Origin of the sequence: Novosphingobium guangzhouense (assembly GCF_002896965.1) — a bacterium.
GTDB classification, from domain to species: domain Bacteria; phylum Pseudomonadota; class Alphaproteobacteria; order Sphingomonadales; family Sphingomonadaceae; genus Novosphingobium; species Novosphingobium guangzhouense.
In genome coordinates, this window is record NZ_LYMM01000051.1 from 1 (window position 1) to 57,671 (window position 57,671).

The following is a 57,671-nucleotide window of genomic DNA, read 5'->3' on the forward strand; positions in this document are numbered from 1 at the left end:
GCAGCCCGAGACCATGGCCGCGCCCAGCGTCGCCCCAAGGGCCGCCCCAAGCGCCACCGGCCCGCCCGCCAGCACGCCGCGCCGGGTGGCTTCACCCCTCATAGCGCCCCCACTCCCGCGCGAAGCTGCGGACGAGCGCCTGATTGTCGAGCCGGTTCACGGGCGTCGGACGGCGGGCCATGTCCGGCGGAAAGTCGAACATCGCGCGCTCCGCCGAAGGGCTGAGGAAGCGCAAGTCCGGCGGCAGGCGCACCTCTTCCGCAATCGGGCCATGCGCGGCCAGCGTGAAGCCCCATTCCCCGAAACTGGGCACATAGGCGTGATAGCCGCGCACGCCAAACCCTGCGGCCTCCAGCGTGCTGGCGACCGTCCAGTACGATTGCGGTGCGATCAGCGGAGAAGTGCTCTGCACCGTCATCACGCCTTTGGGCGCCAGCAAGCGGGCCACTTCGCGATAGAACGTCTCGGTATAGAGTTTGCCCAACGAGAACTCGGTCGGATCGGGAAAGTCCACGATGACCGCATCATACGCCTCCCTCGCCTCGCGCACCCAGCGGAAGGCATCGGCATTGCGCACAGTCAGCCGGGGAGAGGACAGCGAACCGCCGTTGAGCGCGGCCAGCTGGGGCGTGTCGCGAAACAGGCTGGTCATCTCGGGATCGAGGTCCACCAGCGTGACCTGCTGCACGCGCGCGTCGCGCAGTACCTCGCGCGCGGCCAGCCCGTCACCGCCACCAAGGATCAGCACCCGGCGCGGATCGGCCACGCGGCCCAGCACCGGCCACACCAGCGCCTCGTGATAGCGGTACTCGTCGCGGGTGGAGAACTGGAGGTTGCCGTTGAGGTAGAGCCGTAAATCGTCGCCGCGCCGCGTGATAACCATGCGCTGGTAAGGTGTAGAACGCGCGTAGATCACCGGCTCAGCATAGAAGGCAACTTCGGACCAGCGTTGCAGCCGGTCCGCCGCAAGGAGCCCGGCAACGAGGCTAGCGGCCACCAAGAGCGCCGCGATCACGTCCACCGCGATCCGCCGCTGCCCCCTCAGCGCGACCAGCAGCGCCAGCGCGACCGCCACGTTGGCAAGGCCGAAGACGAAGCCGGTGCGGATCATTCCCAGCCAGGGCACCAGCACCAGCGGGAACAGCAGCGAGGCGATCAGCGCGCCGACATAGTCGTATGTAAGGACATTGGAGACGAGTTCGCGGAACGCAAAGCGATGTCGCAGGATGCGGATCAGCAGCGGGATTTCCAGCCCTACCAGCACGCCGATCGCCAGTACCAACGCATAGAGCACGACGCGGAAATCGCCTACCATCGGGAACAGAAGGAACAGCCCCGCCGCCGACCATCCGCCCAGTGCCGCGATCAGGATCTCCACGCGCACGAACACGCCCATCTCGTCGCTGCGGACATGGCGCGAAAGCCAGCTGCCCACGCCCATGGCGAAAAGGTAGGTGCCGATGACGGTCGAGAACTGGGTGACGCTGTCGCCCAGCAGGTAGCTCGCCAGCGTGCCCGCGAGCAGTTCGTAGATCAGCCCGCACGTCGCGACGACCAGAACCGAGACGAGCAGGATCACCGCCAGCGAGGCGGGTGCCCTACCTTCGTCCGCGTCGCCTCCGCCTCGGGTACTCGCGCCGGTTTCAGCCATGAATGGCGGCGGCGATGATGTTCGATATGCCCAGCGCTACCGCACCGGCCAGCAGCGCGACCGCAAGGTTGCGCCGCTCGATGATCTCGCGCCACAATTCGCCGGGGGTCAGTTTGTCGACCAGCACGAAGCTGAAGACGAAGATCACGATGCCAAGCGCCGCATAAAGCAGGGTGGCGAGAAAGACCGAGAGTGTCAGCATGGGCCGTCTCCTTTGGGGTTCATTTGTGTGTGGGGCCGCGCACAAAGGCCCCGCCGCTACGCCCGCCCGAAGCGGAGCGCTCCTCGTCGGAATAGGGCGACCAGGCGTAATACGAGGCGCTGATCGCCCCCGCGAGGATCATGGTGGCCCAGAAGAGAAAGATCGCAAGGCGCACCGTCACCACTCTCGCTCCTTGCGCATCTGCCGCCAGAGGGCGAGCGAAGGGAACAGGAACAGCAGGAATGCTGCCGTCCACCAGTTGCCCCACGGGATCGCGCCCGTCTCCGCACGCACGGCCACCGTGATCGTGGTCGGCAGCGAATACCAGCCCAGTTCGGCGGCGGTCGGGTCCGAAGGCCAACCGTGGGCGGCGGCGTCCACGTAGAGGTCGTAAGTGCCGCGCGGAACTTGTCCGAACACCGTCGTGTCGCTGCGGCTGCCCTCCGTCCAGGAACCGTCGCTGTCGGTCCCGGAATACTGCTCGACGATGCCGTAACCGTCGATTGACTGGCCGGTCGCCCTGTCGACGAGCGAATAGTCGAGATCTACCCAGGTGTTCGTCAGCTGCTCGGCGCTGGCCTTCACCTTCACGAACTGGTGCGGGCGGCGGACCGAGATCGTGCCGATCTTCATGCCTTCGCGGGTCACGGCATAAGGCGCGTTGACGCTGCCGGATGCGCTGTCCACGGGGCCTGCTATCAGCACCATGGCCAACAACAGCACAAACAGCGCGCCGAGCGCGATGGCGAACATCATGGGGATGTCGTTTTCGCGGCGTTCCGTGGCCGCAAAGGGCGCGAAAGGCTGCGCTGCCGCGCGGCGACGCGGCTTGGGCGCGCTTAGGCCGAAAGCCTGCTCCACCGTATCGACATCGATCTCGACCAGCTCGGTCCAGTTGACTTCGCCGCCGCCACCCTCGCGCGAGAGGACGATGCCGCCGCGTTCGAACACGGCGGAGGCGACCTCGTCGCCTTTGCGAATGCGCCAGTAGAATTCGCCGAGCACCGCGGTGATGCGCACCGTGCCCGGCTCCTCGTGCCGAGCGTAGCGCTTGCCCCGCCATGTGACGGTGTCGTCATCGCCCTGCGGCAAGTCCAGCAGCATCGTGCCGAACTGCCACTCCCCTTCGCTCAGGATCAGCCAGCGATAGCCCGCGTAAGGGTTGAACAGCAGGAATTCGGCCCAGCGATAGCTCCCCTCGCTGCGCCGCAGGGCGCCCACCACCTCCCATTCGACATCGAACAGCGCGCCCCGCATACCAGGCTTGAGGCGAAAGCGCGCAGCCGCCGTATCATGCGCCTCGATCAGCGCGACTTCGGGGCGCGAGACGTCGAGCAGCGAACCGCAGTGCAGGCATGCAAGATTGACGCTGAAGCCCGCCGCGCGCACTTCCAGCGCACCGCCGCATTGCGGGCAGGTGATCGCGCGAACCGCCGTCATCGCTCCAGTCCCGCCGGGATCGTCCACCCTTCCATCTTGCGCAAGTTGCCGGGAGCCAGTGCCGCAAGCTCGCTGTAATGGCCCAGCCACGCGCTTGGGCCGCGCTCGTCGCGCTGGATGCTCACCGCCTCGCTGTCAGGGCCCCGAAAATCGATGCTGGCCATCACGCGGCCCGGCAGCGTGGCGAACGGCAGGTCGCCTTCGCTGCCAAGGCACTGCGCGTCCTTGCAGTCGACGGCGGTCAGGGTGACGTCCTCCACCTCTATCCGGGTGCCGACGGGAATGTCCCCGTTTCCTGCCGCAAAGGGCGCGATTGCCGGATGTTCGAGCAGGTCCGGGCGCGCGCGTGTCAGCATGAAGGCGCCCATCGCCTCACCCAGCCAGTGCTCGCTGCCATCGCCGCCGGACAGCAGCCACTCGTTCCACGATCCGTCGGCCCAGCCCCAGCGCACCCGGCCGATGACGGTGAGCAAGGCGTCCCCAATCCGGAAGCTGGTGCCCAGCTGGATCGGCGAGACATCGGGCGGCAGCACCGCAACCTTGCCGACTTCCTCAAGCGACAAGCCGTTGCGCAAGATCAGCGTATGGCAATAGGCGCAAGTGACATAGGGCAGCACGCTGCGCTCAGGCAGCGGCGCACCGCAGGATGGGCAATTGCTCACGCTGTCCCCCCGAAATGCCCGTCAGCGAATGCGCGAGAGTAGCTCGGCCTTCTTGGCGTCGAACTCTTCCTGGCTGAGCGCGCCGAGCGTCACCAACTTGTGAAGCTTCTCGATCGTGGCGATGGGGTCTTCGGCAGGCTGCGCGGGCGCGGCAGCTGCCGTGGTGCCCAGCCCCTGCGCCATCGCGCCGCCAAGCGCGGTCGCCGCTGCAACGCCCGCGCCGATCCCCGCGACAGAGCCGCCTCCCTGCCCGGCGGCAGCCTCGATCGCCTCCGCCGCCTGGAAACGGGTGTAATTGGCAAGATCGCCCAGCACCCGCATCGACGATCCCTTATCGAGATGGGCCTGCACTTCCTCAGGCAACGAGATGCTCTCGACATAGAAGCTCATGCATTCGAGCCCCCACTGCGCGAAGGCCTTGTCGACTTCCACCCGGATACGGTCGGAGAACGCCTGCTGGTTCGCCGCAAGGTCGAGGAAGGGCACGCCGCCCCCTCCCAGCGCCGTAGCAATCGCGGTCTGGATGGCAGCGCGAAGCTGCGGTTCGAGCGAAGCGACCGTCACGCCTTCAAGCGTTCCGACCACCCGTTCCACGAAAGTATCGACCCCGGCAATGCGGAAGGAATAGGATCCGAAAGCCCGCAGCCGCAGCGCGCCGAATTCCGCATCGCGCACGGTAACGGGCTGGCCCGTGCCCCACTTCAGCCCCTGATGTTCCTTGAAGGACAGGAACACGACGTCGGACTTGAACGGAGAGGTAAAGCCCTTGTCCCAGTGCATCAGGCTGGTCAGGATCGGCAGGTTCGCCGTGTCGAGCCGGTGCAGGCCGGACTCGAATGTATCGGCAAGGCTACCCTCGTTCACGAAGAGCGCCACCTGTCCTTCGCGCACCGTAAGCTGCGCGCCGTTCTGGATTTCCCGCCCCTCGAAAGGGACGCGCCAGGCAAGATCGCCGGGCTTTTCGATCCAGTCGATCACATCGACGAATTGCTTTTTCAGGAAACCGAACATCAGGCCCGCCAAGATTGAGATGATCCGACGTTACACGCAAATCATACTCACGAAAGCGAGAAACTCAGCCCGCCCACATCTTTGCCAAACCGTATCCGCATTTCTTTTGTCCGCGTCGATATAGGCTGGGGTGGTTAGGGCCATGTCTAAACTAGATCTGCAACGATCCCTTTGAAAAAGGCAAGGAAACCCGCAGGACTGAAAAGGGAGCGCGTAGCTGGCAAACCGATGCAAGCAAGGAGGGGAACTAAGGCTCGCGTTCTCCAGGCCAAGATTGCTGATAGTCCAAAGGCGACCGATTGTAACGGTCGGGCATGTTACTCCGGGTGCGCTGTCTGGTCAGGTCGGCTTCAAATTCCGCAAACGTGGCACGGATGTTGACGAACATCTTGCCTATGGGATCAGCGGGGCTATGCACGCGCGCGCCAAGCTGGACCTTCTCCCCTCGCGCGCCTGGGTCCGATGGGGCAAATCCGTCGAGCTTGGGGACAACAAATGTGTCGCCATCACGAACCGTTGCAAGGGCTTGATCCAGCCCAGCCCGCATCCGGTTCGTTTCAGTGACGCTCTTGTCGGTGTAGATGCAGTCCGCAGCCACACCTGTCTACCACGCCCACGTCACGCCGGTCGGATGCGTTCATTGAGCGATCCGCTCTGCCCCGCATCCACCTCTCGCGCGGTCTCTATCAAACTTGCCTCTCGAATCGAGAGTGCCTATCGGGATTTGCGAACGAATCGCAAGAGTGCCGAATTAAGATCCTTTCCGGATTCCGTGCGCACGAAAGGCTGCCCATTGAACGACCGGAAAACGCCAGCCACTAACGATGACGAGACCTTGGCGATGCGCACCTTCATGGCGCAGCGCCAGACGCTGACTGCCTATGCCGCCAAGGTGATCGGAAGCCGGGAACAGGCCGAGGACATCGTACAAGATGCCTGGTTGGCGCTTGCGGCACAGCAGGCTGGCTCCGAAGTGCGCGATCCGGCGGGATACCTTCGCACCATCGTGCGCAACCTCGCGATCGACAGGCTGCGCCAACGGATGCGCGAAAGCCGGCTGTTAGGCGGCGACATCGAAGGGGCGGCGCGGTCAGTGGCCGATGACAGCAGGACGCCCGAACAGGCGACCAGCGCGAAACGGGATCTCGCCTGCGTGCTCAGAGTGCTGCGCAGCCTGCCGGACCGTCAGCGCGTCGCCATCGAGATGCACCGCTTCGGCGAATACAAGCTGCGCGAGATCGCCGAGCATCTGGGGATATCACGCTCGCTTGCCCACCTCCTCATTTCCGACGGCATCACCGCCTGTACGCTTCGCTGCGGCATCGAAAGGCAGGCGCGATGACGATGAAATATTTATTGGAAAAGCGTCCGGCCCGAACGTCTCCCTTGCATGACACCTGCCATCATGTCCTTTCTGCCACCCGACTGTTGGCGATTATCACGTGCCGCACGGCCGGGAAGGTCAGGACGTGAGCGGTAAGGCGCGCACTACGCAGGAACAGGCGTCGGACTGGCTGGTGCTTCTGCACGATGCGCCGGAGGACAAGCAAGTTCAGGAAGGTTTCGAAGCCTGGCTGGACGCTGAACCGCAGAACGCCCTCGCCTGGGTGGATGCTATTGACGCTTTCGATGCCATCGGTGCGGTAGGATCGGAGATGGAGGCGCACTGGGGCAATGCAAATGCGGCGCCGGTACGTCAATCGAAAGGCATCCCTCCAAGCCGGCGAGGAAGAGGGTGGGTCAGGCGATCCCTGCCTTCCCGGCGCGCGCAGATTCTTGGTGGCCCGATCGCGGCCGCGCTCGCCCTGTGGTTCGCGCCGGCCGCAATGCTGCACGTCCGTTCTGACTATACCACCGCAGCAGGTGAACTGCGCACGTTGCAACTCGCCGACGGCAGTGTCGTCCGCATGGGGCCCGGAAGCGCAATCGCCGTCGATTATGGCAAGGATGCGCGAAGGGTCAGGCTTCTCGCAGGAGAGGCATGGTTCGACGTCACACACGATCCCTCGGCCCCATTCACGGTCGATGCGGGCGAGATCAGCACGGTGGTCCTTGGCACCAGCTTCGACGTAAGACGAAGCGGCGGCGCAACCGCTGTTTCACTAAAGCGCGGCCGTGTCCGCGTCGTCAATCATGGCACTGCATCGCCAAGCTCGCGCGAGCTCATGCCCGGACAATGGGCCAGAGTCGGGGCGGATCACGCGTTCGAAGTCGGACAGGGCAATCCGGAGCTGTTTGGTGCATGGCAGGCTGGCACGCTAGTTGCGCGCGATCGACCGATTGCCGAGGTAATCGAGGAACTTCGTCCTTGGTATGATGGCCGGATCTTGCTGCTCAATTCCGGGTTGGGCGATCGGCGCGTTGACGGCGTCTATAATGCCAGGAAACCGCGTAATGCACTCGACGCGCTGGTTTCGGATGCTGGCGGCCGCGTGCGGCAGATAACGCCATGGCTGATTATCATCTCGTGAAAACCAACCGTTTTTCAGCGTTCTGAGCCGGGATCGCGAAACTTCCAAAATTTTCTTTGGAAAACCGGCTTCGGCAATCGTCTCACTCCCAATGGTCGCCAAATGCACATGATGCGCAATAGCATCACGTCAGGCTTGAAGGAGTTTCGATCAATGCGCGGGGTAATGAACCACAGGAGCGGAAGGCCGACGATGATGGCGGCGGCTCTCCTGGCAACCACGGGAATGGCCGTGACCGCAACGGCCATTCCTGCATCCGCGCAGAGCACGCAGACGGGCACCTTCGACATACCCGCGCAACCATTGCTCGACGCGATCGTCGTATTCAATCGACAGTCAGGTATTCAGATCACGGCTCGGGGCGGAATCGGTGCCGGCCGTTATTCGAAGGCGGCCAAAGGCAAACTGACACCAGGCCAGGCGCTGGATAACATGCTGGAAGGCACCAACCTGCGCTGGCGCTGGATCGACAGCCGGACAGTGGCTTTGGAAGCCGTGCCCGATGAACAGGCAGATTCAAGGCCGCTTCTCACCTATGCGGCACACCCTGCGCGGGAAGTCGCGGACACTTCGGCGCAGGTTCTGCCTGAAGTGGTCGCTGACGGTGAACAAGCGGAAACCTACAGTATGGGCGCCGGCGCCGACTTCGGCGAAAGCACCATCAGCGAAGCGGATATCCAGGCGCGTTCGGCGGGATCGGGCGACGCGAACCAGTTGCTCAAGATCCTGCCGAGCGTCCAGTTCATGAACGATGAAGGCCTGGCCACGCGCGAGGACATCATGGACCTGCGGCCGGCGGATATTTCCATCTCGGGCGGGCGCTATTACGATAACCTCGTCACGCTGGACGGGATCGACGTCAATTCACGGATGGACACTACCCAGTCCGTAACCACCAGCACTTACGAACTGATGAGCGCCAGCCCGCAGTCGATCTGAGTCGATACCAACCTGATCGGCGAGATGACGGTGCGGGATTCCAACGTCTCGGCACAATACGGCCGCTTCACGGGTGGCGTGCTCGATGTGAAGACCCGTGCGCCGAAGCGGGCATGGGGGCTGACGAGTTCGGTATCCTACACCTCTGACGCGCTGACGCATTTCCGCATCTCCGACAAGTCGCGCGCAGCGCTGGAAGACGAGGACATGCCGGAAAAGCCCGCGTTCGAGAAATGGCGCTACGGCGTCACCCTCGACGTTCCGGTGTCCGGGGACGTGGGGCTTCTGCTTGCCTACAACCGTTCACGCGCCGATGTGACCTATCAGCGCTCGGCAGCCTATGGCAGCACCAAGTTCGGCCAGACCAGCAAGAGCGACAACTTCCTGGCCAAGTTCGATGCCGATCTGGCGGACGACCTCAAGCTGACCGGCCAATTCGCCTATTCCCCCTACAGCAGCGAATATGCCGACGCGGGCGCGGTGGAGAACACCATCACATCCAAGGGCGGAGGGATCACCAGCAAGCTGGAACTGGCCCACTCCGGTGAAAACGAGTGGACGATAACCGGCATCTTCTCGCACAGCGATACCGGCCGGGAAGCCGAATCGAACCGCTACACACTGCCGTCGTGGACAAGCAATGGCAGCGTCTGCTCGTCCACCAATTGCCTTATCGGCGGCTTCGGTGATCTGGACCAGACGCAGGATACTTTCGGGCTTTCGGGCAAGTGGTCACGCGATCTGGGGCCGGGCAGGATTTCAGCGGGCATCGACTACCAGCACATCGACGCCATGCGTCGGCGGCCGGAGGACAACTGGTTCTACAACGGCAGCACTGCGCAGACCCTGTCCAGCACCATCGTATGCGCCGATGGCGACAGCATGACCTGTGTGACCGGCGACTATGCGCTGACACAGGGGCAGCTCTATGCCGCCTATACCGCGCGCGTCCGCCTGGACAGCGTGGCGGGGTGGGGCGAATATTCGGTGAGTATCGGCCGCGTCTCGGTCCGTGCCGGCATGCGCTACGATTACGAAAGCTACCTTGGCAACCACACGTTCGCGCCGCGCCTTTCCGCGACCTATGACCTGCCGTGGAGCGACTGGAGCATCTCGCTGGGGGCGAACCGCTATTACGGCCGATCGATGCTGGCCTATGCCCTGCGTGACCAGTACCCGGACAACTACAGCTACAAACGCGCCGCCACCGTCAGCGGGGGCAGCAACGTCTATTCGGACGACGGCTGGTACATGTCCGCGACCAGCCATTCGCTGAGCTATTCAAGCGGCGGCGGGTCGAAAACGCCCTATTCGGACGAGCTTTCCGCCGCCCTGTCCGGCAGGGTGTTGGGCGGTATGCTGCGCGTGAAGGGCATCTACCGCGAAGGCAACAACGAATTCACCCGTTCCGTATCCGAGAAGGTGACCAAGACCCTCGATAACGGCGGGACCTCCACATACACAAATTATGTCATGACCAATGACGGATACAGCAAGTACAAGGGCGGCTCCATCGAGTGGACGCGGACCTTCGGCAAGCACGCGATCGCGCTGAACGCCAACTATTCGAAAACATCTTCCACCAACTGGGATTATTTCGACGGCGTCGACGACATCACCGAAGGCACTATGGTGGCGTTCAACGGCCAGATCATGTCCGTTGCCGACGTCGAGCAGATGAACCAGCGCGCCAACATGGCATCGCCGCTGATCATCAACGCCAGCTGGACCGGGCGCTGGCTGGATGACCGCCTGACCACCAACGTCAATCTACGCTACCGCAACGGCTACAAGCGCATTGAGGACACCGAACAGAGCACCACGATCGAGGGCACCACTTACGATCTCTACGATTACGTGACGTACGCGGATTCGATCGACGTCAACCTCAACGCCCGGTTCGAAGTGCTGCGCACCGCGCTGGGTGGCCTGACGCTTGAAACGCGGGTGGCCAATCTGCTGGACCGCATCCCTTCGCCCAACAGCACCGCGACCTCGCAGCCCTGGCAGTTCGGTCGCTCGTTCTGGGTCGGGGCTACGTACCGCTATTGATGCTCATGCCTGTCGGAAAAGTCCTGTGCCGCCTTCTGGCAGGCGCAGCACTGTGCATCGTCGCGGTGAAAGCGTCGGGCAAGGGCGAGCCTGCCGCCGTCGAGAACATGCCCTCGACGGCGCAGTTGCGCCATCTCTATGCTGGGCTGCCCGAAACGTGGCCGCGCCCGCAATTGAAGGAGGGCGCGCATTTCACCGAGTTCGCACCGCTGTCGCCCCTGCCTGCCCCCACGGCGCAGGAGAAGGCTCTGGCCGCGATCGGAAAGCGCCTGTTCGACGACCCGGCGCTTTCCGGCAGCGGCCAGATCGCCTGCTCGTCCTGCCACGCCGCCGAACTGGGGCTGGGCGATGGCCTGCGCACCGCGTTCGGAGACGGCCGCCAGCGCGGACGCCGCAATGCCATGTCGCTCTACACCGCCGCATGGATGACCCCTTTGTTCTGGGACGGCCGCGCTGCCAGCCTTGAAGAGCAGGCGCTTGGCCCCATCACCGATCACAAGGAGATGGCCGGTGACCCGAAGGCCGTGGCCGCCCGCATCCGCCGCGATGCCGGATATCGCGCCGCCTTCGCGGCCATCGACGGGCCGGGCGCGGTCACGATGGTCGATCTCACTCGCGCGCTTGCCGCATACGAGCGGACGCTGGCTCCGCCGCGCTCGCGCTGGACCAGGGTGTTCTCCGCAGGAGGTCAGATCCTGAACGACGAGGAACTGGCCGGGCTGCACCTGTTCCGCACCAAAGCGGGCTGCGTATCCTGCCACAATGGCCCGCTGCTGTCCGACCAGCGCTTCCACAACCTTGGCATCAGCTACTACGGCCGCCCTTTCGAGGATCTGGGCCGGTACGATGTGACCGGCGACAGCGCCGACGTCGGGCGGTTCCGGACCCCCTCGCTGCTCGGGATCGGACGCACCGCGCCTTACATGCACAATGGCCTGTTCCCGGCGCTGGAGGATGTGCTCGCGCTCTACAACGCTGGTGGCGGCAAGGATCGCAACCGGCCCAGCGGCAAGGCGCCCCCGCCGACGCATGACCCGCTGCTGGCACCGCTTGGCCTGACGCCGCAAGAGCGCACCGCGCTCGTCGCTTTCCTGAAGGTGTTGTGACCATGCCGGCACAGTTGAAATCCGCCGTTCTTGCTGCGGGCGTCCATGGTGTCGCGCTCTTGCTGGCGTGGGCAGGCTGGCGCAGCGCGCCACCCCTCCCACCGGCTACCGAGCGAGGACTGCAGGTGACGACGATGGCGCTCAGCGCCGCGAAGGCGGAAGAGCAACGGTCCCGGCCCCGGACCAGGCCTGTGGAACCGGCGAAGTCACCCGCCACCGAGGCCACCCCACAGGCTCGGCCGATGCCCGCCAGTCCATCGCCACAGCCCTTGCGGATCGCCCTTTCGGAGCGGGAACAGGCAAGTGCCGTGAAGATCGCCGCCGCCCCGCCGCCGCCTCCCGGCAAGGCGGGCAGCGCCGAAGGTGCGGCGGGCGATCCCTCCGCGAGCACGGCCCCTGCAGAAACCCAGACAGCAACATCCACCCCCTCTCCCGCCGGGCAGGCCGCGCCCGCACGGTCGGTGAAGGGTGCGGACACTTACGCCCTTCGCGTATTCCGGCATATCCGCGCGGCCAAGCAGTTCCCCGCCCATCTTGCCCGCACGGGCGTGCAGGGCCGGGTGCTGGTTCGCTTCGACATCACGTCCGCCGGCGATGCCACCGGCGTCGGCATCGCGCGCAGCAGCGGCGTGGCGGTGCTTGATGCGCTGGCGCTGGAGCAGATCCGCGCCGCCGTGCCTTACCCCCGGCCACCCCGCCAGCTTGAGGCCGTCCACCTCCATTTCATCGTGCCCATGACCTATCGCCCCGCTTCCTGAGCGACGGTGAAAGCACATTGCAACGAAGGGCACCCACCACCGCCCTTCGCCTCCCATAAAAAGAGCCGGAGCCCCGCGCTATACCATGAAGACCTGCCTGACTGCCCTCGCCCTGATCCTTGCCGCAACGCCGCTGGCCGCGCAGGACAATCCGCGCCCCGACAACCTGTCCTGGGCCTTCGAAACCAGCGACGTGCCGGTGGACCGTGGTTTCCGCTTCGGCCGCCTGTCCAACGGCATGCGCTACGTGATCCGCCATAATGCAACGCCCGCCGGCACGGCCATCGTGCGCATGGACGTGAAGGCAGGCTCGCTGGACGAAGGCCCTGCCGAGCGCGGCTTCGCGCATTTCCTGGAACATATGGCCTTCAATGGATCGCGCAATGTTCCCGAGGGCGAGATGGTCCCTTTGCTCGAACGCGAGGGGCTGGCGTTTGGAGCGGACACCAATGCCTCCACGACTTTCGGCCGGACGCTCTACAAGCTGGACCTGCCGCGCGCAGATGCGAAGCTGCTGGGCACTGCCCTGATGTTGATGCGCGAGACTGCCGGCAACCTCACCCTCACGCCTGAAGCCGTGGCGCGCGAACGCGGCGTGGTCATGGCCGAGATGCGCGACCGCAATTCCTACGGCCTTCGCAACACGACTGACAGCATGGATTTCTTCTATCCGGGCTCTCTCTATACGCAGCGCCTGCCGATCGGCACCACCGAGACGCTGAACGCCGCCACCGCTGCATCCTTGCGCGCCTTTTACGAGCGCGAATACGTGCCCGCCCATGTGACGCTAGTGGTGGTCGGCGATATCGACGTCGATGCGGTGGAGGCCGACATTCGGCGCCGCTTCGGAGATTGGCAAGCGCACGCTTTCGAGGCCCAGCCCGACGCCGGACCGATCAATCTGGCCGACCGGGACCGTATCCGCATCTACACCGACCCTGCCCTGTCGGAACGCGTCACCCTGCGACGCCACGGCGCCTACATCGATGCGCCCGATACGCTGGCGAACCGCGAACAGGCTACGCTGCGCGCGGTTGGCTATGCCATCGTCAACCGCCGTCTCGGCCGCCTTGCCCGCAGTGCCACCCCGCCTTTTCGCAGCGCCGGATTTGGTACCGGCGACCTGTTCGAGACGGCCCGCTCGACCGCGCTTTCGGTGAGCACCGTCGATGGCGGGTGGCGCGTCGGCCTGCTTGCCGCCAGGGCGGAGTACCGACGCGCCCTGCTGCACGGCTTCACGGTTGACGAAGTGGCGGAGCAGGTAGCGCGGCTGCGCACGACGGCCCGGAACGCGGCCGCGTCAGCCGATACCCGCAGCAACGGCGCGCTGGCGCAGCAGGCGCTGGCGCTTGTCGAAGGCCGGGTCGTTCCCACCGCGCCGCAATCCGCGCTGGAGCGCTTCGAGGCTTTCGCACCCGGCATCACACCTGCCGCCGTCCTCGACGCCATGCGGGAAGAAGCCGTGCCGCTGGGGCAGCCGCTTATCCGCTTCGAAGGGCGCAAGGCGCCCGAAGGCGGCGAGCAGGCGCTGCGCGCGGCATGGGCGCAGGTAGAGGACAGCAAGGTTGCCAGCCGCACCGAGGCCAGGGCGAAGCCGTTCGCCTACACCGCGTTCGGCACCCCCGGACGGGTGGTGAGCGATGCGAAAGGGCCGCTGGATATCCGCCAGATCCGTTTCGAAAACGGCGTCATGCTCAACCTGCGCCGCACCGATCTGGAAAAGGAGCGCGTCCGTGTCAGCCTTGCCATCGACGGCGGCGACCGACTGAACACTTTGAAAAACCCCCGCGCCACACGACTGGTAGCCAACCTTGCCGATGGTGGACTTGGCCGCCATAGCGTGGATGAACTCCAGACCATCCTTGCCGGGCGCAGCGTCGGCGCAGGGTTGGCAAGCGGACCGGTCGCCTTCAACGCCGGAGCCGCGACCACGCCGCGCGATCTTCAGTTGCAGCTGGAACTGCTTGCCGCGCTGATCACCGATCCGGGTTATCGCCCCGAAGGCGAAGTGCGCTATCGCCAGGCCATCGACGCCACTTTCGCGAAACTTGACGCAACGCCCAAGTCCGCGCTGCAGGCCCGCTTCGGCGGGTTCACCAGTGGCGATGACCCGCGTTTCACCCTTGGCACCGCCGATGACTATCGTGCCTTGTCCTATGCCCGCCTGAAGGGCGATATCGAAGAGCGCCTGGCCCATGGCGCAATCGAGATCGGGCTGGTCGGCGATTTCGAAGAAGAAGCCGCGATCGCCCTCGTCGCCCGCACGTTCGGTGCCCTGCCCCGGCGCGATGCGGTGTTCGGCGTGCAGGATCAGCAATCCCCGCGCGTCTTCCCCAGCGGGCCGGCCGGGCAGGTGACCCGCCACGTCGTCCACCACCAGGGGCCCACCGATCAAGCGATCGTGCGCATGTTGTGGCCCACTCGCGACGACGAAGACCCGCTGGAAGTCGCGCGACTGGAACTGCTTCACGAAGTCATGGATATCGCGCTGATCGAACAACTGCGCGAGGCGCTGGGCAAGGCCTATTCGCCCGGTTCCAGCAGTTCGATGTCTCATATCTGGAAAGGTTACGGTTATTTCCAGGTCAATGCTTCGGTTGAGCCTGCCGAGATCGATGAAACCCGTGACACCATCCGCAACGTCATCGCCAGCCTGCAAGCAGCGCCTGTCAGCGAAGACACCCTGCTGCGTGCCCGCGCACCGATGCTTGAACGCCTGCGTAATGCGTTGAAGAGCAATGGTGGGTGGATGGGACTTGCAGCGCGCGCTCAGTCCGAACCCGATCGCATCGTTCGCTTCCAGAATGCGGAGGCCGTGTTACGCTCCATCACCGCCAACGACATACAGGAGATGGCGCGCCATTACCTCGACGTGAATGGGGGCATGGAAATCCTTGTGCTTCCTGCGAGTCAGGCGAGTACGCACGGAGCTTGAGTGCGCCTGACAGTTTTCTGCATGAAAATGGCAGTTTGGAAGTAGGCGAGCGCGGCGGGTCTTTTGCTCAAAGACCCGCCGCGCTCGCCTAACAGCGATGTTCCGGCCGCCCGCATTCTGCCGATGAGCAACCGGGAATGGCAGCTATCGGGCCGCTTCCTGCCGTGTTGAGTTTCGCGATAGAAGCTGGGTGCCCTCAGAGGATATACTTCGAAAGGTCCGCATTCCCCGCAAGACCTTCCAGCTTTTCACGCACATAGGACTGGTCGATCGTCACCGTTTCGCCCTTGCGATCCTCCGCTTCAAAGCTCAGCTCTTCCAGCAGCTTTTCCATCACCGTCTGCAGACGGCGAGCGCCGATGTTCTCGACGCTTTCGTTCACCTGAGCGGCGATCTTCGCGATCTCGCCGATGGCGTCTACCGTCACTTCGACCGTCACCTCTTCCGTGCCGAGCAGCGCCTTGTACTGCGCGATGAGGTTGGCCCGCGTCTCCGACAGGATACGCACGAAGTCCTCCTCGGTCAGCGCCTTCAGTTCGACGCGGATCGGCAGGCGGCCCTGCAACTCGGGCAACATGTCGCTGGGCTTGGCGACGTGGAAGGCGCCGCTGGCAATGAACAGGACGTGGTCGGTCTTCATCGGGCCGTACTTGGTGGCGACCGTCGTGCCCTCGATCAACGGGAGCAGATCGCGCTGCACTCCTTCGCGGGAAACCGAGCCCCCGCGCACGTCCGACACTGCGATCTTGTCGATCTCGTCGAGGAAGACGATGCCGTTGTGCTCCGCATTGGCAAGCGCAACGCGAGCGACGTCATCCTGATCGAGCCGCTTTTCCGACTCTTCATCGACCAGCTTGTCCCAGGCGTCAGGCACCTTCATCTTGCGGCGCTTCATGCGGCCACCGCCCAGCTTGCCCATGATGTCGCCAAGGTTGATCATGCCTACGGAACCGCCCATGCCGGGAATCTCCATCGGCCCGGCAGGGCTGTCCTCGACCTCGATTTCCACCTCGGTTTCGTTCATCGCGTTTTCGGTGATGCGCTGGTGGAACGCCGCGCGGGTCGCTTCCGAAGCACCTTCGCCGACAAGTGCGTTGAGCAACCTGTCCATCGCCGCCTTGCTGGCCGCCTCGCGCACGGATTCGCGGCGGCGCTCCTTCTCGATGCGGATCGCTTCCTCGACGAGATCGCGGGCGATCTGCTCCACGTCCCGGCCGACATAGCCGACCTCGGTGAACTTGGTCGCCTCCACCTTCACGAAGGGCGCATCCGCGAGCTTCGCCAGCCGGCGACTGATCTCGGTCTTGCCGCAGCCCGTCGGCCCGATCATCAGGATGTTCTTGGGCGTCACCTCATCGCGCAGATCGGCGCCGAGACGCTGGCGGCGCCAGCGATTGCGCAGGGCCACTGCAACGGCCTTCTTGGCCTCGGTCTGGCCGACGATGTGCGCGTCAAGCGCGGCGACGATCGCCTTGGGCGTAAGATTGTCGTTCATGTGTTTTCCCGGTTCAGACGGTCTCGACCGTCACGCGGTCATTGGTGAAGACGCAGATATCGGCAGCAACCTGCATGGCCTTGCGCGCGATGGTTTCGGCATCACCTTCATAGGCGTCGATGGCACGGGCAGCCGCCAGCGCATAATTACCGCCCGAGCCGATCGCGGTGATCTGGCTATCGCCGCCTGCAGCGCCCTCGGGCTCCAGAACGTCGCCATTGCCGGTAAGGACCAGCAGCGTTTCGGCATCGGCAACGATCATCAGCGCTTCGAGATTGCGCAGGTACTTGTCGGTACGCCAGTCCTTGGCGAGCTCGACAGCCGCGCGCATCAGCTGGCCGCGATATTGCTCCAGCTTGCGCTCAAGACGCTCGAAAAGGGTGAAGGCATCAGCCGTGGCACCAGCGAAACCGGCAATCACCTTGCCGCCTTCCCCGATGCGCCTGACCTTGCGGGCGTTCGGCTTCATCACCGTGTTGCCCATGGAAACCTGGCCATCACCGGCGATGACGGTCTTGCCGCCCTTCCTTACGCCGATGATGGTCGTTCCGTGCCACTGAATGAGGCCGTGGCTCGCCCCGTCGTTGTTCATGAGCGCGGATATATGCCGCGCTCCGGCCGGTTCAAGTCAGGAGATCAGCTGCCGTTCGGGCCGGGGCCCTGCGGGGCCTGGCCCATGCCACCGGCACCAACCGCACCAATGTTGCCGAACAGGTCTTCAAGCAGGCTGCGATGACGGCCCAGCGTCGGCGTGACGTGACCGTCCGGATCGATCCGGGCGACCTGTTCCGCACCGCGCTTGTCCACGGCAACGACGTTGTTCGCCGCATCGAAACGGACACGCAGCACCGTCTGGCTATCGGTGCGCGGCTTGCGGAAGGGCGGAGTCTTCACCTGCTGCGAGACATAATACCAGTCCTTGGTGCCAAACTGGCTTTCGAACGTCGGGCGACCGAGGGTCTTTTCCACCGACATGCGGTTATCGATGCCCGGCTGCACCGAATCGAGCAGCGCCTGATCGATCAGATAACCGCGATGGTCGCGGATCGACGAGCAGCCGCCGACCAGAGTGGCGACCGCCAGCGCAATGCCTGCCGCTGCCACCTTGAGACCAACCTTGCGCATTTCAACACTCCAAACCGCAGGAACAGAAGCGGCAGGCATTGCCAGCCGCGCCCATACCCATATATCGCCAGACGGCCTTAAGCCCCCATAAGCGCCCGCGCAATGGGCGTTGGGGCAGACCGGTTGAATTGCTCCTTAACGGACACCCTCGAAGAAAGGCCCGTCGTTATCGTGTCCCTGCTCTCTCGCCTTCTCCGTAAAGGCCCCGATTCCCGTGAAGCGGTGCGTCCGCTCTGGCATCGCGTGGTCGAAATCGCGCGCGAAAAGGCATGGTACGCCGAATGCGGCGTGGCCGATACCGTGCCCGGTCGTTTCGATGCGGTAACGCTGGTGCTGGCCCTGGTCATGCTGCGTGCCGAACGGGACAAGGACATCGACGACACGCTGATCAATCCTTCCGTGCGACTGACCGAGCTTTTCGTCGACGATATGGACGGCCAACTGCGTCAATCGGGCGTGGGCGATCTTGTGGTCGGCAAGCGCATGGGCAAACTGATGAGCGTTCTGGGCGGCAGGATCGGAGCAATGCGCGATGCGCTGTCGCAGGACGACGCAGCGCTGGCGGCGGCGTTGGAGCGCAACGTCACGCTGGTGGAAGGTGCCGACACCGCCCGCCTTGCCGCTCGGGTCCGCGCGCTACATGCCGCGATCGACGCCCTTTCCAATGAAGACCTGCTTGCTGCTAGGATCGCACGATGACCCCTGAATTTTCCCGCCAGCTCGACGTGCGCCAGATTGAAGGAAAGCACGTCCACCTATCCCCCAATGAGGCTGAACGCGCTGCGCTGGCAGAACGTTTCTCACTCGTGCGGATTGACGAACTCGTCGCCGAATTAGACCTGTCGACCAGCGAACGCGAAGGCGGGTTCCAGGTGGAGGCGCGCGGCACTCTGAAGGCCAGGATCATCCAGCCCTGCGCCGTCTCTGCCGAAGACATCCCGGTTTCGATCGACGAGCCGCTGTTCTTTCGTTTCGTGCCGATGACGACCGGCTATGAGCCGGACGAGGAATTCGAATTGACCGCGGACGAACTGGACGAAGTCGAATACGATGGCACCCATGTCGATATCGGCGAAGCGGTGGCGCAGAGCCTGGCTCTTGCCATCGATCCTTTCCTGACCGGCCCGCAGGCCGATGCGGCACGCAAGGCGGCCGGGATCGGTGCTCCTGAAGACAGTGGGCCGTTCGCCGCGCTCAAGGGGCTGAAACTGGGCGGCAACGACTAAAGCCGGGCGCCATTTCGCCAGCTTCAGGGTGCGGCTGATGAACCGCACCGTCACGCCTCCTTCACCGAAACGCAACGGCAGTTTCACACGGCGCTCATAATGGCGCCGTCAGGACCACATTGCGAATAGTTCGGGGGGAACGCGTCGCATGAAGAGCCTGACGAAGATGTCGCTTGCGACGGCCGCCGCGGTCGTCGTGCTGAACTTGTCCAAGCCGTCTCCGGCGGCCGCACCCGAACGCCCTTTCGCAGCTTCGGTGCGGGATGACGGGACGCTTTCGGTCATGACCTATAACGTCAAGGGCCTGCCCTTCCCGCTCGCCTATGGCCGCGCCGAGGCTCTGGGCCAGATCGGCGAACGCCTGCGCAAACTGCGCCGCGCGGGGCGGCAGCCTGACGTCATATTGTTGCAGGAAGCCTTCATTCCCGAAGCCAAGGCAATTGCCCGGCAGGCAGGCTATGCCCACGTGCTGCTCGGCCCCGACGTCAAGGATGCCGCAGGCAGCGGCCCGGCGGCTGACGTGTCGGCGAACAAGGCGTCTTGGAGCCGGGGCGAAACGGTCGGCCCGCAGGTCGACAGCGGCCTCGTCATCCTGTCGGATCACCCGATCGTGAAGGCCAGCCGCATGGCCTTCTCCCGAACGATGTGCGCCGGATTCGACTGTCTTGCGAGCAAGGGCGTGGTCATCGCCTGGATCGCCGTTCCCGGCCGTAACGCCCTCGTTGCCATCGCCGATACGCACCTCAATTCACGCAAGGCTTCAGGCGTTCCAATCGCACGCGCCAACCTGGCCTTCAGCCGTCAGGTGGCGGCAATCCGCGGATTTCTGCGCCGACAGGTCGATCCGCACACCGACCTGATCGTGGGGGGAGACTTCAACATCGGCCAAGATGCGCAGCGGGTCCTTGCCGCACGGGATCTGCTTGCGGGCGGGCAGGAAGCGGTCCAGGCAGCCGACTGCGCCCCCGACCAGCAGGCAGACATCGCCGCAATTCGCGCCCGCAACAAGGACAAGCTCTATTACCGTGGCCGAATGCGGCTGCGCAGCCTTGACGTGCCTTTGGGGAACGGCACCGGCGAGGATGCCTTTTCGGACCATCTCGGATACGTGGCGCATTACCAAATGTCGTGAAGGGGGGCGCCACCGTGCCCCCTTCCGCACCGTCAGAATGCTGCCGTCAACGAAGCCACAACAGCAGATCCCGCAATGGAGCCATGACCGTCCTGGCCTTTGCTGAAGTTCGGTTGCAGCAGGGCGGCATCGGACTTCGCGATGTCCGTATCGACGTAGGAGAGGTTCAACGTCAGGTTGCGCCAGGTGGCGTCCATGCCGAGCGACCAGTCCCAGTACGTCCCGGTAGGGGCAAGGCTGGTGCCGTTGGGGCCGAGGCCGGGGTTTCCGTCCGAGTAGCCCAGGTGCGCCTTTGCCGTCAGCGGCGTACCCGCGATGGGCAGTGTGCCATCGGTCCACAGGTAGATGTTGTCCTGCTTCTGACCCCGGCTGTCGGGGGCGTTGGAGACATTGGCTAGCGCGTATTGCCGGGGTGCATAAGCCACGCCCGCTGTCACCGTAGCGGGGCCGGCCACGCCCGAAACCTTGACGTAAGGCTCTGCAAAGTCGGTATTATCCGCTCCGCCCGGATACATGTACCAGGTAAACCCGATGTCGATCGTCGCCTTGTCCGACAGCCTTGTCCGGTAGCCGCCGATCAGATCCAGCTCCATGTTGGACCCACCGAAGGTGCCCCAACCCGCAAGGTTCGAGGCCCAGATTCCTACATAGACGCCGCTGTCATGGGCGAGCGTCAGACCGCCCTGAACCGCCATTCTTTTGTCCGATTGCGATACGCCGCGGAACCGATAGTCCGTTGCGATCGCCGCCGATCCCGCCACTGTGATGGCCCCGGAACCCTCTTCTTCGCTGGCATGAGCCGGGGCCAATGGGGCGAAAATTGCAAACAGGGCGGCAATCTTGGTCGTGATCTTCATGATGTCCTCTTGAGTGACCCGCCCCGGCGTGCAGGGCGATTCGAGGAGCACCAACTAGATCGGACAAGCGTTCGGTATCGAGAGCACAATTTGCAATATTACATATATTTTTCATATGTTTATGAGATTTTCGGCGGCACGCCCGCGCCCTTCCCATGCACTGTCGGTGCATCGGGTTGCGCCCCCTCTCCCAGCGTAACGGACCAGCGCCCCGGCACCGGCACCGAGCGGCACAGAACGGCACCTAACGATACCATAACGGCACCTACGAGCAGCAGAACCACCAGAACCGCGCATAATCCAAGCTCTGGAAGTGTTGCCTGCGCCGGAGGGTGTGCATGTACCTTTGCGTAAAGCGCCCGCCCCGTCGCTGCGGCCATCGACAGGATGCCAAGTCCCACCAGCCGCATCCCGATCCGCACCGCCAGAGTCTCATGCCAGGGGACCATCTTTCACCTCCGGTTTCAGGAGGCACTCCAGCTACGCAGCTTCACATAGCAATTCGAGAGCGGAACCGGCGGCGCCGCATTGAGATTTCATAGGATCAGGCCGCTTCGGCGGGCAAAAACCGAAAAATCATATGCCGATCCTATGCGATGTGCAGCGGGTCCATATGGAGATAAAATGCCCACCTGTGGCATGCCCGCAGCCCGGCCGAATCCAAGAGGCATGACTTGACGAGCGATCAGACCATCTCCCCCTCCGCTCCGGACTCGGCCCCGGAAGCCGGCCATGCCGCAGGGCCGCAGGGCAGGCTGGGAACGCTGGCGCTGGGCGCGCTGGGCGTAGTGTTCGGGGATATCGGCACATCGCCGCTCTATGCGCTGAAGGAAAGCTTCGTCGGCCATCATCCGCTGGCGGTGGACGCGGCGCATATCTTCGGTGTGCTGTCGCTGATCTTCTGGACGATGACGCTGATCGTCACGGCCAAGTACGTCTTCATCGTCATGCGCGCCGACAACGAAGGCGAGGGCGGTTCGATGGCACTGCTGGCGCTGATCGGGCGCAGCCTTGGCGAAACGCGCTGGACGCCGCTGATCGCGATGCTGGGCGTGATCGCCACCGCGCTGTTCTATGGCGATGCGATCATCACCCCGGCCATTTCGGTGCTGTCCGCGGTCGAAGGACTCACCGTGGTGGAAGCATCGCTGGGCGAACTGGTGCTGCCGATCGCCATCGTCATCCTGCTGGGCCTGTTCCTGATACAGAAGCACGGGACAGAGCGTGTCGGCACGTTCTTCGGGCCGGTCATGGCGGTCTATTTCGTGGTGCTGGCGGTGCTGGGCGTGATCAACATCGTGGCCCATCCGGAGATCGTGGGCATCCTCAATCCCTACTGGGCCTGGCACTTTTTCGCTCTGGACCCAAGGCTGGCGTTCCTGGCGCTCGGCTCGGTCGTGCTGGCGGTGACGGGGGCGGAGGCGCTCTATGCCGACATGGGACATTTCGGCCGCAAGGCGATCAGCATCGCCTGGCTCTATGCGGCGCTGCCGTGCCTCATGCTCAATTACATGGGACAAGGCGCGCTGCTGCTGGACCAGCCCGAGGCAGCAAGCAACCCGTTCTTCCTGCTTGCACCGGAATGGGCGCGGCTGCCGCTGGTGATCCTGGCCACGCTGGCAACGATCATCGCCAGCCAGGCGGTGATTTCGGGCGCGTTCTCCATCACCCGGCAGGCGGTGCAGCTGGGCTTTCTGCCGCGCCTGCGCATCCTGCACACCAGCCCGACCGCCGAGGGGCAGGTCTATGTTCCCATCGTCAACTGGACGCTGCTGATCCTTGTCGTGCTGCTGGTGCTTTCGTTCCGCTCGTCAAGCAGCCTTGCGGCGGCATACGGCATCGCGGTGACCGGCACGATGGTGATCACCGCCTGCATGCTGGGCGTGCTGACCTTCAGCGTCTGGCGCTGGCCACCACTTCTGGCCGGCGGCGTGACCGGGCTGTTCCTGCTGATCGATGGCGCCTATTTCCTGTCGAACGCCACCAAGATTCCCGACGGCGGCTGGTTTCCCCTGCTGGTGGCAGGCGTGGTCTTCGTCATGCTTACCACATGGTCGACCGGGCGCAGGATCCTGCGGCGCTCACTGGCCGTCGGGGCAATAGACCTTGACCTGTTCATCAAGTCCACCGCCCAGTCGGTGCGCCGGGTTGCGGGCACCGCCGTCTTCCTGTCGTCCACCCGCGAAGGCGTGCCGCCCGCGCTGCTGCACAACGTCAAGCACAACAAGGTATTGCACGAACGCGTCATCGTGCTGACGGTGGTGACCAACGCGGTCCCCCACCTGCCCGAAGACGCCCGCATGACCATCGCCCAGCACGGCTCGGGCTTCTTCCGCATGACGCTGCGCCACGGTTTCCTGGAAGATGTGGACATTCCCGCATCGCTCAAGGCTGTTACGTCCTGCGGCGCGCCGATCGGCAAGATGGACACCAGCTACTTCCTCAGCCGGCAGACGCTGATCCCCTCGGAAAAGCCCGGCATGGCCATCTGGCGCGAAAAGCTGTTCGCGTGGATGATCCGCAATGCGGCCACTCCGATGGAATTCTTCAACCTGCCGACCAACCGCGTTGTCGAGCTGGGCTCGCAAGTGGAGATATAGGCGGCCTGGAGCAAGGTCTGACTGGGGAGGGAACCGCAGGTTGACCTGACCGAGCGAGCCTTTCTTTACAAGCGCGCACCGGGCAGCTGGCTCGCCTGTTTCATCCAATCTTCAAGCTGCACCACGTCGATGTCATCCGTTTCCCTGATGTCGAGGTAGCGGACGTTCTCCTGTTTCGATTTACCGGGTGGCACCGGACGAAGGGCGGCGCCTTGAAAGAACGTCACCTTCACATACTTTTCAAAGCAATGGAACGAGGTGAACCAACCCTGTCCTTCAACGCCGTAGAAAGGGGAGTTCCACCTAACAGCCTTGGCTGTGCCGGGAACCGCTCTCTCAATCGCAGCGGCCAATACGTTGCCTACTCGGTTCTTCCACCCGGGCATCGCATCTATATAGGCCCGCACCGGTCCCTCGCCTTCACCCTTGGCTATTTGAGGATTACCGCCCGACAATAGCTTCGCTTCAGCCATACGCTTGCCTCCTGCCAAAGCATGTTAGCACGAATTGACAGTCATGTCCGCAAGGCCGCGCCTTCAGAAAGCCCGCCTTCCTTCACCTTCCGCCTGCGCCGCTGCTTCAGCGGGTCAATTCGTAACCGTCCGGTGTCGTCACCACGCGCGCGCTCAGGCTGAGGGATACAGCCTTCAGGAACTGGTCCGGCCGGTCGAGGTCGAAACGGCCGCCGATCTTTTCGCGTGCGAGGTCGGCGTTGCCTACGGTGATCTTGCGGGTAAGGTGGCGGTTGAATTCTGCTGCGGCCTCGGCCACCGACTGGTCGAGGAAGACGATCTCCCCCGCTCGCCATGCCATCAGCGAGGCGACCTGTTCGGAACTGCGCGCCTGCAGCCGGGGGGTGCCCTGTTCGGCCACGATCATCGAAACGTTCGGCTTCAGCATGAGCCCGCCCGCGCCGCCGGGCAGCGGGCCGGGTATGGGCATCGCGGCGCCATCCACCATGGTCAGTTCGGCCTGCCCCGCCGTCACCCGCGCATCGAACAGGCCCGGCGCCAACGGCAGCGACGCCGCGTTCGCGCGCAGTACCGTGGCCCCGCCGCGCCGCAGATCAAGTGCCACTTCGCCGCGATCGAGGCGCAGCAGGCGCTCGTCATCGCGATAACGCCAGGACAGCGCGCTGTCGGTGTTGAGATAGGCGACGCTGCCATCGGGCAGCGGCACGCGCCGCGTCTCGCCCACGCCGGTGCTGGCGCTGTCCCAGGCATAGGCCCGTTGCGCCATGAAGCCCGAACCCAGCATCGCCACGGGCACGCCCACGGCAGCCACCTTCAACCACTGGCGACGGCTGGCGCGCAGGGGCGCCTCATCCACGATCGGCACCGCACGCATGCCCTCCCAGTTGGCGACGATGCGGGCATAGGCAACGGCGTGGGCGGGATTGCTGCGCCGCCATGCCTCGAAATCCTCGGCGCGCGCGGTCCCCGCATCCAGCGCCGCGAACCAGCGCGACGCTTCGGCAAGGAGGGCGTCCTGACCCAGGGGATCTTTCGTCATCGTCATGTCGCGCGGCGTCTGGGTGCTCTAAAAGGGCCGACCATAGGGAGGTTGATCAACCTGCCCTGCATCTATCAAGCTGTCGCCCGTCAGAGAAGCATCTTCTCCCGCGCCTCGGCCGATGGCTCTGCCGCGCCCCTGTCCTGCGGGGTCAGCGCGTGGGTGAGCAGTTCCACCGCGCGCGCCAGCCGCTTTTCGAAAGTGGAAACGCTGATGCCCAGATCGCTGGCGATTTCGCGCGGGGTTTCCTCTGCAAAGCGGCGACGCACCAGCGCGATGCGGCAGCGTTCCGGCAGCGCGGCAATCGCCTGCTGCACCCGCGCCATCTGCGTGCGCCCGGCCACGACGCGGAACGGATCGGGCGTGTCGTCGGCGATCTCGAACAGGACAGGCGCGGGCAAGGGCTGCATCGTCACCACGCGCGCCTGCCGGATGCGCTCTATTGCCTGATTGTGGATCATGCGCATGACGTAACCCGGCGGGTTGGCGATGGCGCTCCACCCGTCGAGCGTGAACAGTCTGGTGTAGACTTCCTGGACGATATCGCCCGCTTCCTCGTCATTGCGCACGGTGCGACGCGCGTAATCGATATAGGCCCGCTCGTGCGGCAGGACTTCATCGACGAACCAGCGGTCTATCGGGCGGACATGAGGCGCGGTCACGGGGGAGGAAGCTCGAACAAGAAAGTGAAGGCGCGCCGCGACTAGGGGACGAAGATGTAAGTTTGGCTACAATCGCCGCAGATTGCCGGGACGAAAGGGCATCGGCAGAAACCCCCTCGCCCCGGCGCCCCCCGTCAGTCGAGCATCGTCTTGCGCAGCTTTGCGAAGTCTGCATCGGTGAGGCCGAGCGTGCGCAGATAGGCTTCCGATCCGCCGTACTGCTTGTCGAGATAGGCGAAGAACTGCGCCAGATGCGAAGCACCGGCAGGCGTATAGAGCGGCTCTGCCTTGCGCGGCTTGCCGTCTTCGCTCGCGACATAATACTTGAGGATGGGGTTGCCCGGATAGTCCTTGGGATCAACCTTGGGCATCTCGAACTGCGGGCGGCGCAATTCGGTCGACAAGTGGTAGTCCTTCAGGATCGTATCGCGATCGACCCCCAGCACGTCATAGAGCAGCCCGGTAGCGATGCCCGTGCGGTCCTGCCCGGCAGAACAGTGATAAAGCACCGCGCCCTCATCCGCGATCAGGCGGCGGAACAGCGAGCGGAACTGGGGCGCCAGCATCTTTTCCATGCCGGCATACATGTTATCGCCGCCGCCCTGGCCCATCTTCGCCATCAGGGGCTTGAGCGAATAGTCGTTGGCGATGAACAGAGCGCCGACCTTGTCGTCAAGCATGTCCGGCGCGACCTCACGCTCCTCGATCGAGCGCAGGTCCACGACGTTGCCGATGCCCAGCTGGCCAAGCAGCGCATAGTCCGCATCGGTCAGAAGCGGCATCGCGCCCGAACGGAACGCCTTGTCCCACTTGACCATGCGCCCGTCCTTCGTGACGTAGCCGCCTACGTCGCGAAAGTTACTGCCCTGCTGAAGCGGCAGCACCCGTTCTGCAACGACGGTGCGCCCCTTGCCGCCCGCCCCTTCGAGGATCACGTAGCGGCGATCCGTCGCCGCGATCGGCAGTGTGAGCGCGCCATCCTTGCTGGTGGCGGCAAAGCGCTGGTCGCCCTTGTCGAGCACAGTGTCGGCGCTGATCCAAACCGATACCGGCGCGGCGCCTTCACGCTTCAGTTCCACGGTCGCGGCGTCAAGGCGGGTCAGCGTCGCCAGTTCACGGGCTGTGGCGGGCGATCCTGCCAGAACCAGCGCGGTCAGCGCCACAGTCGTTGCAATCTTTCGCATGTCCATTCTCCCTGTCATCAATAGCTGAAGCGGACGCCGAACAGGTAGCGCGCACCGATCTGCTCGACCTCGGTCGGCGTCGCGGTGGTGCCCTGATAGGCGATGTACTTTTCGTTGGTGAGGTTCGCGAGATCGGCGAACAGCGTGAAGTTGTCCGTCAGCGCATAGCGCAGCGACACGTCCAGGTTCTCATACCCCTTGCGCGATTCGCCGCTGCCCATGCCGCCCAGCGTATCCAGCCAGTCCGACCGCCACTGATAGCTGACGCGGGCGGAAAGACCGTACTTCTCATAAAAGACCGAGGCGTTGGCGATCTTGTCCGACATACCCTGGAACGCCACGCCCTTTTGCGCGGGCGTATCGAAATGGCCGCCAAGGAACGTCACGTTGCCCTGCACGCCCAGCCCGTCGAACGCGCCCGGCAGGAAGTCGAACTGCTTGAGCACGTTGAACTCCACGCCGTAGAGCTTGCCCTTGTCGCCGTTGTATGTGCCCGAAAGCAGGTAGTTCGACCGGTCGATGCCGTCCGCGTCGTAGAAGTCCGAACCGACCGCTTGCTGGCTCTGGTAAAGCACATCGTCCACCCAGCGATGGAACCCGGCGATGGAGATCATGCCGTTGCCGGGCAGGTAGTATTCGATGCTGGCATCCAGCCCCCAGGTATATTCGGGGCGCAGGAACGGATTGCCGCCGGTAACCGTGCCGGGGCTGTTGCTGTCGTTGATCGACGCGCCCACCCGCATCGCGCCATAGGCCGGGCGCGAAACGCTGCGCTGGCCCGACAGGCGCAGCACAAGGTTGTCGGTCGCCGAATACTTGAGGTTCAGGCTTGGGAAGAAGTCCGTCTTGGTGGTGTTGAGCGCCAGCGGCGAATAGACCCCGCCCGCCAGCACCGAGCCGGAATTGTCGAGCGTGTAACGCTCTACGCGCACACCGCCAACGGCGGTCAGCGGGCCGGTTTCCACTTTCGCCATGGCATAGCCTGCCAGCGTCTGTTCGCGCTGGAAATAGCGGTCGGTGCCGGGAATATCGAGGGCCGGATCGTAAAGCCCGGCGCTCTGCAGGCGGCCCAGCAGACTGTCGATATCGCGGCGCATCGCCACGTTGTCCACGTAGTTCAGCGTGACGCCGAGCGGGAAGCCGGTGTCCCATGCCTTGTCAGTGACGTAGCTGTTGATGTCGAACGCCTCGCCCACCGATGCGCTGCTGGCCAGCATCACCATGTTGGAGATCGACAGGTTGTTGCCCGAAATGTCGCGGTCGATGTAAAGGCTGCCCGCAGACAGGGTCAGGTCGCCGGCCTGCTTGGACAGGTCCAGCTTGACCGTATAGCTGTCCGACACCGTCTTCTGCCGGCCGAGCAGGACATAGGCGCCTGCGTTGTTCAGCGTCGCCTGATCGAACGTGCCGTCCACACTGACGATCGGGAAGCGCGGATCGGAATTGTCGTAAGTCAGGTCAAGGTTGTCCGCCCCGCTGGTGGATGCCTGAACAAGCGGCAGAAACGTGGTGTTCTCGGTCTTGGCGTAGTTGAACTTGAACGAAGCCTTGAAGCCGTCATCGCCCTCGTAATCGCCGCCGATCGTGCCGATGTAATTGCGGTTGCGGTATTCGCCGAAGTTGAAGCTGCCGCGCAGCGGCACACCGGTCAGGTCGCCCGATGCCAGCGAACGCGTGCCGCCCGTCGCACGGTCGAGGCGGAATTCATACTGGTTGCGCTGCTCGTTGTCGTTGAATTCCGAGAAGATGGCCTTGGCATAGATGCGCTTGCCCTCTTCCGGCTGGTATTCGACGCCTGCGAACAGGCCGTTGTTCCAGCGTTCCAGTTCATACTGGCGGACGTCGAACTCGGTCGGGCCATTGGCATCGTAAGCGCCGACTTCGCGGTTGTCGGTCAACTGCTTGCGGCGATAGTGCGATCCGCCGACGACGAAGCCGAACGTGTCGTTCGACCATGACAGGCGCAACGAACCCTGACGCTGTTCGCCCTTGCCAAGATCCATGAAACCATAGCCCGCATCGCCCGAGACGTGCAGGCCCTTCTGTTCCATCGGCGAATAGGTCTTGAGGTCGATCGTGGCGACCACGGCGTCGGCCTGCAGGTTCGAGGTCAGCGACTTGTTGACCACCATCTGCGACAGCAACACGGCCGGGATCGCATCGAAACGGAAGGCGCGCGTGTCGCCGCCTTCGTCCACGCCCGCCATCGGGATGCCGTCGATGCTCACCGAGGTCCAGCGGTTCGGCGCGCCGCGCACCTGGATGTAGCGTTCCTGCCCCTGATCGCGCTGCACCGCGACGGCGGGCAGGCGCGAAAGCGCGGCAGCGGCGTTCTGGTCGGGGAAGCGGCCGACCGCATCGGATGCGGCAACATCGGCAAGGTTGTCCATCACCCGCTTGGCCTCGATCGAATCCTGCTGGGCCGACACGATAGATCCGGTGACGACGATGTCCTCTCCAATCGCGGCGTCATCGGCGGCCTCCTCGGCATGGGCGACGGCGGCACCCGACAGTGTAGCGACCATGGCGCCGGAAAGGACGCCGACGATCGCCGTCGAGCGCAGAAATAGACAAGTGTTCAGTTTCACGACGAGCCCCCAAGAATGAATCAACCTGTTAGGTTCGTCGGGGCAGCTAGAACGCCTGTATGTAGGTTGAATGACACTTTTCCGGCACTCGCACAACAGCACAGCAGCGCTGGTATCGCTCGATCGCCGACGCGCTGTCTGCTAGGATGGTGTGATTGCCAGTCGAACGCGATCTATCGTGAGCACCATGAAAACCGCAGAAACAACGTCATACGAACGCTTTATCGCGGCAGTTACAGGGCAGTGGGAACTGTCCGGGGCGGCGGGCATGTCTGCCCGGCAAATCGGCGGAATGACCGATGCTCCGGTGTCCTCGATCTATCATCACTTCGGCTCTTTGGAACACTTGTTCCTAGCATCGCAACGACAGTGCATCGCCGATGCGAAGCTCTGGTGCGAAGAGCAGTGGCGCCAGATCGATGGTCTTGCGGCATCGCCTGCCGCATTCGCAGGTTTCTTCGCGCAGATCATCGATGGGTGGTGTGAACAACGGCGCGCGCTGGCCTTCGCCTGGCGCGAATGCCAGTTGCTGGCGCAGCAATCGCCCACCTTTCAAGAGGCATCCCGTGATTGGGCCAAACTTTGGGAAGGTTTCTGGAGCCGGGCCGGCGACCGCTTCGGGTTCGGCGTGCACAGCCTGGTCGCGCAGCGCGTGTTTGAAAACGAAAGCTTCCTGCACATGATCCGCTGGCGACGGCTGGCCGATCGACCTGCGCTGGACGAGATGGCGCGCTCACTCGCCGCATGGCTCACCGGCACCGCCATGCCTCCCGCCCCGTGGCGCGAATTTGCCCGGACGGAGGCGCTGCGTTCCATGCCGGTGCTGCCCGAACGGGACGAAACCGCAATGCGCATCGTCAATTCGGCTGCATCCATCATCGATGAGGACGGCCTTGCCCGCCTTACCCACCGCGCCGTCGCGGAACGCGCGGGGCTGACGCTGGGCACGGTATCGCACAAGTTCCGTACCAAGCCCGCCCTGCTCGAAGCCGCATTCGAGGGGCTCTATCGCACCAACGTGGAGCGCATGCAGACGGACACCCCCGCCCGCCCGGACCGCCCCAACGACATTGCAGACGACCTAGCAGGCATGATTGTGCGCGGCGGCAATGCGCGTGGCAGCGACGAACTGTTCATCGCCACCGCGCGCGATCCCGCACTCAGCCAGTTCGGGGGGCAGTTGCGCTATCTGCGCGGTCGCACGTCACGCGGCGCGCTGCAGGATCTCATCGGCGCGAAGCGCGAAGTGGGCGTTACCGAAGCCGCGCTGTTCTCGGGCTTCCTGACATCGCAATTGCGCGCGCATGTCGGGCTGCCCGTCGACGAAACCGCCGGGCGCATCCGCAGGGAAGTGGATACCCTGCTCGCGCTCGCCCGGACGGTGCCTGCGTGAAAACGCGCGCCTCAAAACTGGGTGCGCTTGGTATACCCGTTGTCGACCACGATGTTCGCGCCCGTCATCGCCTTGCAGCTGGGCGAAACGACAAAGGCGATCGCCTTGGCCAGTTCCTCGCCGGTTGTGAAGCGGCCCGAAGGCATGTTCGCCAGCGTGGCATTGTAGAAGTCCGGCGCTGCTTCCTTGATCTTGGGCCAGGGACCGTCTTCGGTCATCACCGGGCCGGGGGTGAAGCAGTTCACGCGGATCCCTTCCGCCGCCAGCGTCTGCGACAGCGCGGAAGAATAGTTCATCACCGCCGCCTTGAGCGCGTTGTAGGGCTGGACGCCCATGAATTCTTCTACCGCGCCCGTCGAGGACAGGCACACGATCGCCGCGTTATCCGACTTGCCAAGGTGCGGACGGGCCGCCGCAATGCCCCGGCGCATCGGCAGGATATCGGCCTGGATCACCGCTTCCCACGCCGCATCGGTATCTTCGCCAAGGTTGGTGGAGGTGAAGCTGATGAAGATATCGCAGCCACCCAGCGTCTCTGCCGCCTTGTCGACGAAGGCCGGAACCGCGTCCACTTGCGTGACATCAAGCGCCTCGCCATAGCTTTTCACGCCGGAACCGGCGATCTCGGCAAGGACATTGTCGACCTTCCCCTGCGATCGACCGCAGATGGCCACATCGCAGCCCTCTGCCGCCAGCACATGCGCCACCACGCGGCCTATGCCGCCGTTCGCGCCCACGAGGATGGCCTTGAGGCCCTTAAGTCCGAGATCCATGTCTTGCGCTCCTCTGCCACGCGCGTGGTTTGTATGATGGGCGTGGTTTCGCCGCTTGGGCCGGGCAACGCCACTATTTCTTTGATCAGGAATGACCGCGCCCGCGCCGTGCTAGCGATTGCCAACGCTGAAAGACCACGGTGAGAGGAGTGATAAGCATGTCCACGACCACGGGCCGCCTGAACGGAAAGCGCGCCGTCGTGCTGGGGGCAAGCAGCCCCGACAACATGGGCCAGCATATCGCCCGGCGCCTGATGGCCGAAGGTGCAAGCGTACTTGTCTCCGGCCGCAAGGAAGACGTTCTGGTCGACTTCGCTGCGCAGCATGGCTGTGCATGGAGCGCCTGCGATCTTACCGACCAGTCCAGCGTCGATGCCCTTGCCGATGCCGCCGCGCGGCAATTGGGCGGTATCGATATCGCCGTGAACGCCACCGGCTGGGGGCTTCTCAAGGGCTTTCTGGAAACCACGCACGATGAACTTATGGCGATGACCATGCTGCAGTATGTAGGGCCTTTCCATTTCTATCAGGCCATGGTGCGCAAGATGGCCCGCAGCAACGGCGGGCGCGGTGGCTCGATCATCCAGATCAGTTCCGCTACGGCCACCATCATGCTCAACGACCACGCCGCCTACATGGGCACAAAGGCCGGCGCCGACCACGTGATCCGCTGCGTTGCCCATGAATTCGGCGCAGAAGGCGTTCGCGCCAACTCCATCTCTCCGGGGCTGACCGAAACCCCGATGACGTCAGAGGCTAAGGACGTCCCCGGCCTGTTCGACGCCTTCCTTGCCGGTTACCCACTTGGCCGCATCGGCACGAGCGACGATATCGCCGCCGCCGTCGTCTGGCTGGCCAGCGACGAATGTTTCATGACCGGTGAAAACCTGCAGGTGAACGGCGGCCTGACCCTGCGCCGCAATCCCATGAAGTCGGAAATCGACGCGGCCGTCGCTGCCGCTATGGCGACAAGCTGAGGCTTGCGCAGCGCAATATTTCCTGGGGAGGAAGGGGCGGCGGCGGCATCACAGGATGCCGCCGCCACTTTTATCCCTGACCTAGACGACCAGCGCCTTCACATCGGCGCGCAGCATATCCTTGCGCACCTTTCCCGCGGCGGTGCGGGGAAATTCGTGACGAAACTCGAAACGCTCGGGGATTTTCTGTTTCGCCAGGCCGCTGTCCGCAACGTGAGCGGCCAGCACCTGCGCGCTAGGCGCTTCGCCTGTGGGGATGACATAGGCGCAGATTCCTTCACCCAGCCGCGCGTGCGGCATGGCGACCACGGCGGCTTCGCGCACGGCAGGGTGAGCATGTAGCACGTCCTCGATCTCCTTGGCGGAAATGTTCTCTCCGCCCCGGATGATCAGATCCTTCTTGCGCCCGGTGATCGTGATCGCGCCATCTTCGGTCCGCACGCCAAGGTCGCCGGTGCGGAAGAAGCCGTCTGCGGTGATGGCATCGCGCGTCTGCGCCTCGTCCGCATAGCCCAGCATCATGCCGGGGCCGCGCGCCAGAATCTCCCCTTCCTGTCCTTCCGGCAGGTCGCGGTCCTCACCGTCGACCACGCGAACGTCATAGTCGACGACCGCGCCGTCCGTCGTCGCAGCAAGGGCTTCGACGTTGGGCCAGCCGAACGTCACCAGCGGCACTTCCGAAGCGCCAAAGACGCGGAAAGCGCGGCAGTGCGCGAAGGCGGCGTTAGCCGCCGGGATCAATTCCGCCGGAACCGCGGCGCCGCCACAGGCAAAGAAGCGGAACGATGGCAGACGATTGCCGCTTTCGCGCGCTGCGGCGGCCAGTTCGACAAGGAACGGGGTCGCCGCAACCGTACCGACCGCCTGATGCCGGTCGATCAGCGCCAGCGCCTCGGCCGCATTCCAGCTTTCCATCAACACGGTGCGGGTGCCGCAGATGAATGGTGCCTCCAGCCCGTTGGCATAGCCTGAAACATGCGTGACCGGCGAAGGCATCAACGTGGCGTCACCCTCTGCCAGCCCCCAGTAGGCACCGCTTTCACGCAGGATGCGGGCGATCGAGACGTGGCTGTGCAGCACGCCCTTGGGCCGCCCCGTGGTTCCCGACGTGTAAAGCACCATCTTCACGCCCAGCGGATCGACGGTCGGCCGGCCAAAGGACAGCTCCCGCCCCTCCGCGACAAGCGCTGCGTAATCGTCCGCGCCCTCTCCGCGCACGGTGAAGACGTGGACAAGGCCGGGCAGCGTATCGGCAATGCGGCGCGCCATTGCTGCGTAATCGAACTTGCGGAAACTGGCAGGCACGAACACCGCCCGCGCGCCGCAATCGGCCAGCATGAGCGAGACTTCATGGTCGCGGTAGATCGGCACGATGGGGTTGATCACCAGCCCGGACATCGCAGCGGCAAGATTGATCACCATCGCTTCGCGCCAGTTCGGCACCTGGAACGCGATCACATCTCCGGGCCTGAGGCCGCGCGCGAAAAGCGCCGCGCTCAACGCCTCCGCATCGGCGACGGCCTGCTCGCGGGTAACCGTGATATCGCCCTCTGCCAGCACGACGAATCCAGGGTCGGCCTCTGCCAGCGCGCTTGCCTGCTGGGCAATGGTGCGTTCGTCCCACAGGCCAGCCCCCGCATAGGCGGCCAGGTGCGGCGGTGGGGTTTCAAGCCATGCCCACGGGGGGCTCATCCTCTCCATCATGGTCCCTTGACTGCCGCACTCCACGCCCCCCTGTCGCCTATCACCTTGCGCAGCTTGTCGCCACCTGCAGGCTCGCGCAGGATCGCGGCCATAAGTAATCGGGAGAAGACCGTGGAACGCGTAAAGCGCATTGGGGACGTGGCCGAGATCATGCTCGACTACGTTGCGAACAAGAAAACCTTCCAGACCGATCGGCCGCTGCGCGTGCCCACCAGCAGCTATACCGACAAGGACCAGTTCAAGGCAGAAATGGAGCTGGTGTTCAAGCGCGTGCCGCTGATGCTGGCCTTCACTGCCGAAATCCCCAACCCCGGCGATTACAAGGCGATGGACGCGGTCGGCTCTCCGGTGCTGATCAACCGCGACAAGCAGGGCAAGGTGCGCGCATTCCTCAACGTCTGTTCGCATCGCGGCGCGCCGGTCGCACCCGACGGCAAGGGCAATTGTTCGCGCTTTACCTGCAAGTACCATTCGTGGACTTATGGCGCCGATGGCAAGCTGATCGGTATCGCGGAACCGGGCACTTTCGGCGAAGTCGACAAGAGCACGATGGGCCTGCGCGAACTGCCGTGCGAGGAACGCGGCGGCATGATCTTCGTATGCCTCACGCCCAACGCCCCGATGAACCTTGATCACTATTTCAAGGACTTCCTTGAAGATTTCGACGCGCTGGATTTCGCCAACTGGACCTATCTGGGCAACCGCACGATCCACGGCGCCAACTGGAAGATCGCATTCGACGGCTATCTGGAAGGGTATCACTTCAAGTCGCTTCACCCCGAAACGATCTTTCCGCGCACCCTGTCCAACTGCACCCATTACGAAGGCTTCGGCCCGAACATCCGCATCGGCTTCCCGCAGCATTCGATCGCGGAACAGCTCAAGGACGTACCCCGCGAAGAGTGGGGCAACCGTGAGAATTACGGCTACGATTTCGTGCGAATCTTCTTCCCCAACGTGTCGATCTTCATCGCACCGGAGATCACGCAGGTCGCCCAGCTTTTCCCCGGACCGACGCCGGCCGAGAACCGCACCGTCCTGAACTACCTGCGCCGCGATCCGATCCGCGACGATGCCGACCGCGAGGCGGTGGAAGGCGCGATGAACTTCTTCCGCGATGTGACTTATGAGGAAGACTACGTCATCGGCCTGGAAATCCAGCGCGGTCTGGAATCCGGCGCCCATGATGACCTGACGTTCGGCAAGAACGAGCGCGGCAACCAGTATTTCCACGAATGGCTGAACTGGTATCTGGCCGACGACGCATCACTGCCCGAACCGCAGATGTAGCCCGGTTCCGCCTCGGTTCGATCGGGGCGGAGATGCTGCACATTTCAGGAGACAACGCGGTGCACAAACTATCCCTCGCCTCCGGGGTTCTGCCGGAATTCGGCGCGGTCGACGTCATCGAGGCCGCTGCTTCGGCCGGGTTCGACGCCGTTGGGATCTGGGTCGATCCGCTTGAATGGACGGCGCAGCATACCCGCGATGCGCGTGCAGCATTGGCGCGCACCGGCCTGCCCGTTCTTGACGTCGAAGTGGTCTGGATCCGGCCTGACACCACGCTGGACGATCACCGCAAGGTGATCGACGTGGGCGCAGAACTTGGTGCCGCGAACGTGCTATGCGTATCGTCCCATGAAGAGGGGGAGACGGTGGAACGTCTTGCCGCCCTGTGCCGCCATGCCGAAGGTTCGGGCATGCGCGTCGCCCTGGAATTCGGCATATTCACAGAAGTCAGGGATCTCACACAGGCCCTTGGCATACTCGACCGGGTCGGGCATCCGCTGGGCGCGGTTCTGATCGATCCGATCCACGCCGACCGATCGGGCACCACCGTGGACCAGATCGCCGCGATCGATCCGGCGCTGTTGCCCTATGCACAGTTCTGCGACGCGCGCGCAGAACGGCCCGATCCGGCAGACTTCGACGCGATCATCGCCGACGCCATCGACTTGCGCGAACTGCCGGGTGAAGGCGCGCTGCCTCTGGCCGCCATGCTGCAGGCTTTGCCGCAGCATATCCCGCTCTCGCTCGAACTGCGCAGCGCCGCATTGCGCGATGCGTTCTCGCACCCGGTGCTACGTGCGCGGGCTGTGCTGGACGGGATGCGCAACTGGATGGGCGTGCTGGCATGACCGTGACCGTTATCACTCTGCTCAAGCGGCGCGAAGGCATGAGCGTCGCGCATTTCCGCGCCTATTACGAAAGCAGTCACCGGCTGATCGGCGAAAAGGTGCTGGCCGGCTACGCCACCCGCTACGTGCGGCGGTTCCTGTCCCCGATGGACGGGGCGGAGCAGTCGTTTGACTATGACGTTGTTATGGAGATCGATTTTCCCAACGACGCCGCCCGCATCGCCTGCTTTACCGCGCTGGCCGACCCGGAAACGCAGGCGATGATCGGCGAGGACGAGGAAAAGCTGTTCGACCGCAGCCGGATCCGCGCCTTCACGGTGACCGAATGCGAATCCGCGATGGCGCCCCTAATGACGCACCATCGCTCCACCATCCACCCATAGGCCGTGCCCCGAAACGAAGCGCGCGTCGTCACTGCACAGAAAGGCGACCACATCGGCGATATCGCGCGGCTGTCCAAGGCGGCGCAGCGGTGCCTTGGCTTCCCAGAACGTGCGATATTCCGGCATCTGATCGAACGCGGGCGCGGTCATCGGCGTGTCGATGGCGCCGGGTTGCACGCAAGTGGCCGTAACGCCGAAAGGGCCCAGCTCCGCCGCGACAGACTTGGTGAAGCCCAGCACCGCATGTTTCGAGGCGGAATAAGCGCAAAGCCCCTCATCGCCGTATGTCGAAGTGGTCGAACCGATGGTGACGATGCGCCCTGCCCCATGCGCCTTGAGATGGGGCGTCGCCTCCCGCACCAGCCGGAACACCGCGATGAGGTTCACATCAAGAACCCGCTGGAAATAGGCGTCATCATGACCTTCAAGCGGATGAAACGCGCTTATCCCGGCGCACGGCACCACGGTATCCAGCCCTCCCATACGCTCCACCGCCGCTGCGACCAGCCGGGCATTGGCATCCGCTATCGTCAGATCGGCTACGAAATCCACATCGCCCTGGATATCGGCAGTGAAGACCTGCGCCCCGTCCGCCGCCAGCCTTTGTGCAACCGCAGCACCGATCCCCGATGCCGCCCCGGTGACGACGGCCCGGCGGCCCTGCAGCCTGCCCGTCATGCGATCTTCAACACCAGCTTGCCGGTATTCGCCCCGGAGAACAGGCGCATGAACGCCGGATAGGCGTTCTCCAGCCCTTCTTGAACGTCCTCATCCGCTCGGAGCTTTCCTTCCGCCAGCCAACGCGCCATCTGGGCCCCGCCCTCTGCAAAACGATGCGCATAGTCCGCGATCAGGAAGCCGTGGATCGTCGCGCGCCGCGCAAGGATCTGCCACAAGTTACGAAGACCAAGCTTATCCGGCGAATTGTATTCCGCGATAAGACCGCACAGGACGATCCGGGCGTGATGCGCCAGCGTGAAGACTTCCGCCTCCAGCACAGAGCCTCCGACATTCTCGAACACCACGTTGACCCCATCGGGCGCAGCCGCGGCGATCTCTGCAACCAGGGTGGCGTGGTCCTTGCCCTTGTAGTCGATCGCCGCATCGAAGCCGTAGTCTTCGATCAGGCGGCGGCATTTCTGCTCACCGCCCGCGATACCCACCACCCGGCAGCCCATGATCCGGCCTATCTGGCCCACGGCCGAGCCGACCGCCCCTGCCGCGCCTGAAACCAGCAGCGTTTCGCCCGGCTGCGGCTTTGCCACTTCGGTAAGCCCGAAATAGGCGGTCAGCCCCACCGCGCCCAGCGCGGACAAGAAGTTGGAGGGAGTGGCAACGGCAGTGACATCGATCGGCATCGTGAAGCCGCCCGGCATGGCCACCGAATAATCTTCCAGCGCGTTAAGCCCCATTACCCACTGGCCTGCCGCGAAGTCCGAGTTGTCCGACGCATGGACCACGCCCACCGTCGTCGCCCGTACCGGATCGCCAAGCGGGATCGGCGGCATGTAGCTTTCCACGTCATCCATCCAGCCGCGCTGCGCCGGATCGAGCGATGCATAGTGGTTGCGCACCACGATCCCGCCGGGCGGCGGCGTGGGAATAGCCTCGCTCACCAGCATGAAATCATCGGGAACGGGGGTTCCTTCGGGTCTGCGGGCGAGCAGGAAACGCCGATTCTCGGCCATGGCATCGATCTCCTCTGTTTGCATGACTGGTCCGATTTCGGACGCGATGCCGCACCTGTGCAAATCGACAGGTAGGGCCAGCGGCCATCCGATGCATAGTACACGGCGGAAGACGGCCAAATGCACAGATTCACGGCCGCACCGGGAGGATAGACTGATGGTATCCGCACATGTTCGCGGAGCGCGGAGCAGCGCGCTCTTCAAACTCGCCCTCGCAACCAGCGCCCTGACCAGCATTTCCGCGCCCGTGCTGGCGCAGAGCGCGGCACCCACGCCGCAGGCGGCCGACACGGCAGTCGTCGATCCGAACGAGATCATCGTTTCGGCCCGCCGCCGCTCGGAAACGCTGCAGGAAACGCCGATCGCCATCACCGCCGTCAGCGCTGCGATGCTGGAAAACAAAGCCTCGGCCAACATCGGCGACCTTCAGGGTGCAGCGCCGGGCCTGCTCATCACCCAGCAGAATTCGGGCGCGCAAGCGGCCAACATCTCTATTCGCGGCCTGACGTATGCCGACGTCGAGAAGTCTCAGACCCCGACAGTGGGCGTCGTCGTCGACGGCGTGACGATCGGCACCAGCACCGGCCAGTTGCAGGACGCTTTCGACATCGCCCAGATCGAAGTGCTGCGCGGCCCGCAGGGCACCCTGTTCGGCGCCAACACCATCGGCGGCGTCATCAACATCACCCGCTCCAAGCCGACCATGGAACCGGGCGGCAAGGCCGAATTCACCTTCGGCCGCTGGGCCACCTGGGCGGGCAAGGCCATCGTCAATTACGGCGACGGCGAAACCTGGGGCATCAAGGGGTGGTACTTCCACAACGAATCCGATGGATTCTACCACAATGCCATCACCGGCAAGAGTGGGGGCGGCAGCAATTCCGATGCTTATGGTGCCAGCCTGCTGTTCGAACCCGCCGGCTCGGGCTTTGACGCCCAGCTTTCGGTCGAGAACGTGGTGCAGGAATTCGAACCGGTCGTCAGCAACCTGACCAACAGCACCGAAGCCTTCTGCGCGCTGATCCCCGCCAACGAATGCGGCCGCAACAACACGACCGACCTCTACACGATCTTCACGCTCCCCGCGAAGAGCAAGTACCGCGCGCCCAACGCGACGCTGCAGATGAATTACGATCTTGGCGGCATCAAGCTGACATCGATCACCGGCTGGCGCCACAGCAAGGAAGAGCAGACGCAGGACTTCGACGGATCATCCAGTGACCTGTATTATGTCGACCGTCGCCAGCGTTATACCCAGTGGAGCCAGGAACTGCGCGCCGCCGGCAACCTGTTCACCGGCTTCGACTATGTGGTCGGGGGCTACTACTTCCACTCCAAGTACAATCTGACGCAGTGGACGCGCTTCTTCGGCTTCGATCCCTCAACTCCGCCGATGGAGTTCGACACCAACGCCCAGACCAACATCGGAAAGACCACCAGCTACGCGTTCTTCGGGGACTTCAACTGGGCCTTCGCGGACAAGTGGCGCCTCTCGTTCGGCGGGCGCTGGAGCCATGACAACAAGAAGCTGACCAACAGCTTCGCCACGCAGGGGCTGATCGGCACGGGAGACGCGAACTTCACCAAGTTCACGCCCAAGATCGGCCTCGACTGGCGGCCAAGCCCCGATACGATGCTCTATGCCAGCTGGTCTCGCGGGTATCGTTCGGGCGGATTCAGCCCCCGTGCCGCAACGGCCGATACCGCCAGCACGCCCTTCCAGCCGGAGACGGTCGATGCCTATGAAATCGGCGCCAAGCTTGCCCTGTTCGACCGCAGGCTGGAACTGAACCTTGCCGGCTATATCTCCGACTACAAGGACATGCAGCAGAACCTGACCGTACCCGGCGGGCCGCTGGGCAACCAGACGATCACCGGCAACGTTCCGGGGGGCGCGATGATCAAGGGGATCGAGGCCGACGCAACCCTGCGCATCACGCCCGAATTGCGCATCACCGCCTCTACCGCCTACATGAAGTCGAATTTCCGCAACTTCATCACCTGCGGTGCCTATGCGGCAGGAACAGCGGCTGCGAACGACTGCGGCACCGGGCTGGTGCCCTTCAACTACTCCGCCAACCGGCTGATCTACGCGCCCAAGTTCACCGCTTCGGTCAATGCCGATTACGAAGTGCCGACCAGCTTCGGCAAGGTCGTGGCAACCGCAGGCTGGCGCCACATCAGCCCATATGACGAGCAGATCTCGCAAGGCTCGCTCACTCCGACGCTGGACGGCGCGGGGGATGTGACCGCCGTGACCGTCAACGGCAACGATCCGCGCGTGCGCACCACCACGCAGGATCTCGTCGACGCCAGCCTGACCGTGAACTTCGATGTCGGTGACAAGGAAGTCTACTTCCGCGTCTTCGGCCGCAACCTCGCCAATGAGAAGACGACGACGCACGCCTTCACCGTGGCCGGGCTGTTCTCGTTCGGCATGGCGCTGGAACCGCGCACTTACGGGGCCACGGTCGGCGTGAAATTCTGATTTTGGATCAGCCCCCTGGGGCGCAATCGGGGTGTTCGGCGATTACCGTCGGACACCCCCTGTTTTGATGGAGTAAGGACGATGGGCCGTCTCGAAGGCAAGATCACTCTCGTAACCGGCGCGGGCAACCCGCGTGGCCTGGGCGCTGCGACGGCGCACCGCTTCGCGCAGGAAGGGGCCTACGTCTACGTCACCGACCTCAGGCTGGAAGATGCCGAAAGCGTCGCCGCCGCGATCCGCGAGGAAGGCGGCACGGCCGAAGCGGTCGCGCAGGATGTCACCAGCGAAGCGTCATGGGACAGCCTTCTCTCCGCCATCAAGCAGGGTCATGGCCGCCTTGACGTGCTGGTCAACAACGCCGGCATCGCCATCCTGAAATCGCTGGCCGAACTGACCGCAGCCGATTGGGAAAAGCAGAACAAGGTCAATCTCGACAGCGTGTTCTACGGCACCCAGCGCGCGGTCGCACTGATGCGCAAGGTTGGACACGGGGGCTCTATCGTGAACCTGTCTTCGATCGGCGGGCTGGTGGGCGTGCCGATGTGCGGCGCCTACGCGGCGGCAAAGGGCGGCGTGCGCCTGCTTTCCAAGGTGGTGGCAATGGAATGCGCTGCCGAGAACATCCGCTGCAATTCGGTCCACCCCGGCATGATCGAAACCGCGATGCAGGACGTTGCCCGCCGCGATAACCCGGATGGCTTCAAGGAAATCGTATCGGGCATCCCCATGAAGCGCATGGGCACGCCGATGGATATCGCCAACATGAACCTGTTCCTCGCCAGCGACGAGGCGAATTACATCACCGGCTGCGAATTCGTGGTCGATGGCGGCGTTACCGCAATGTGATGCCGGTTCCTCTCCGGGCATCTTCTGGGGAGGAAATGGTTGCGGTCCGGCCGGTCCGGTTCTACAGCCGGGCCATGGCCAAAGCAGACCGTCTCGAACGCCTGGACACCCGCCGCGCGGACCTTGAAACCGATTACCGCGAAGCGCTGGTTGCTGCGCTCAAGGTCTGTGCAGCGGGCAAGTGGGGCCTTTTCGACCACAACGCCGACCGCACCGCACGCGCCGCCGTGGCCCCGACGATCGCCGAACTGACCGAACTGGCCGAAGAGATCGACGCCGCGCGCGAACAGCTGTTCATGGAGCCCTTTGAACTGCATCAGGAATTCCTGCGCCAGCGCGGCCCGGTGGATTCGCAAGCCGTGGGCGAGCCCAAGCAGGCCCGCGCATGGCTTGAACGGCTCGGCGCGGCCTGATCACAGCTTGACGACCACCTTGCCGATGTTCTTGCCGGTCAGCATCCGCTCATAGGCCGCAAGGACATTCTCCAGCCCCGCCGTCTCGTCGAAGCGCACCTCCAGCTTGCCCTCGTCCAGCCAGGTGCGAAGCTGAGGCATGAACTCCGCCCCGCGTTCAAGGAAGTCCGGGATGAAGAAGCCCTCGATCCGCAGGCGCCGCATCAGCACCTGATCGAACTTTGCAGGCCCCGGCATCGGCGCATCGGTGTCATAACCTGCTACCATACCGCAGACCGCGACGCGCCCGTAATGCGCCATGTTGCCCAGCACCGCGTCGAGAATCGGGCCACCGACGTTGTCGAAAAAGGCATTCACGCCGCCCGGCACGGCAGCCAGCCGCGCGCTCACGTCCTCGGCCCGATAGTCGATCGCCATGTCGACGCCGACCTCGTCGGTCAGGTAGCGGCACTTGTCTGCCCCGCCCGCGATCCCGATCACTTTCGCACCCAGGTTGCGGCCGACCTGACATGCAAGGCTGCCCGTTGCACCTGCGGCGGCTGACACGACCAGCCATTCGCCCGGCTTGACCGCCGCGACTTCCCTGACGCCGACATAGGCCGTCCACGCATTCATGCCCAATGCGCCAAAGTGCTGGCGCGGGTCTGCGACGTTCGCGTCCACCACCTCCAGCCCCGTCAGCGCCGGAACCACCGTGGCGACGTCTGCCCATTGCCCGAAGCCGCGCACCAGCGCACCAACAGGGTAAGCGGCATTCGCGCTCTCGATCACGCAGCCCAGCACCAGTCCGACCATCTTCGATCCCAGCGGCAGCGGCGGCTGATAACCGTCTGTACGCGGGCTCATCCACATACGGGTTCCGGCATCCATCGACAGCCATTCGACCGCGATGCGCACTTCGCCTTCGGCCAGTGGTGTGCATTCTTCTTCCTGCAGGCTCAGGAAGCGAGCGAAATCGGTGTTCCCCTCGGGATGGCGATCCAGTCGCCAGAAACGGCAGCGCGTCAATTCAGGTCTCCTCCGGCGGACCCTCGCCCGGCGGCTCGCAGAGGCCACCTGTCCAAACTGATAGGACTATCCGTTTGCACAGGGCTCTCACGCACGGGGACGGGTCTAACCAGCCGGAAAGAACGATTACAAAATTACGGGAGGTTTCTGAAATGCGAGTCCCCAAATCCGTCCTGCTCGTCTCCACGGCACTGACGATGACCGCAGCGCCGGCGATGGCGCAGGACGTTGCCCCTCCTCCTCCGCCGGCAGCACCGCAGGATGACGCAGCCCAGCAGCAGGGCGGCCTTAACGACATCATCGTGACCGCCCGCAAGCGGCAGGAAACGGTGCAGGACGTACCCGTCGCCGTTACCGCCATCTCGGCAGAGCAGATCGCCACGCGCGATGTCACCAGCGTCGAAAAAATCACCGCCATCGCCCCGCAGTTCAGCGTCGGGCGCGCGTCCAACGGGTCGGGCGCGCAGCTGACCCTGCGCGGCATCGGTTCGTCGTCCACCTCGATCGGCATCGAGCAATCGGTCGCGGTCGTCGTTGACGGTGCCTATTACGGGCAGGGCCGCGTCATCAACGAAGGCTTCTTCGACCTCGCCCGCGTGGAAGTTCTGAAGGGCCCGCAGGCGCTGTTCTTCGGCAAGAACGCGACAGCCGGCGTGATCTCGATCACCACAGCCGACCCCACCGCCGCGTTCGAAGGCATGGTCAAGGGCGGCTACGAGATCAAGAGCCAGCAGTACCGACTGGAAGGCTATTTGTCCGGCCCGCTGACCGACACCCTCGGTTTCCGCATTGCGGCGCGCTACACCAAGATGGACGGCGGCTATTATCGCAACGAAGCCGACGACATAACCTATACCGAACTCGACGCCGCCACCGGCGACCTCACTTCGCACACCGCCACCCCAGCGGCGCGCAAGGCCCCCGGCGAGGAAGAGTTCCTGACCCGCGCCACCCTGAAGTGGGAGCCGACCGACAACCTGACCGTCAGCCTCAAGGGCAGCTTCGATCAGAGCACGGTCAACAACTCGTCCTGGAACTACGTCGCCTATCGCTGCGGCAATGGCGAAACCTCGCAGCTCAACGGCTATGCCTGCGGCAAGGATTTCGTCACCCACCAGAACAACATGCCCGCCGACATCGCGGCCAGCTATCCTTATGCGAAAAGCGACGGTTCGCTGTATAACAAGTACCGTTCCGCAGGCGGCACGCTGAACGTCACCTATGATGCGGACCTGCTCCAGATATCGTCAGTCACCAACTACCAGTGGAACAACAACCGCTGGACCTGCGCCTGCGATTTCCAGTCCGGCGGCAGCGAGAACGGCATCGGCCCGACCTGGGCGACCGAGAACTCTTCCTGGAAGGCGTTCAGCCAGGAACTGCGCGCGCTGACCCAGTTCGACGGTCCGTTCAACATGATGGTCGGCCTGCTCTACCAGAAGACCCGGCGCGACTTTGACCAGTTCGTACTGACCGGCGGCGTTTCCAACTCCGACGCGCCCGAAGGCTACCAGTACGTCACCACCGCCAAGAACAGCTTCACCAAAGGCGAAACGATGGCCGTGTTCGGCCAGATGACATACAAGATTCTGCCCGACCTCGAACTGGCAGGCGGCGTGCGCTATACTGATGAAACCAAGAACAGCTTCTTCACACAGCCCTACAACAATCCGCTGGTACTGGGCATCTTCCGTGATCAGAACGACCCTGACGGCCTTGGCGAAGTGACGGCACGCCAGCACTTCACCAACTGGTCGCCTGAAGCCACGCTGACCTGGAAGCCGACGCCGGACCTGATGATCTACGGCGCCTACAAGACCGCCTACAAGTCCGGCGGATTCTCCAACGGCGGTATCAATTCGAAGCTGTCCACCGATCCCACCGCCGACCTTACCTTCGATCCGGAAAAGGCCGAAGGCTTCGAAATCGGCTTCAAGTCCACGCTGCTTGACCGTCAGTTGCGCTTCAACGTCACGGCGTTCAGCTACAAGTACAAGAACCTGCAGGTCGACTTCTTCAACTCCCCGATCTTCGCGTTCCAGACGCTGACTGCCGACGCTCGCACCAAGGGCGTGGAAGCAGAGTTCGAATTCGCCCCTAACGGCGTGCCCGGCCTCGATATCCATGGCTCCATCAACTACGACAAGGCCACCTACATCGATTTCCCGCTAGCCCCCTGCTACGCGGGCCAGACCCCGGCGGAAGGCTGCAACCTTGCGGGCAACAGCCGCCAGGATCTGACCGGCGCGCCGCTTTCGGTCGCACCGCGCTGGACCGGAAACCTGGGTATCGGTTACGAGATGTCGGTCGGCTCGGCCAACAAGCTGGGCTTCAACATCGACAGCAAGTATTCGGGCAGCTACCTCGCATCAGGCTTCGGCAATCCGCTTTCGCGCCAGAGCAAGTACGTGACGCTGGACGCGGGCATCCGCTTCGGCGCCGAGAACGACAACTGGCAGGTCACGCTGATCGGGAAGAACCTGACCAACCGCTTCTACGTGACGGGCGTGGTGGACGGCCCTTCGACGGGCGGCGGCACCGGTACGGCTGCGGGCGTGAAGGCCGACCAGCTTGGCTTCGGCACTCTTCCGCGCACTGTCATGGTGGAAGTGACCAAGCGGTTCTGATGCGACCTTCGGCCGGGGAGGCGCATACCTCCCCGGCCGGATGCCTTTGGGGTCGCCCTGAAGGTTACACCGCGAAGCGGCGCTGGCCCCAGTTGACCGACCGCGCCTCGCTGGTGGTGCCGCTGACGGTGTGTTGCGCGATGGTGGGCACAAAGTGCCATTCGCCCTTCACCGCATCCGGCGTCACCTGCATCGAAACATAGCCGCGACGGCTGGTGTCGACGAACGAAAGACCGGGGTTGGCGGCCTGCATCGCCTTGCCAAGATCGGCGGGCGGCACGGCGGGCAGATATTCTTCGTAGCCCGGCGAAGTTACCGAATGCCCGGCGTACTCGACACCCACGGGGCTGCCATCGAACGTCAGGTTGTTGCCCCAGGCATTGTGGCTGTCGCCCGAAAGGACAACGAGGTTGCAATTCGCATCTGCCGCCGCCCGCAGCAGGCGATCGCGCGCAGCGGGATAGCCGTCCCACGAATCCATGTTGAACGGCAGCCCGGCCTTCGATGCCGCCGCGATCGCCATCAGCGCCGCAGCCACCTTGGGATCGCCGCCACTGGTGGCAAGCTGGGCGATCTGCGCCGGCGCCTTGAGCGAGCCCATCACCACCTGCTGCGCCAACACCTGCCAGCGGGTGCCACCCTTGGCCGAAGCCGCCATGTCTTTGTAGAGACGCTGCTCCTGCGCCGTACCCATCAGCGTGCGTTCCGCCGCCATCCACGGCCCGTCGCGGAAGGCGGCAAGCGCCTTCATGATATCGCCCTGCCCCTTGATCGCCGCGCCGATGTCCAGCTGCTCGCTGCGACCGGTCAGGCGCGTCTCCGGGCGGAAGATCGTCGCCAGCGAGCCGATCTGGTAGCTTTCGTATGCCTCGTCCGACACGGGCATCCATTCGCGATAGGCTTTCTGCGAAGCGGCCTTGCGGACCGACCACAAGCCTTCCTTGTCGGGCGAGTGGTTCTCTGCGCCGTTCTCGTAGGAATCGTTGGCACTTTCGTGATCGTCCCACTGCGCCACCATCGGGAAGTTGCGGTGCAGTGCACGCAGATCGGGATCGAGACGGTAGCTTGCCAGCCGCAGGCGATAATCGGCCAGCGTCACGGTCTCGTTCAGCGGCTCGATCGGGCGGCCCGGCATCGGCTTGTCCGGGTAGTGGCCGTAGTCGTATTCGTAATAATAGTCGCCGACGTGGACGATAAGGTCGAGGTCGTCACGCCGCGCGGCATGGGCATAGGCGTTGAACCAGCCGAACGGCAGGTTCGCACAGGAAAACAGCGCGATGCCGAACCGGCTGACATCCCCGACCGGCAAAGTGCGCGTACGGCCCGTTTCGCTCTTGGTGCCATCGGGCGCGATGAAGCGGTAGAAATACCACTTGCCCGGTGCAAGGCCGGTGACGGTCAGCTTGGCGCAGCAGTCATGCGCAGGAGATGCTACCACCTCCCCCCCGCCCATGACCTTGGTAAACGCCGCGTCATCAGCCACTTCGCAGCGCAGCGTAGTTTCGCCGCTGCCGACGTAACGGGTCCACAGCAGCACCGAACCGGCGGCCGGTTCGCCGCTCGCGACACCGTGCGTAAAGCCCCGCGCCGTCAGGATTTGCGCGATGCCCGGCGTCGACAGCGCAGCAAGGCCGAAAGTGCCTGCCGCAAGCAGCAAGCGGCGGTCGACAACGAGAGTCATGGGTCTGTCCTGTCCGTAAAGGCTTCAGTAGCGGGCGGTAAGCTCGATGCCGTAAGTGCGCGGCTCGGCGGGGATGAAGGTCGGGTAACCGAACGAGCCGCCGGTATTGCCTGCATCCATCAGATACTTCTTGTCGGTCAGGTTGCGCGCGTAACCGGCAATCTGGAACTTGCCCTGCATGAGCGAGAAACCGCCCCGCAGATTGACGAGCGTGACCGGGTCCTGGCTGATCGCCTCGGTGTTAGGGATCTCGAAGTAGATCTTGCTGCGATACGTGATGCTGGGGGTCAGGAACACGCTGGTGCTGTCGTTAAGCGGCGCGTTCAGGTTGAAGCCCGCCGACCACTGCCACTTGGGCTGCAGGCGGAACTTGTCTCCGGCGAAGGCGCCGTTAGACGCCTTGTCGTCGATCCCGCCGCTGATGAAGCCGACATTGCCAAACGCGCTGAGCCATGAGGTGAGGCGCGCGTCCAGTTCCGCCTCGACGCCAATGTTGCTTGCCGAACCGGCGCTGCGCGTGACCGTGCGACCATCCTCGATCACGGAGACCTGGAAGTTGTCGTACTTGTCGTAATATACGCCCAGCGAGCCGGAGAACATGCCCGCCGAACCCTTGATACCGCCTTCAAAGTTCCAGACGGTTTCCGAAGCGATCTCGTCTGCATAGGCGACCGTGTTCGCTGCGTTCGGCAGCTGTACGACCGGCGAGCGGCGGCCCTTTGAAATCGTGGCGTAAAGGTTCACATTAGGCGCCACGCGGTAAAGCGCGTTGAAGCGCGGCAGCACAGCCGCATAGGAACGGCGTGCGTAAACCGTCTCTCCGGCGGTGTCGGGATAAGGCAGCAGGATCGCGCCATAGATCGGTGCAACAGGCTGGTTCGACGCAAAGCCCGAACGGCGTTTCTCGATCAGCACGCGTGCACCGGCGGTCAGTTCAAGCTGCTCCACCGGCGTCCAGGACACGTCGCCGAACATCGACCAGGTCTGGTTGCGGCCATAATTCTTGGTCCAGCTGCTGTAGGGCAGTTGCGTCAGAAGTCCGCCGGTGGCCAGGCCAGCCGCGGCAGAGGCAGGCACGCTGTTGTCATCAGCCACGCAACCAAGGCCAGGAATGATCCCGGCATAGCATTGCAGGAACGTGCCCAGTTCGGTCGAGAACGGGACGTACTGCGAGGAATCCTCGACGAAATAGTTCCATCCGAACGAAGCGCGCCACTTGGGATCGCTGTACGTGAAGCGCCCTTCGTGGCTGGCCTGCCAGCCCTTGGCATGCTCTGCGAATTCGAGGAACCACGCCGCCGAACCATCGGCGTCGAACACTTCAAGCGCATCGAAATTGCGGTATCCGTTGACGGTGGTAAAGTTCCAGCCGTCCGCGAAGTCCCAACTCAGCGTCAGGTTGGCGTCATAGACGTCACGGTCAAGGCCCAGCTTGTCAGAGCCCAGAAGTTCGCCCGACAGCGGTGAGCCGCCAAGATATGCCGCATCGTAGAGGCCATCCACGGACGTGGAGCCCAGGCTCTTCGACAGGAACGGCGTGCCCGAATTGCGCTGGCGATCGTACGTGAGCACGAAGTCGGCGGTGAAATCGGTCGTCGGCGTAAAGCGCACCGAACCGCGCAGGCCAAACTGGTCCTGCGCGTAAAGATCGTCCTGACCGGGAGCGAGGTTTTCGATGTAGCCGTCACGCTTCTTCCACTGCCCGGCGATACGCGCGGCGATGACGTCATTGCCAAGGTTTACGAAGCCCTCGATCCGCCGGGCGTCGAGGTTGCCGTATGAGCCGGTCAGCGAAGCAGACGTTCCGGCCTCGGGCTTGGCCGAGACGAAGCTGATCGCACCAATCGTGGCCGCCGTGCCGAACAGGGTCGCCTGCGGCCCCTTGGCAACTTCGACGCGATCGAGATCGTAGATGCCCTGATACGCCCCGCGCGAGCGCGAAATGTCGACGCCGTTGTAATAGAGCGTGACGCGCGGTCCCTGCTGGGCCGAACCGCTGTCGGAAGTGATCCCGCGGATCACGAAGCCGGGATTGTTGGCGCTCTGGACCTGCACGTTGAGCCCCGGCACGTAAGCCGAAAGTTCGCCCACCTCGGTCACGCCAAGATCGCGCATACGCTCACCACTCTGGACGGAAAGCGTGATCGGCACATCGACCGCGCGCTGTTCGACCTTCTGGGTCGTTACGACGATCTGGTTGGCGTCTGCATCCGCTTCATCCGCAAGGGCAATCCCCGGCGCGCCGGCCAGCGCTGTACCGGCGAGAAGCGAAGATGCATAAAACCCGAATTTCATGGAAAATTCCCTGCGTACCTATGATTGCTGCAGGGCGTTATCGTCCACTAATGAACGTTTTGTGGCGAACGGTTCGGATCTTTCATCCTGATTGATCGGCGGTCTGGCAATGTCACCTGCTGCCGCGCTGACAATTCAGATGCGTCAAACCGCCATGGCAGGCCGCTCCGTGGCCTGAAGCCGCTCGATATCCTGCCGGGGCGGCGCTCCGAACAAGCGCCGATATTCGCGACTGAACTGCGAAGGACTGTCATAGCCGACCGCGAATCCCGCCGATCCTGCATTCGCGCCCGCCACCAGCATCAACCGGCGCGCTTCCTGCAAACGCAGCTGCTTTTGATAATCGAGCGGGGTCATATGCGTCACCGCCTTGAAATGGGCGTGAAGCGATGACGGGCTCATCCCCGCAGCGCGGGCGATCTCCTCAATGCGTAAGTGGCTGTCGAACCGACTACGGATGGCCGCAATGGCGCGGCTGATCTGGCCGAGGTGGCTGTCCGCCGATGCCATGTGCCGCAGCATCGCCCCATGCGGCCCCTTGAGCAGATAATAGAGGATCTCACGCTCGATCAACGGCGCCAGCGCGGCGATGTCTTCCGGTCTATCCAGCAACTGCACCAGACGGCATGCCGCATCGATCAGGTCAGCGTCTCCGGGATAGACGGCAAGCGCGGGCAAATCGTGGCGCGGCCCCATGCGCCCGTCGGCCACAATCAAATCGGCAAGCGCTGCCTGGTCGAAATCGATCTTGCAGCACAGATACGGTGCGTCCTCGCTCGCCTCCAGCACATGGCCGACCAGTGGCAGGTCAACCGAGACGAGAAGATAGCGCTCCGCATCATAGACAACGCTGTGTTCGCCAAGGGATACCCGCTTCGACCCTTGGGCGATCAGGCAAAGCGACGCCTCGTAGACGGCCGGCACCGGCTCGCTCGGCTGGTTCGCGCGGATCAGCGTGAGCCGGGGCACGCTTGTACCCTCCATCCCCGACGTGGGCGCATGACGGGTGATCGCGCGGGCAAGATCGTCGATGTTTCTCATACCCCGATGATCCACGATCCCAGAGGGCACCGCAAGACGCAAGCGACTGTTCCGGAGGATCGTGCAAAGTGTTCGGGGGATCGCTCTACCGCTCGATGCCGCGCCGGTGACACCTTGCACTCATCACTTCAAGCGAAAGGAAGCATCATGTCGGAACTCAGCAACAAGGTCGTCCTCGTCACTGGCGCATCGAGCGGTATCGGCGAGGCAACGGTGCGCGAACTGGCGTCCGCCGGTGCCAGACTGTTCATCGGCGCGCGGCGCGGGGAACGACTGAAAGCACTGGCGGAGGAATTGGGCCAAGAACTGGGCGGGGAACTGGGCGATACCATCGGGTGGGCCGAACTCGACGTCACGGACGCAGACAGCTTCGAAGCGTTCGCCGCTGCCGCGCAAGACCGGTTCGGGCGCATAGACGTTCTCGTCAACAACGCGGGGGTCATGCCGCTGTCGCCGCTGGCAGCGCTGAAGCGTGACGAATGGAAGCGGATGATCGACGTGAATATTCATGGCGTACTCAACGGGATTGCCGCAGTGCTGCCGGGGTTCATTGCCCGCAAGAGCGGCCATGTCGTGAACGTCGCCTCGGTCGGTGCGCATCTGGTCCTGCCGACTGCCGCCGTCTATTGCGGCACCAAGTATGCCGTCTGGGCGATCACCGAAGGTCTGCGGCAGGAACACGACGAAATCCGTTCGACGATCATTTCTCCGGGTGTGACCGCCACCGAACTGGGCGATGACATCAGCGATCCGCAGGTGGCCTCGGCGCTCAAGGAATGGCGGCAAAAGTCGCTCACGCCCGATGCGATCGCGCGCGCCATCCGCTACGCGCTGGAACAGCCCGAGGGCGTGGATATCAATGAAGTGATCGTGCGCCCGACGGCCGCAAACATGTAATCCGCCACAGGTACACCGGCTTTCGGAAAGCGGACGGCCTCATCCGAAAGCCGGTGCCTGCGGTATCAGAGAAACTCGTCCGCCGCGTCGTGGCTATCCCCGCCGCTGGTCGTGGCGGACGGGGTTTCCTGCCGGGGCAATGCGATGGCGGGTGCCTCTGCGAAAGGCTTGACCCCGAACGCCGGGTAGATTTCAGAGGGGAAGTAGATCGTCCCGTCCTTCACCACCATGGCGATGCGGTGCAGTTCGGTCAGGTCGTTCAGCGGATTGCCCGGCAGAAGCAGGAAGTCCGCCCGCTTGCCGCGTTCTATCGAACCCAGTTCCTGATCGTTGCCCATGTAGCGCTCCGGCCCGATCGTGCCGATACGCAGAACGTCGGCCGCGGGGATGCCCGCCTCGCCATAGATCTCCAGCTCGCGATGAACCGACAGGCCGGTGCCATCGTCCGTCCCCGGAAGCAGTGTCACGCCGCGATCGTGGAGCCGTTTGACCACGCGCTTCACCGCATCGAACGCCCCCTGATAGGCGGCATCGTCGCCCGGTCCGGTCAGCGGCGCGATGCCCTGGCGACGGCGGCGCTGCAGGCCGATCGGCAAGTGATCGATATAGCTTGCCACTGCCGGAGCAGGCTTGCCGTCACGGCTGAGCATCAGCAGCTCCAGCGTCACCGCCGTGGGGTCGAGCGCGATGTGCTTCGCCACCATGGTGTCCAGCGTGGACTTCACGCGCGGTGTATCAAGGTCCAGCCCCGCAGTGCGCCGCATTGCCGTAAGACGCAGCGGGGTGCGGGTATCCTCCTTGATGTCGAGCACCCAGCCCAGCATCAGCTGGTTGATATGGGTGATCTCGTCATAACCGGCAGCGATCATCGCGTCGGCATTGGTGAAGGCGGGAACATGCCCGGTCAGCCCCATGCCCAGCCGCTTCGCCTCCTTCGCGATCGCGGGCACCCAGGCGGGGTTCATGCTGTTGTAGATCTTGATCTGCCAGTAACCGCGCGCTGCGTACCAGCGCACCGCCTCCAGCGCCGCCGCCTCGCTGTCCACCACGATGCCGTGGCGCGCGGAATAGGGGCTGCGCCCTTCGAGGAAGCCGTTGGGCGTGATCCGGGGGCCGGCCACTTCACCCTTGCCGATACGGTCGATCAGGCCGGGGAGGAAATCGTTGTGATTGCCCATGTCGCGCACGGAGGTGACCCCGGCCGCGATGTAGAGCATCGCCGATTCCAGCCCGATGTGCGAATGCATGTCATGCAGGCCCGCCAGCAGCGTACCGCCCTTGCCGTCGATCAGGGCCTCGCCGGGGGTGGCGGGCTCGTCAAGCGGCTGGATGCCGGTGATGCGCCCATGGGCAAAGACCACCGACACCGGATCGCCCAGCGCACCGCTTGCCGGATCGAACACACGCACGTTGCGAATGCGGACCGACGCATCGACATTGTGGGCAAAGCGCTTCTGCAAGGCTGCATAGCGCGCGGCGGTCAGCCGGGTGCCCAGTTCGTTAAGCGCCGGAACTTCTGCCTCATGCCCTTCGCGCACGGTAGCGCCGCCGCTGCCCAGAGTGGCGAACAATTCACCCTTCGCGTCCAGCAGGATCATTTCGGGCGAAAGGTCGATGCCGCTGATCGAATAGGCTTGGTACTTGCGGCCGGCGATCGTCGCCGGGCCGAGCTTTTCGATGGCCAGTTCTCCGCCGGGGAACGCCGCCATGCGCCCGTCGGCGTCCCTCAGCAATGCGCGGGCGTATAGCCCCAGTGCCCAGGGGCTGGCGTTCTGGCCGACGTAAAGAGCAGGGCCACTTGCGGTCGTCTGCCTCTCTCCCATGGAATCGGTCCAGCGAACGGACGTACCTTCGCGCGCGAAGCGTTCGTGGACATCGCCGCCGAACGTCGCCTTGCCATCAAGCGTCCAGATGGCCGGCAGTCCGTCGCGCCCCAGTTCGATGGCTTCGCGCATGGTCGGGCCGCGACCGTTGTTCTTGACGTCATATTCGATGGCAACACGCGCACCCTGCACGTCCGCATCCACGAACCCAACCTTTTCGCCATTCGAGACGACGCTGTAGCGCACGTGCTCTGCGTAGGCAGGAGCGGCCAGAAGCGTGGAGGCGAGCAGGCTCGAAGCGAACAGCGCGGCGCGCAGGGGCATGCGAAACATCAGGCGAGCGAACTCCGGTAAAGATGGGCGGCGGCGGCAAGATCCTGTACCGCATGGCCAAGAGACTTGTAGACGGTGATGTCCTGATCAGAACGCCGCCCCTCAATGCGTCCGAGCAGCACTTCGCCTATCTCCCCGACGATGTGCGCATCTTCGATAAGGCCGCTGTCCCTGGCCACCAGGAACTCCGCAGCCGCATCCAGCGCCGAGGCGCGGCTGTCGGCGATATAGCGGCTGTTGACCACAAGCGCGCTGTCGACCTCGACCGGGCCGGGACCGCTGGAGCCGACAAGGTTGACGTGGGTTCCGGGCTTCACCCACTCCCCCCTGACAACAGGTTCGGATGCCGTTGTGAGAGTGCAGATGACGTCCGCAACGCCCGCCGCCGCGCGCAGATCCGTCGCGGGCTCTGCGTTGAGGTGGGCATATTCGGCAGCAAGCGCCGCAGCCTTTTCCGGCGAACGGCCCCAGATGATCACGCGATCGAAATCGCGCACCAGCGGCAGCGCCTTCAGGTGGGTATGCGCCTGCCCGCCCGTGCCGACGATCAGCAGCGTGCGCGCATCCGCGCGGGCCAGTGCATCGGTGGCCACAGCGGTTGCGGCGGCAGTGCGGATATGGGTGATCTCTTCCGCATCGGCGACGCAGACCGGACGGCCTTCCTCGGGCTCGAAAAGGACCACAAGGCCCCGGTGACGCCGGAGGCCCGGAGAACGCGGATCGGCGAAGACGCTGATGGTCTTCGTACCGAACATGTCGTGTTCACCGAGCGCTCCGGGCATCTGAGCAAAGGTGCGACCCGGGCCCAGCGAAAGCATCGTGCGCAGCAATTGCCGCGTCTCCCCCGAGGAGAGCGCCTTCATCGCCTTGCGCACGACAGCGATGCAATCAGGGTAGGACAGCTTTTCGCGCACCGCCTCGCTGTCGAAGATCGTCAGCTCATCGCGTTTCATCGGTGCCGTCCTTTCATTCCCTGTACGCACTTCCTAACCGCAACCCCGGCTTAATGCTTGCTCGACTTGCCGCATTTGCCTAGGCTACACGGAAATTCAATGCATCGATGACAGGGATGGCGCATAATCATGGCGGAGGCACTTGACCGGCTGGATCTCAAGATCCTCGACCGGCTGCAGATCGATGCGTCGGAATCGTCAAGCGAGATCGCAGAACGGGTCGGCCTTTCGCAATCGCCCTGTTGGCGCCGCATCCAGCGGCTTAAGGAAGAAGGCTATATCAAGGCGCAGGTCGCCGTGCTGGATCGCGAAAAGTTCGGCGAAAGCATGTATATCTTCGCCCAGCTCAAGATGGGCCGCCTGAGCGACGAAGCCCGGGAAAGCTTCATCCGCGCGATCGAGGATATTCCCGAAATCACTGAGGCCTATACGCTTTTCGGCGAAATGGACGTGATGCTCAAAGTTCTGGCGCCCAGCATGGCATGGTATCAGAACTTCACCTTCCGCCGGCTCCTGCGCCTGCCGGGGGTGGAGGATATCCGCTCCACGGCGACATTGTCGGAGATGAAGTGCACACACCGGCTGCCGTTACCGTCGGCGCCCTGACAAGGCGAAACCCACGCCTACCAGCACGAAGCCGCCAAGTCCGGTAAGGCTTATCCGCTCCTCCAGCAGGCCGGCGGCGAACACCGTCCCGAAGACCGGCATCAGGTAGAAGAACAGCCCTGCGCGCCCCGATCCGATGAGCGCAACGCCCCTGTTGAACAGGAAGAATGCCAGAACCGAAGGGCCCAGCGCCAGATAGCCGAGCGCGGCCATCCCCTTCACATCGCCCAGCGGCAACGCGGTGCCCGCCGCGATCTGAAAGGGCAGCATGATCAATGCAGCAGCGGCGAATGACAGGAACAGGAAACTTGCCGGGTGGATCGGCGGGCGGCGGCGCAGCAAAGTCGCGTAACAGGACTGAGACAGCATCGCCCCCCCCGCCAGCAATGTCCCGGCGTTCAGCGCACCGCCGGCCCCCGGCTTGGCCAGAACCACGAAAAGCACCCCTGCCAGGGCAAAGGCCATGGCGCCAATCTGCTGCCTGCTCACGCGATCGCGAAACAGCAGGAACCCGAAGGCGACGATCGCGGTGGGCATGGCAGACTGGACAAGCAGCGCCGAAGTAGCATCAGTCTGACGCAGCGCGATGTAGGCCAGCGTGTTGCTGCCCGCCAGACCCAGCGCGGCCAGCAGAAACAGCGTAGGCCAGTTGCCGCGCAAAGCGGGAAGGTCCGCCTTCAGGTGCGGCAGCGCAAAGGGCAGCGCGATCGGCATGGCCAGCGCCCACCGCCAGAACGACAGGCTTACCGGCACCATCCCGGCAGGCAGGGCACGGCCAAGCACGAAGTTGCTCGCCCACAGCGATGCGGCCAGCGTGAGCAAAAGGTATGGGCGATTCCAGAGCCCGGGCGCAGCATCCGCCTGCGTCCCGGCCTGCAACCTGATCGTATCGACCGGCATGAAAGGGCTTTCGACAAAAGTGAACGCCCGTCATTTTATGCTGCAATGCACACAATGTCCGTGTGGATGGCCTGCGATTTTACGCCTTCAAGCACAGATGGCGCATTTTCATGGCATGTTTCGCATCAACGGTGCACAATGCTGCAATGCCACGTGACCTTGACAACTTCGATCTCAAAATCCTGGAATGCTGGCAGGAGCGGGGCGACATCGGCCCGGTAGAGATGAGCGAACTGGTTCACCTGTCCGCCTCCCAATGCTCCCGCCGGATGCAGCAACTGCGGATTGGCGGGTATGTGTCGCGCATTTCGGCCGTTCTTGACCGGGAAAAGCTGGACATCGGGGTCACTGCCTACATCATGGTGACCTTGCGCTCTCACGAAGCGGATTGGCTGGCCAAGTTCAACCGCCGCATCGACGCTCTTGCTGAAGTGCTGGAATGCCAATCCCTGACGGGTGAAGCAGATATCATTCTCAAAGTCGCCACGCGCGATCTTGCCACGTTCAACCGGTTGCTCGTCAACGAAATCCTTGCCGCGCCGGAAGTCGCGACTGCACGCTCAAGCATCGTGCTTGAAGACCTCAAGAGCACCACGGCGCTACCCACACGCTACGCACGGGACCGCTACAGTCGCGCATAAATGATGCTCGACACCCCGGCGCGGCGCCTCATTACGCGACGCCAATGCCGCGCGGCCTCGATACGATGGCTGGCAGGAGGATTATGACCATGCCCGATCGCCGCGTCGCCCTGTCCCTGCTCTGCGCCCTGCCTGCCGTGATTGTCGGAGCCTCGGCAAGCGCCGCGCCAGAGCCGAATCTGCGCGTAACGCTGGCGCCCGCCAGGCCCGATGCGGACCAGCATGTGCGCTACGTCGACGTCACGGTGACAGCCGAAGGCATGTCCGGGGCGCAAGGAGCTCCCCTGCTGCGCCTCCCCCTCGTCGCCAACACCGTGGTCACCAGCGGCGCGCAGATCACCGGCCTGACCATCAGCGACCGGCAAGGCACGATCGCCGCGCGTGTCGAGGACATCGACGAGGACGCTTCGAACCGCACACGTTTCTGGCGTGCGCCGCGCCAGATCGAAGGCACC

At 63.9% G+C, this 57,671-nt stretch carries 52 protein-coding genes (1 of these 52 running past the window's edge); 24 read left to right on the forward strand and 28 right to left on the reverse strand.

Annotation, left to right across the window (positions count from 1 at the left end):
- Positions 1-91: 91 nt before the first annotated feature.
- From A8V01_RS18070 to A8V01_RS18095, 7 genes are all read right to left on the reverse strand, one after another.
- Positions 92-1,651: a polyamine aminopropyltransferase gene (locus tag A8V01_RS18070; protein ID WP_211295069.1), complete on the reverse strand. Its 1,560-nt coding sequence runs from the start codon at positions 1,649-1,651 to the stop codon at positions 92-94.
- On the reverse strand, positions 1,644-1,853 hold the full coding sequence (locus A8V01_RS18075; protein WP_103097588.1) for a DUF350 domain-containing protein: 210 nt from the start codon (positions 1,851-1,853) through the stop codon (positions 1,644-1,646). The genes A8V01_RS18070 and A8V01_RS18075 overlap by 8 nt, the downstream gene beginning before the upstream one ends.
- A gap of 19 nt (positions 1,854-1,872) precedes the next feature.
- The gene (locus A8V01_RS28715; protein WP_170065977.1) at positions 1,873-2,034 is read right to left on the reverse strand and encodes a hypothetical protein; all 162 of its coding nucleotides are present in this window, start codon (positions 2,032-2,034) and stop codon (positions 1,873-1,875) included.
- Positions 2,031-3,293 carry a DUF4178 domain-containing protein gene (locus A8V01_RS18080; RefSeq protein WP_103097590.1) on the reverse strand — a complete coding sequence of 421 codons (1,263 nt, stop codon included), beginning with the start codon at positions 3,291-3,293 and terminating at the stop codon, positions 2,031-2,033. The genes A8V01_RS28715 and A8V01_RS18080 overlap by 4 nt, the downstream gene beginning before the upstream one ends.
- Complete coding sequence (locus A8V01_RS18085; protein WP_103097592.1) at positions 3,290-3,955, reverse strand: DUF4178 domain-containing protein; 666 nt, start codon at positions 3,953-3,955, stop codon at positions 3,290-3,292. The genes A8V01_RS18080 and A8V01_RS18085 overlap by 4 nt, the downstream gene beginning before the upstream one ends.
- 21 nt (positions 3,956-3,976) lie before the next feature.
- On the reverse strand, positions 3,977-4,966 hold the full coding sequence (locus A8V01_RS18090; protein WP_103097889.1) for an SPFH domain-containing protein: 990 nt from the start codon (positions 4,964-4,966) through the stop codon (positions 3,977-3,979).
- A 247-nt stretch (positions 4,967-5,213) separates the two neighbouring features.
- Positions 5,214-5,564, reverse strand: a complete 351-nt coding sequence (locus A8V01_RS18095; protein WP_281256514.1) for a recombinase family protein — start codon at positions 5,562-5,564, stop codon at positions 5,214-5,216.
- Between the two features lie 42 nt (positions 5,565-5,606).
- Here A8V01_RS18095 and A8V01_RS18100 point away from each other — a divergent pair, with 42 nt between their 5' ends.
- The 7 genes from A8V01_RS18100 (at position 5,607) to A8V01_RS18125 (ending at position 15,227) form a co-directional block, all read left to right on the forward strand.
- A complete protein-coding gene (locus A8V01_RS18100) occupies positions 5,607-6,308 on the forward strand; it encodes a sigma-70 family RNA polymerase sigma factor (protein ID WP_211295070.1) in 702 nt (233 codons plus the stop codon).
- Between the two features lie 127 nt (positions 6,309-6,435).
- Positions 6,436-7,437: a FecR family protein gene (locus A8V01_RS18105; RefSeq protein WP_146037309.1), complete on the forward strand. Its 1,002-nt coding sequence runs from the start codon at positions 6,436-6,438 to the stop codon at positions 7,435-7,437.
- Between the two features lie 165 nt (positions 7,438-7,602).
- Entirely contained in the window at positions 7,603-8,376 is a 774-nt protein-coding gene (locus tag A8V01_RS29360) for an STN domain-containing protein (RefSeq protein ID WP_245892706.1), read from the forward strand.
- A 24-nt stretch (positions 8,377-8,400) separates the two neighbouring features.
- Positions 8,401-10,428, forward strand: a complete 2,028-nt coding sequence (locus A8V01_RS18110; RefSeq protein ID WP_245892707.1) for a TonB-dependent receptor — start codon at positions 8,401-8,403, stop codon at positions 10,426-10,428.
- Positions 10,428-11,534: a cytochrome-c peroxidase gene (locus tag A8V01_RS18115; protein WP_245892708.1), complete on the forward strand. Its 1,107-nt coding sequence runs from the start codon at positions 10,428-10,430 to the stop codon at positions 11,532-11,534. Before A8V01_RS18110 ends, A8V01_RS18115 begins: the two co-directional genes overlap by 1 nt.
- A gap of 2 nt (positions 11,535-11,536) precedes the next feature.
- On the forward strand, positions 11,537-12,292 hold the full coding sequence (locus A8V01_RS18120) for an energy transducer TonB (RefSeq protein WP_103097596.1): 756 nt from the start codon (positions 11,537-11,539) through the stop codon (positions 12,290-12,292).
- An 85-nt stretch (positions 12,293-12,377) separates the two neighbouring features.
- Complete coding sequence (locus A8V01_RS18125; protein WP_103097599.1) at positions 12,378-15,227, forward strand: M16 family metallopeptidase; 2,850 nt, start codon at positions 12,378-12,380, stop codon at positions 15,225-15,227.
- Between the two features lie 196 nt (positions 15,228-15,423).
- Here the strand turns inward: A8V01_RS18125 and hslU are convergent, their stop codons facing one another.
- The 3 genes from hslU to A8V01_RS18140 are packed head-to-tail and all read right to left on the reverse strand — an operon-like array spanning position 15,424 to position 17,847.
- Complete coding sequence (gene hslU, locus A8V01_RS18130) at positions 15,424-16,722, reverse strand: ATP-dependent protease ATPase subunit HslU (protein ID WP_103097601.1); 1,299 nt, start codon at positions 16,720-16,722, stop codon at positions 15,424-15,426.
- Between the two features lie 13 nt (positions 16,723-16,735).
- Positions 16,736-17,314, reverse strand: a complete 579-nt coding sequence (gene hslV / locus A8V01_RS18135) for an ATP-dependent protease subunit HslV (protein WP_103097604.1) — start codon at positions 17,312-17,314, stop codon at positions 16,736-16,738.
- Between the two features lie 44 nt (positions 17,315-17,358).
- Complete coding sequence (locus A8V01_RS18140; protein WP_103097606.1) at positions 17,359-17,847, reverse strand: outer membrane protein assembly factor BamE; 489 nt, start codon at positions 17,845-17,847, stop codon at positions 17,359-17,361.
- 171 nt (positions 17,848-18,018) lie between these two features.
- Between A8V01_RS18140 and A8V01_RS18145 the strand changes: the two genes are divergently transcribed.
- The 3 genes from A8V01_RS18145 (at position 18,019) to A8V01_RS18155 (ending at position 20,205) form a co-directional block, all read left to right on the forward strand.
- Complete coding sequence (locus A8V01_RS18145) at positions 18,019-18,546, forward strand: ubiquinol-cytochrome C chaperone family protein (RefSeq protein WP_103097608.1); 528 nt, start codon at positions 18,019-18,021, stop codon at positions 18,544-18,546.
- On the forward strand, positions 18,543-19,073 hold the full coding sequence (locus A8V01_RS18150) for a YceD family protein (RefSeq protein ID WP_103097610.1): 531 nt from the start codon (positions 18,543-18,545) through the stop codon (positions 19,071-19,073). Before A8V01_RS18145 ends, A8V01_RS18150 begins: the two co-directional genes overlap by 4 nt.
- A 148-nt stretch (positions 19,074-19,221) precedes the next feature.
- Positions 19,222-20,205 carry an endonuclease/exonuclease/phosphatase family protein gene (locus A8V01_RS18155; RefSeq protein WP_103097613.1) on the forward strand — a complete coding sequence of 328 codons (984 nt, stop codon included), beginning with the start codon at positions 19,222-19,224 and terminating at the stop codon, positions 20,203-20,205.
- 32 nt (positions 20,206-20,237) lie between these two features.
- Here A8V01_RS18155 and A8V01_RS18160 read toward each other — a convergent pair whose 3' ends face one another.
- Together A8V01_RS18160 and A8V01_RS18165 are read right to left on the reverse strand one after the other, a co-directional pair.
- Positions 20,238-21,062, reverse strand: coding sequence for a TorF family putative porin (locus A8V01_RS18160; RefSeq protein ID WP_103097893.1), 825 nt, complete (start codon positions 21,060-21,062; stop codon positions 20,238-20,240).
- 119 nt (positions 21,063-21,181) lie between these two features.
- Positions 21,182-21,511 (reverse strand): hypothetical protein, encoded by a 330-nt coding sequence (locus A8V01_RS18165; RefSeq protein ID WP_211295071.1) that lies wholly within the window; start codon positions 21,509-21,511, stop codon positions 21,182-21,184.
- Positions 21,512-21,754: 243 nt separating this feature from the next.
- Between A8V01_RS18165 and A8V01_RS18170 the strand changes: the two genes are divergently transcribed.
- Positions 21,755-23,662: a potassium transporter Kup gene (locus A8V01_RS18170; RefSeq protein ID WP_425437344.1), complete on the forward strand. Its 1,908-nt coding sequence runs from the start codon at positions 21,755-21,757 to the stop codon at positions 23,660-23,662.
- A 65-nt stretch (positions 23,663-23,727) separates the two neighbouring features.
- On the opposite strand, the gene A8V01_RS18175 is transcribed toward A8V01_RS18170, so the two are convergent.
- The 5 genes from A8V01_RS18175 to A8V01_RS18195 all read right to left on the reverse strand — a co-directional run bounded on the left by A8V01_RS18175 (position 23,728) and on the right by A8V01_RS18195 (position 29,608).
- Positions 23,728-24,135 carry a DUF1801 domain-containing protein gene (locus A8V01_RS18175; RefSeq protein WP_103097615.1) on the reverse strand — a complete coding sequence of 136 codons (408 nt, stop codon included), beginning with the start codon at positions 24,133-24,135 and terminating at the stop codon, positions 23,728-23,730.
- 106 nt (positions 24,136-24,241) lie between these two features.
- Positions 24,242-25,174 carry a FecR family protein gene (locus A8V01_RS18180; protein WP_170065978.1) on the reverse strand — a complete coding sequence of 311 codons (933 nt, stop codon included), beginning with the start codon at positions 25,172-25,174 and terminating at the stop codon, positions 24,242-24,244.
- Between the two features lie 89 nt (positions 25,175-25,263).
- Positions 25,264-25,836, reverse strand: coding sequence for an RNA polymerase sigma factor (locus A8V01_RS18185; RefSeq protein ID WP_103097619.1), 573 nt, complete (start codon positions 25,834-25,836; stop codon positions 25,264-25,266).
- 134 nt (positions 25,837-25,970) lie between these two features.
- Positions 25,971-27,020 carry a tyrosine-protein phosphatase gene (locus A8V01_RS18190; RefSeq protein ID WP_103097895.1) on the reverse strand — a complete coding sequence of 350 codons (1,050 nt, stop codon included), beginning with the start codon at positions 27,018-27,020 and terminating at the stop codon, positions 25,971-25,973.
- A gap of 17 nt (positions 27,021-27,037) precedes the next feature.
- Positions 27,038-29,608, reverse strand: coding sequence for a TonB-dependent receptor (locus tag A8V01_RS18195; RefSeq protein ID WP_103097620.1), 2,571 nt, complete (start codon positions 29,606-29,608; stop codon positions 27,038-27,040).
- Between the two features lie 187 nt (positions 29,609-29,795).
- Here A8V01_RS18195 and A8V01_RS18200 point away from each other — a divergent pair, with 187 nt between their 5' ends.
- Complete coding sequence (locus A8V01_RS18200; RefSeq protein WP_103097622.1) at positions 29,796-31,001, forward strand: TetR/AcrR family transcriptional regulator; 1,206 nt, start codon at positions 29,796-29,798, stop codon at positions 30,999-31,001.
- 11 nt (positions 31,002-31,012) lie between these two features.
- Here A8V01_RS18200 and A8V01_RS18205 read toward each other — a convergent pair whose 3' ends face one another.
- On the reverse strand, positions 31,013-31,774 hold the full coding sequence (locus tag A8V01_RS18205; RefSeq protein ID WP_103097624.1) for an SDR family NAD(P)-dependent oxidoreductase: 762 nt from the start codon (positions 31,772-31,774) through the stop codon (positions 31,013-31,015).
- A gap of 158 nt (positions 31,775-31,932) precedes the next feature.
- Here A8V01_RS18205 and A8V01_RS18210 point away from each other — a divergent pair, with 158 nt between their 5' ends.
- Complete coding sequence (locus A8V01_RS18210) at positions 31,933-32,751, forward strand: SDR family oxidoreductase (RefSeq protein ID WP_103097896.1); 819 nt, start codon at positions 31,933-31,935, stop codon at positions 32,749-32,751.
- Positions 32,752-32,832: 81 nt separating this feature from the next.
- Here the strand turns inward: A8V01_RS18210 and A8V01_RS18215 are convergent, their stop codons facing one another.
- Complete coding sequence (locus A8V01_RS18215; RefSeq protein ID WP_103097626.1) at positions 32,833-34,455, reverse strand: AMP-binding protein; 1,623 nt, start codon at positions 34,453-34,455, stop codon at positions 32,833-32,835.
- Positions 34,456-34,566: 111 nt separating this feature from the next.
- Between A8V01_RS18215 and A8V01_RS18220 the strand changes: the two genes are divergently transcribed.
- The 3 genes from A8V01_RS18220 to A8V01_RS18230 are packed head-to-tail and all read left to right on the forward strand — an operon-like array spanning position 34,567 to position 36,976.
- Complete coding sequence (locus tag A8V01_RS18220; protein ID WP_103097627.1) at positions 34,567-35,745, forward strand: aromatic ring-hydroxylating oxygenase subunit alpha; 1,179 nt, start codon at positions 34,567-34,569, stop codon at positions 35,743-35,745.
- Positions 35,746-35,804: 59 nt separating this feature from the next.
- Positions 35,805-36,593, forward strand: coding sequence for a sugar phosphate isomerase/epimerase family protein (locus tag A8V01_RS18225; RefSeq protein WP_103097897.1), 789 nt, complete (start codon positions 35,805-35,807; stop codon positions 36,591-36,593).
- Positions 36,590-36,976, forward strand: coding sequence for an EthD domain-containing protein (locus A8V01_RS18230; protein WP_103097629.1), 387 nt, complete (start codon positions 36,590-36,592; stop codon positions 36,974-36,976). The genes A8V01_RS18225 and A8V01_RS18230 overlap by 4 nt, the downstream gene beginning before the upstream one ends.
- Here the strand turns inward: A8V01_RS18230 and A8V01_RS18235 are convergent.
- Both A8V01_RS18235 and A8V01_RS18240 read right to left on the reverse strand, forming a co-directional pair.
- Positions 36,941-37,654, reverse strand: coding sequence for an SDR family NAD(P)-dependent oxidoreductase (locus A8V01_RS18235; protein ID WP_103097632.1), 714 nt, complete (start codon positions 37,652-37,654; stop codon positions 36,941-36,943). The two genes, A8V01_RS18230 and A8V01_RS18235, sit on opposite strands and share 36 nt — an antisense overlap.
- Positions 37,651-38,664 (reverse strand): NADP-dependent oxidoreductase, encoded by a 1,014-nt coding sequence (locus A8V01_RS18240; RefSeq protein ID WP_103097898.1) that lies wholly within the window; start codon positions 38,662-38,664, stop codon positions 37,651-37,653. The genes A8V01_RS18235 and A8V01_RS18240 overlap by 4 nt, the downstream gene beginning before the upstream one ends.
- 157 nt (positions 38,665-38,821) lie before the next feature.
- Here A8V01_RS18240 and A8V01_RS18245 point away from each other — a divergent pair, with 157 nt between their 5' ends.
- The 3 genes from A8V01_RS18245 (at position 38,822) to A8V01_RS18255 (ending at position 42,411) form a co-directional block, all read left to right on the forward strand.
- Positions 38,822-41,152, forward strand: a complete 2,331-nt coding sequence (locus A8V01_RS18245; RefSeq protein WP_103097634.1) for a TonB-dependent receptor — start codon at positions 38,822-38,824, stop codon at positions 41,150-41,152.
- An 81-nt stretch (positions 41,153-41,233) separates the two neighbouring features.
- The gene (locus A8V01_RS18250) at positions 41,234-41,998 is read left to right on the forward strand and encodes an SDR family NAD(P)-dependent oxidoreductase (RefSeq protein ID WP_103097637.1); all 765 of its coding nucleotides are present in this window, start codon (positions 41,234-41,236) and stop codon (positions 41,996-41,998) included.
- A gap of 74 nt (positions 41,999-42,072) precedes the next feature.
- On the forward strand, positions 42,073-42,411 hold the full coding sequence (locus A8V01_RS18255) for a hypothetical protein (protein WP_103097899.1): 339 nt from the start codon (positions 42,073-42,075) through the stop codon (positions 42,409-42,411).
- On the opposite strand, the gene A8V01_RS18260 is transcribed toward A8V01_RS18255, so the two are convergent.
- Positions 42,412-43,419: an NADP-dependent oxidoreductase gene (locus A8V01_RS18260; protein WP_103097640.1), complete on the reverse strand. Its 1,008-nt coding sequence runs from the start codon at positions 43,417-43,419 to the stop codon at positions 42,412-42,414.
- A gap of 152 nt (positions 43,420-43,571) precedes the next feature.
- Here A8V01_RS18260 and A8V01_RS18265 point away from each other — a divergent pair, with 152 nt between their 5' ends.
- A complete protein-coding gene (locus A8V01_RS18265) occupies positions 43,572-46,046 on the forward strand; it encodes a TonB-dependent receptor (protein ID WP_103097642.1) in 2,475 nt (824 codons plus the stop codon).
- Between the two features lie 64 nt (positions 46,047-46,110).
- Here A8V01_RS18265 and A8V01_RS18270 read toward each other — a convergent pair whose 3' ends face one another.
- The 3 genes from A8V01_RS18270 to A8V01_RS18280 form a co-directional block, all read right to left on the reverse strand.
- Positions 46,111-47,727 carry an alkaline phosphatase D family protein gene (locus tag A8V01_RS18270; RefSeq protein ID WP_103097645.1) on the reverse strand — a complete coding sequence of 539 codons (1,617 nt, stop codon included), beginning with the start codon at positions 47,725-47,727 and terminating at the stop codon, positions 46,111-46,113.
- A gap of 24 nt (positions 47,728-47,751) precedes the next feature.
- A complete protein-coding gene (locus A8V01_RS18275; RefSeq protein WP_103097646.1) occupies positions 47,752-50,022 on the reverse strand; it encodes a TonB-dependent receptor in 2,271 nt (756 codons plus the stop codon).
- Positions 50,023-50,166: 144 nt separating this feature from the next.
- Positions 50,167-51,063, reverse strand: a complete 897-nt coding sequence (locus A8V01_RS18280; protein WP_103097649.1) for an AraC family transcriptional regulator — start codon at positions 51,061-51,063, stop codon at positions 50,167-50,169.
- A gap of 147 nt (positions 51,064-51,210) precedes the next feature.
- Here A8V01_RS18280 and A8V01_RS18285 point away from each other — a divergent pair, with 147 nt between their 5' ends.
- The gene (locus A8V01_RS18285; protein WP_103097651.1) at positions 51,211-51,960 is read left to right on the forward strand and encodes an SDR family oxidoreductase; all 750 of its coding nucleotides are present in this window, start codon (positions 51,211-51,213) and stop codon (positions 51,958-51,960) included.
- Between the two features lie 65 nt (positions 51,961-52,025).
- Here A8V01_RS18285 and A8V01_RS18290 read toward each other — a convergent pair whose 3' ends face one another.
- Positions 52,026-54,116, reverse strand: coding sequence for an amidohydrolase family protein (locus A8V01_RS18290; protein ID WP_245892710.1), 2,091 nt, complete (start codon positions 54,114-54,116; stop codon positions 52,026-52,028).
- Positions 54,116-55,069 (reverse strand): ornithine cyclodeaminase family protein, encoded by a 954-nt coding sequence (locus tag A8V01_RS18295; protein ID WP_103097654.1) that lies wholly within the window; start codon positions 55,067-55,069, stop codon positions 54,116-54,118. The genes A8V01_RS18290 and A8V01_RS18295 overlap by 1 nt, the downstream gene beginning before the upstream one ends.
- 129 nt (positions 55,070-55,198) lie before the next feature.
- Here A8V01_RS18295 and A8V01_RS18300 point away from each other — a divergent pair, with 129 nt between their 5' ends.
- Positions 55,199-55,675: an Lrp/AsnC family transcriptional regulator gene (locus A8V01_RS18300; RefSeq protein ID WP_103097656.1), complete on the forward strand. Its 477-nt coding sequence runs from the start codon at positions 55,199-55,201 to the stop codon at positions 55,673-55,675.
- On the opposite strand, the gene A8V01_RS18305 is transcribed toward A8V01_RS18300, so the two are convergent.
- Complete coding sequence (locus A8V01_RS18305) at positions 55,658-56,575, reverse strand: DMT family transporter (RefSeq protein WP_103097658.1); 918 nt, start codon at positions 56,573-56,575, stop codon at positions 55,658-55,660. The genes A8V01_RS18300 and A8V01_RS18305 overlap by 18 nt on opposite strands.
- Before the next feature lie 146 nt (positions 56,576-56,721).
- Between A8V01_RS18305 and A8V01_RS18310 the strand changes: the two genes are divergently transcribed.
- A complete protein-coding gene (locus A8V01_RS18310) occupies positions 56,722-57,216 on the forward strand; it encodes an Lrp/AsnC family transcriptional regulator (protein ID WP_170065979.1) in 495 nt (164 codons plus the stop codon).
- Between the two features lie 89 nt (positions 57,217-57,305).
- Positions 57,306-57,671 carry the 5' portion of a M61 family metallopeptidase gene (locus A8V01_RS18315; RefSeq protein WP_103097901.1) on the forward strand. The gene runs 1,338 nt beyond the window's last position, so the window shows 366 of its 1,704 coding nt (coding positions 1-366); the start codon lies at positions 57,306-57,308; its stop codon lies off the right edge, out of view.

Coding starts and splice junctions, on each gene's coding strand:
- A8V01_RS18155 (WP_103097613.1), top strand. CDS start 19,222: ATGAAGAGCCTGACGAAGATGTCGCTTGCGACGGCCGCCGCGGTCGTC.
- A8V01_RS18245 (WP_103097634.1), top strand. CDS start 38,822: ATGGTATCCGCACATGTTCGCGGAGCGCGGAGCAGCGCGCTCTTCAAA.
- A8V01_RS18280 (WP_103097649.1), bottom strand. CDS start 51,063: ATGAGAAACATCGACGATCTTGCCCGCGCGATCACCCGTCATGCGCCC.
- A8V01_RS18240 (WP_103097898.1), bottom strand. CDS start 38,664: ATGGCCGAGAATCGGCGTTTCCTGCTCGCCCGCAGACCCGAAGGAACC.
- hslV (WP_103097604.1), bottom strand. CDS start 17,314: ATGAACAACGACGGGGCGAGCCACGGCCTCATTCAGTGGCACGGAACG.
- A8V01_RS18250 (WP_103097637.1), top strand. CDS start 41,234: ATGGGCCGTCTCGAAGGCAAGATCACTCTCGTAACCGGCGCGGGCAAC.
- A8V01_RS18205 (WP_103097624.1), bottom strand. CDS start 31,774: ATGGATCTCGGACTTAAGGGCCTCAAGGCCATCCTCGTGGGCGCGAAC.
- hslU (WP_103097601.1), bottom strand. CDS start 16,722: ATGAACGACAATCTTACGCCCAAGGCGATCGTCGCCGCGCTTGACGCG.
- A8V01_RS18305 (WP_103097658.1), bottom strand. CDS start 56,575: ATGCCGGTCGATACGATCAGGTTGCAGGCCGGGACGCAGGCGGATGCT.
- A8V01_RS18150 (WP_103097610.1), top strand. CDS start 18,543: ATGACCCCTGAATTTTCCCGCCAGCTCGACGTGCGCCAGATTGAAGGA.
- A8V01_RS18265 (WP_103097642.1), top strand. CDS start 43,572: ATGCGAGTCCCCAAATCCGTCCTGCTCGTCTCCACGGCACTGACGATG.
- A8V01_RS18215 (WP_103097626.1), bottom strand. CDS start 34,455: ATGATGGAGAGGATGAGCCCCCCGTGGGCATGGCTTGAAACCCCACCG.
- A8V01_RS18125 (WP_103097599.1), top strand. CDS start 12,378: ATGAAGACCTGCCTGACTGCCCTCGCCCTGATCCTTGCCGCAACGCCG.
- A8V01_RS18285 (WP_103097651.1), top strand. CDS start 51,211: ATGTCGGAACTCAGCAACAAGGTCGTCCTCGTCACTGGCGCATCGAGC.
- A8V01_RS18255 (WP_103097899.1), top strand. CDS start 42,073: ATGGCCAAAGCAGACCGTCTCGAACGCCTGGACACCCGCCGCGCGGAC.
- A8V01_RS18175 (WP_103097615.1), bottom strand. CDS start 24,135: ATGGCTGAAGCGAAGCTATTGTCGGGCGGTAATCCTCAAATAGCCAAG.
- A8V01_RS18090 (WP_103097889.1), bottom strand. CDS start 4,966: ATGTTCGGTTTCCTGAAAAAGCAATTCGTCGATGTGATCGACTGGATC.
- A8V01_RS29360 (WP_245892706.1), top strand. CDS start 7,603: ATGAACCACAGGAGCGGAAGGCCGACGATGATGGCGGCGGCTCTCCTG.
- A8V01_RS18200 (WP_103097622.1), top strand. CDS start 29,796: ATGAAAACCGCAGAAACAACGTCATACGAACGCTTTATCGCGGCAGTT.
- A8V01_RS18160 (WP_103097893.1), bottom strand. CDS start 21,062: ATGAAGATCACGACCAAGATTGCCGCCCTGTTTGCAATTTTCGCCCCA.
- A8V01_RS18070 (WP_211295069.1), bottom strand. CDS start 1,651: ATGGCTGAAACCGGCGCGAGTACCCGAGGCGGAGGCGACGCGGACGAA.
- A8V01_RS18310 (WP_170065979.1), top strand. CDS start 56,722: ATGCCACGTGACCTTGACAACTTCGATCTCAAAATCCTGGAATGCTGG.
- A8V01_RS18080 (WP_103097590.1), bottom strand. CDS start 3,293: ATGACGGCGGTTCGCGCGATCACCTGCCCGCAATGCGGCGGTGCGCTG.
- A8V01_RS18290 (WP_245892710.1), bottom strand. CDS start 54,116: ATGTTTCGCATGCCCCTGCGCGCCGCGCTGTTCGCTTCGAGCCTGCTC.
- A8V01_RS18140 (WP_103097606.1), bottom strand. CDS start 17,847: ATGCGCAAGGTTGGTCTCAAGGTGGCAGCGGCAGGCATTGCGCTGGCG.
- A8V01_RS18230 (WP_103097629.1), top strand. CDS start 36,590: ATGACCGTGACCGTTATCACTCTGCTCAAGCGGCGCGAAGGCATGAGC.
- A8V01_RS18120 (WP_103097596.1), top strand. CDS start 11,537: ATGCCGGCACAGTTGAAATCCGCCGTTCTTGCTGCGGGCGTCCATGGT.
- A8V01_RS18295 (WP_103097654.1), bottom strand. CDS start 55,069: ATGAAACGCGATGAGCTGACGATCTTCGACAGCGAGGCGGTGCGCGAA.
- A8V01_RS18300 (WP_103097656.1), top strand. CDS start 55,199: ATGGCGGAGGCACTTGACCGGCTGGATCTCAAGATCCTCGACCGGCTG.
- A8V01_RS18110 (WP_245892707.1), top strand. CDS start 8,401: ATGACGGTGCGGGATTCCAACGTCTCGGCACAATACGGCCGCTTCACG.
- A8V01_RS18165 (WP_211295071.1), bottom strand. CDS start 21,511: ATGGTCCCCTGGCATGAGACTCTGGCGGTGCGGATCGGGATGCGGCTG.
- A8V01_RS18270 (WP_103097645.1), bottom strand. CDS start 47,727: ATGACTCTCGTTGTCGACCGCCGCTTGCTGCTTGCGGCAGGCACTTTC.
- A8V01_RS18075 (WP_103097588.1), bottom strand. CDS start 1,853: ATGCTGACACTCTCGGTCTTTCTCGCCACCCTGCTTTATGCGGCGCTT.
- A8V01_RS18235 (WP_103097632.1), bottom strand. CDS start 37,654: ATGACGGGCAGGCTGCAGGGCCGCCGGGCCGTCGTCACCGGGGCGGCA.
- A8V01_RS18115 (WP_245892708.1), top strand. CDS start 10,428: ATGCTCATGCCTGTCGGAAAAGTCCTGTGCCGCCTTCTGGCAGGCGCA.
- A8V01_RS18275 (WP_103097646.1), bottom strand. CDS start 50,022: ATGAAATTCGGGTTTTATGCATCTTCGCTTCTCGCCGGTACAGCGCTG.
- A8V01_RS18180 (WP_170065978.1), bottom strand. CDS start 25,174: ATGACGAAAGATCCCCTGGGTCAGGACGCCCTCCTTGCCGAAGCGTCG.
- A8V01_RS18210 (WP_103097896.1), top strand. CDS start 31,933: ATGTCCACGACCACGGGCCGCCTGAACGGAAAGCGCGCCGTCGTGCTG.
- A8V01_RS18190 (WP_103097895.1), bottom strand. CDS start 27,020: ATGCGAAAGATTGCAACGACTGTGGCGCTGACCGCGCTGGTTCTGGCA.